Below are 57,671 nucleotides of genomic sequence, written 5' to 3' on the forward strand. Positions count from 1 at the left end.
ACTAAGCGCGTGAGCTCTACGCACTGCTGCTCGAATATCGCCGCATAAATCTCAGTCTTGTTACTGAAGTGATGGTAGATAGCCCCCTTGGTCAGCCGTGCTTCACCGGCGATTTGATCAAGCGAAGTGGCTTGAAAGCCATGCAACGTAAACAGACGACGCGCCTCTTTCATTAAGGCTGCCCGTGTTTGCGCGGCAAATTCTTGACGTCTACTTGTATTTGACATACTGATAGAATACAGCATACTTTAGGTATGTGGAATTTTAATCCGGTAAAAAACATGAACAATCAAGCACCCGCGGACGAAGACGTCCAACTGAAATGCGAAGACGGCACGTATCTTGACGCCAACATATCACGGCCGGCGGCGGGTATGCCGTTACACGGCAGCGTTGTTATTGCCGGTGCTTTAGGCGTCCCGCGACGCTTTTATCAGGCACTTGCTAATTTTCTTAGCTCAAACGGATATGCGGTTTTACGCTTTGACTATCGCGGGATCGAGGGCTCCGGACCGAGTCAACGCGGTCGAGATGTCCGGCTGTATGACTGGGGGCGATACGACATTGATGCGGCCCTGGCCGCCGGCCAGAAGTTGAGTTCTGATCGACATTTCATGATTGGCCACAGTTGTGGTGGGCAATTGCTCGGACTGGCCCCGAGTGCCGCTCACCTTGACGGTGCGATTTTTGTAGCGTCAACTTTAGCTAATCCGGACTTGTATCCAGCGCCGGCCCGCTATGGGCTGCGCATGATGTGGAATGCAATCATCCCGCTAGTTTCATTCGGGAGAGACAGGTTTCCCGCTCGCCGCCTAGGGTTTTCGAATGTCGACATTCCCTCCGGAGTGATGAGCGAGTGGGCTCGCTGGGCCCGAGGGGATGCTTATCTATTTTCCCAGCGATTTGGCTTAGATTTATCTAGATATAGCGCGCTCAATATTCCGCTGCTTTCTTTTAGCTTTGAAGACGACAGCTACGCTTCTGTGGCTGCTATTAACGGTTTACTCAATAAATTCCCCACCTGTGTAGTGGAAAATAGATACTTTGCTAGGGATGAACTGCCTATTGGAAAAATTGGCCATTTTGGTTTTTTTCGCGACAAAGCTAAAGAGACCCTATGGCAACAAACATTGGATTGGTTATGGCTAGAATCCAGCCCGCAGAAGGTCGTCGCAGCGCATGAAAACGCAAGCACGCCATCAGCCGACCAAACCCCATAAGATTAATGATACGTAGATAACTGCTAGGCTCGTTTCGATCTGGCACAGATTTACTGCTAGTACTTGGCGCTAAAGCCAGTCAAATTTAATGATTAAAACAGCGTTCGGCTTCTGATTATTGACCTAGTCATCATCAGAATCCCTGCAGCGTATAATCTAGCCTCAAATCTAATACTTAGTAAAACGATATCGTCGAAGCCAACTACCGCTTTTTTAACCCTGAAATTTACACGCTATTAATCATAAGCCAAATAAACATATTTGTGTCGCCCAAGAGGCTTGCACTATGTCATAAGACACGGAATACAAACTGTCGCACCTGCCTATACCACATCCAATTCACACAAATGAACGTATTGACCAAATAGTCAACTAAATCATATCCCCCCGAGGAGAGACTCATGAAACGAATGATCCCCGCACTGCTGCTCGCCGGCGTGGCCGGCACTAGCTGGGCCCAGATTCCACTTGGCTCCCTCAGCGGCAGCGCCCTCAGCCCGAATATCTTGCTCAGCAGCTTTAACAATATTGACGATGCGACAAATGCGCTTGTTAGCGGAGACGGCTATCGAGGGGATGGCATGCGGGGCGCACTACTGGCTGCGCTAAATCCGGACGGCACAGATGGAGGCAATGTGACCCAGGGCTTCAACAACGGAAACCCCGCACTTCAGGGCTTTGCACTGAAATTAGTCAATGGCACTCCCGCCTCGCCTCTCGCAGACGCGTATGTATTGGGCACCGACATGGTTTACGATATTCTGCTCCCGGCCTATCTGCAGATGGACGAGCCGACTGCAATGCTGGTCGCAGCGGGTGAACCGCTCACCCGTCCGCTTTACGAAACGCTAATGGGCGCCATGTTCAGCATTGACTTGAACTTCGAAGGGAGCGGCCTGCCAAGCCTGGGTACGGGAAGCCCACTTGACGGACTACCGCAGTAGCTCCGCGAGCTGACTAGTGGTCCGCCGACTTCCAGCCGCACTCATCAAACCGCTTATCTACAGCCTTACAAGTGAGCACGCTGCTTATTGCAAATTGTATATAACGGTGTACCGACGTCGTTCCGTAATATCTATCAACTGGCCTATGTGATAAAGCCCTGCATTTTTTTGAATAAATGCAGGGCTTTATTATTTTGAGGCTTGACTAAAAAAACAAACCTCGTTTTCAATACTGATCCAAACTACGCTATTCAGTAGCTGGTACAAACCCCAAAATACCCTTAATTTCAAGGTATTCAGTAAAGCCGTGCTCACCCCATTCACGACCATTTCCACTCTTTTTATAGCCGCCAAACGGACAGTTAAAATCAAAGCCGTCATTGATCGATACCCAACCCGTGCGCATACGGCGAGCCACGTTTTGACAGGTCTGCAAATCGGCACCGTAGACGCCACCAGCCAAGCCGAAGTCGCTGTCGTTGGCGATCGCGATGGCGTGATCTAAATCGTCGTAGCCAATAATCACTTGCACGGGGCCGAAAATTTCTTCCCGTGCAATGACCATTTCATTTGTGACATTCGCAAATACGGTGGGCTTAACATACCAGCCTTTGTCCAAACCCTCTGGACGCCCAGGACCACCAGCAACAAGCGTGGCGCCTTCAGCAATACCCTTTTCAATATATTGCTGAATAGAGTTGAACTGACTTTTCGATACCACTGGCCCCATCGCAAATTCGCCCTTGGGGTCGCCTACTGTCACTTGTTCTGCTGCCGCCTTACCCGCGACAATCGCCTCTGCCATACGCGCCTTGGGCACTAACATACGCGTCGTGGCACTGCAGGTTTGACCTGAGTTCATCATCATGCCACCCACGCCTTTACCGACATTTGCGGCGAACTGCTCGTCGTCCAAGACAATCAATGCGCTCTTGCCACCTAGCTCCTGAGTAACACGTTTCACCGTATCAGCGGCGTTTTTTGCCACTTCAATACCAGCAAATTCCGAGCCTGTGATAGACACCATATCAACTTGCGGATGACGTGAGAGCTCGGCGCCGATCACCGAACCCTTGCCCTGCACAAGATTGAAAACACCGGCAGGAACGCCGGCTGCGTCCATAATTTCCGCGAATATTTGCGCGGAAAAATGCGCTTCTTGAGAAGGCTTCAACACTACCGTGCAGCCAGCAGCCATTGCCGGAAAGACTTTCACTGCAATTTGATTAATGGGCCAGTTCCACGGGGTAATCATGGCACAAACGCCAATTGGCTCATGGCGAATCATGGTCTGGCCACGCAGCTCTTCAAACTCGAAATTCTTCAGTACTTCAATCGCCGTCGCTAAATGACCACCACCAAGCGCAACGTGAAAACCCTGGGCAAGTGCCATCGGCGCGCCCATTTCGTCACTGATCGCGCTGCCAATATCTGCACTGCGCTTTTCGTATTCGCTAGCGACTTTTTCCAATACCGCTAAACGCTCTTCACGACTGGTTTGCGACCAGCTATCAAACGCTTTGCGGGCAGATTTAACAGCGCGATCGACATCAGCAATATTACCCAGTGCAATTTTCCCTGACACGGCTTCTGTTGCCGGATTAATGGTTTCAACCGTGGTCATTTCCAACGGTTCGACCCACTGACCATCGATATAAAATTTTAAATATTCACGCATGGTTGTTATCCTTATTTGCAATACGATTAATACGCTACGTCTGCTGCATCAGCGCCGTAGCCCGGTTTAAAATCGGTATACCAAGATTTAAACTCTTCGTAGTTTGGTGCATCCATCGCGTTGGCAACCGGATCAATCGGTACATGTATCACCGTCGGTTTACCACTGGCGATTGCCGCTTGCACAGCGGGCGCAATATCTTGCTCGCGATCCACATATACCCCTTCTGCACCAAAGCCCTTTGCAATAGTGTCAAAGCGCACACCACTACCCCAGTGGGCTTCGGTTTCTGGAGAGTCTGGGCCTACCTGCTTCCGCCAGCACCCCACTTCCAAGCCCCAGGCATTATCGACCCCGACAATTGCGACGATTGGCAAGTTTTTGCGCACGGCGGTCTCTAATTCGGCGATATGAAACATAAAAGACGAATCGCCGGTTACCAGCACGACAGGGCGACCCGGTGCCGCGATTGCCGCGCCCACTGCGTACGGAAGCCCCGTACCAAGATGGCCGGTATTCTGGTTCCACACTAAATCACTTGGTTTGTACTGACTGTAGGTCCAACCGAAAATGGTGACAGAACCACCATCTGCGGTGAACACGGTGTTGTCTGGCAAGGTCCTTGTCGCTTCAACGATAAAACGCGCAGGATGAATCTGCTGACCGCCGCTGGGCACTTCTGCCAACAACTTGGCTTTAAAGCTTTTCTGCAATTGCTTCCAGCCTTCGAATTCTGCCGAGGACTTCCGTGGCGTGTCTTTCATGGCAGAAACTAACTGGGGAACGATGTCGCGCAGGTCACCGACCAGAGGAACGTCGATAGGACGGTTCACACCAAAGGCCATGGTATCGCGTTCAATATAAATCCATTTACGCGTCGCATCCTTTTTAGCCCAGTGGCGACCAATACCCATATGCAAGGGTTCGCCCAACTCGGTGCCAATGGCAATACACAGATCAGACTCTTCCGCCGCTGCGACACCCGCAGGCGAAAAGCCGTAGGCAAAGGTGCGGTCTTCCATACCTTTGATGGTCATGGCGCAGCCTGAGGTTTGCAAAATGGGGCAGTCCATCAACTTCGCCAACTCACCGACAATGGTGTGGGAGCGCGAGGTGAACATTCCCTGCCCGACGAGTAATATCGGATTTTTCGCTGCGCGCATTAACTCCGCCGCCTTTTCAATCATCGGCGCGCCTGCGGGCTGCTGGGTCAAACGATATTGCTCCGCTGCCAATACCGGCTGCCAATCGCGTATTTCATGAATCACACTCAAAGGTAATTCGACATAGGCGGGACCGGGCTTGCCCGTCATCACCTGCCGAATCGCTTCGCGAACAACTTCGTCAACTTGATCGGCATCCTCAACAATACCCACATACTTCATCATAGGCTTAAATTGGCTAACCTGATCCATAAACTGGATACGGCCTTTGCGCACGCGCTGATAGGCAATACTGGAACGCTGGCCACCAAAGAAGATGGTCGGCGAATTTTCTTTGGCGGCAACAATCATCGCCGCAGCCAGATTTGAAATGCCGGGGCCCTGGGTGCCAAAACACACACCGGGTTTGCCAGTCATTCGCGACCACGCATCCGCCATAAAGCCACCGGCCTGCTCGTGATGTGGCGCAACCACACTCCAACCGCGCTGCTCCGCGAGCATTGCCATATGAATAAAGCCAGGGTCCGGAATACCGAACAAGGTATTGATGCCCTCAACTTCAAGTAAATCTACAATGCGCTCATAAACAGGGACCGACATACAAAACTCCAACATTATTTGCATCGGCAGCAGCCGACAATGGCAGGCTTATTTTTTAGATTTCTTTTTCTTTTTTCCCGAGTCCGTCGGCGCCTTTTCATCAAGTAATCGAATCGAATCCTTACCCATAAAACGCGCTAAGTGACGATGGAAATTGGTGATTTTTTGCTCTTGATGAGGGTTGGGCAATGTGCCGCGGAAGCCCCGTGATTTCATGCCCTTTTGCACCCACTCCATATTGGCAAAATCTTGCGCAAGTACCTTACCCCACTTATCACCGGTCGGCTCAGCGTAAACCCATTCCGTTTCGGGCTCTTCACCCTCTGGGTAACGCTCTAGCGCATAGGATTCAAAAATGCATTTATTGGGGTCATCACCGTAGGGACGGGTGCGGTAACACAGCGCGAAAGTCACACCCTGCAAAATAGTTTGGTTGGGAAATAAACTCCAGGCCAAGCCAGCCTCTGACTGCTGTGCTGGTGTCAATTCCGGCCAGATAACACCGCGCGCGGCATCGTCCGCTTTCGCTGACTTCATCCAGTGCGCCATTACCTCTTGTACTGGTGTGCCCTCGGGCAGCTCATGCTGTAAGCGGCTCGCAGCATTGATCAAGGTTTCGGTCGAGGCCGAGAAATTCACGGTCTCGTAATTCTCTCGCGCCAATTCATAGGTTGAGATACGCGGATCACCTAAACCGGCACGCGCTACGCCTGAACTTTGACTGGTTTTTTGACTGGCATCCCGCTCATCAAAACCACTTACACCGTGTAGTCCATAGGGTTTGCTATAGGCGTAAAACTGGCCGTATTTCAGCAGCTGGCTATGGGTTCCCGACACATGATAGGGCTCCATAAAGGCTTCAATTGCGGTTTTCCAATTGCAGGGATACACCGCCCACTGCCGCCATTTAAAGCGCATTTTTTCAAATTGAAAGGGACTTAATATGCGATCTACTTCGCCGAGAAATTCCAGCAAGGGTTCGCACTCCGGATCCATATTGATGTAGATCCAGCCACCCCAGGTATCAACGCTCAACTCTGACAGGCAAATGCGCGACTCGTCATCGAGCGCGCCCTTCCAATCCTGCTTATCCAGAATATGAGTGTTTTTACCTTCTAAGCTGTACGTCCAGCCGTGGAAGCCGCAAACGAAATTTTTCTTCTTGCCGCAGACACCATTTTTATCGTCTGGGGTATTAATTAGCTGACGACCGCGGTGCGGACACACATTGTAATAGGCCTTAAGTTTATCCGGCTCAACCCGAACGACAATAATCGACTCTTCAGCGACGTTGTAAGTTAGAAAATCCCCGACCTCAGGAATCTCCTCTAAACGCCCCGCCATTTGCCACACCTTGGCCCATAGTAACTCACGCTCTTCAACCACGTACTCACGCGACAGGAACGCCTCAGTGTTATAAGTCAGCGGTTCAGCCAAATCCTCATCCGTAAGTTCTCTAAAAGGGATATCAGATTTTTTACTCATGTCACTTCACCTTTTATTGTTTAGCACTTGAACGTAAATGGATCGGTAAATTACTTGTCTTTTTCAAGCATAAGACCGTCGAGATCACCCTTATCTCGCCACTCTTTCATCCACGCTTCAAAGGCATCCCAACCCAAACCATAGGCTTCACCAAGAAAGCTTCGATACACCTTATTACCACTCTCGTCGGTCACTTTTTGACCTTCATTGTTGTAGTAACTTGGCGGGCACTGATCGATAAGCTCCGTCATATCCACCGCTGTTTCGCGAATATGCTTAACATACGCCGCCTGCGCTTCTTCGCTGGGTTCTACCGACACAGCGCCTTTTGCCAAAGCCTGTTTTATAATTTGCGCACTGTGGTAGCCCTGCGAACCGTACTGATAGGTCGTACTGGCATTCAAGCCGCCCTGGTAATAGCCGAGGAAAAACTGATTGGGAAAATGGGTGGTCATCTGACCGTGAAAGGTTTTATAGCCATGCTTCCAGTGATCGTAAATTGACACCCCGTCGCGACCTTCAAAGGTATCTATTCCCCAGCGCCTATCCAAGTCGCTGGTTACCTCAAAACCACTGGCAAAAATCATGCAGTCAATTTCATATTCCACGCCGTCGGCAATAAATCCCTTCTCTGTCATGGCCTCCAAACCCTGCGTTTCAGACACATCAACCAGCTTCACGTTCGGGCGATTAAAGGTGTCGTAATAGTCGTCATTAGACAGTGGACGCTTGCAGGGGAATCGATACCATACCTTTAGCGCTTCAGCGGTTTCTTTATCCTCAACCAATTCATCAACGCGACGGCGCATACGCTCCATCACCCGATAGTCCATCACATCGCGACGGCCGTAGTACTCTTCTAGCGGCACCTCATCTTCGCGGCCTTCTGCACGCAGCTCGGTCTTCATATGACGGCTAATTTCGGTCCAGAAATCCCGAATCTCATCTTCTTCACTTGACTTGAAGCGCCCCTCCATCGCACCGCGATGAAAATTATCAATACGCGCTTTCTGCCAACCCGGCTTGAGGCTTTTCTCCCACTCGGGGTCAGTCGGAAGGTTATTGCGCTGATCCACCGGCGACGGTGTGCGCTGCAAAACATAGACCTGCTTTGCGTATTTACCGAGGTAGGGAATAGCTTGAATCGCGGTGGCGCCGGTGCCCATGATCGCCACTTTTTTATCGGCTAATTTATCGAGAACCGGATTTCGGTACTCACCACCCGTGTAGTCATATTCCCAGCGCGAGGTGTGAAACATCTTGCCTTTGAAATCGTGGATACCAGGAATTTTAGGCAATTTAGGAATATTCAATAAACCGTTCGCCATAATGACAAAGCGCGCACGAATGGTGTCACCGCGATTAGTCTCAATTTGCCAGCGCTTAATCTCACTATCCCAACGCAAGGACGTGACCAAGGTATGAAACAGCGCATCTTTGCCCAGCTCATACTTATTGGCGATCACCTTAAAGTAATCGTAAATCTCATAGCCATTCGCGTATTTACGGGGTGGCATATAACCCGTTTCTTCTAACAAGGGCAGGTAACAGTAGGCGTCGTTATCGCATTGAATTCCTGGATAGCGGTTCCAATACCACACGCCGCCCCAATCACCAGCGTGATCGATATTGCGGAAATTGCTAATGCCAGCGTTCTTGAGGTGGTAGGACGCCAAAATGCCAGTCCAACCGGCACCCAGCACCGCTACATCTAAATCTTCTGAAATTGCCTCACGGGGCTCTACCACCGCATGCGGGTCATGAAGGAACTCCTCCGCAAACTCTTCTTTGATCTTGCCATACTGCTTCTGCCCCTCGGGACGAATACGCTTGTCACGCTCCTGACGATACTTGTCCCGAAGTGCGGGGATATCTAGCTCTGAAGCCTCTGGAAGCTTGGTGGGCTTAGCAGTCATGTACAACCTCTTAATCGCGCAGCGCTTTAATGATTATTAGAAACCTAAAGAGCTTATTATAAGTCAACAATGTTGTCTACTAGTATGGGCGATTTTGTGGCTAAACCGCGGATAGCCTGATTGGGTTAATAGTGTTCTTTCGGGGACTTTCTATGCTGAGCGCTTGGTTTTTCGCCTTCTTGGGCGACCCACTTCTTTTTGTGTGAAAAAGAAGTGGGCAAGAAAAGCACACCCCAATCACTCGCCCTGAGGGTTCCCTGCACGTCAACAGCAGCTTACGGATTAAGCGGAAAGCTGTTTGAGCGTAGCGAGTTATTTCCGGGACACGCTGGCCGCACCGTAAGCTGCGACAAAACGACAGGAACGTCGATTTGAACGTCTGAAAGACGGCCTTTAGGCCGAGGGCCAAGGATGGCCCAGGTTATCCGCGATGGCGTTTTTTTGCCATCGGCAGCGGAACTGGGACGGCCTTTCTTTTGGTGCCTTTTCTTTGGCCGTGCAAAGAAAAGACACTCGCCCAGCTGGGCGAAACCGAAGCCTATTAAGCAATCAACCCTACGTTTTCTTAAGCGTAGTCAACGTCACCTCTTCGTCCTCCGGCATCGCCGGAAACAGCCCATAATCCGGGCTAGCCACCATATCCGCAGGCATCTCAAAAGGCCCTCGATAATGCAAAGCAAAATGCCTCCAGCTAAAACGCCAACAGTCGCCTTCGTTTACATAGTGATCGTGATAGACGCCCAATGTTAAAGCAGCGCTACCATCGGGCATCTTGGCCATTTCGGTGACCGGCAAACGACCTTTTGCACTCGCGCCCTCAATTTCAAGTAGCGGCGTTTCCGAGATCAGTCGAACCCGTTCGCAGCGGCCAAGTAAATTGCCAAACGCCGTCGCAATTTGATCACGGCCTTCAAACCGCATTCCGGCAATTTTCCACGCTGCATCGCTGCTAAAACAGGCGGCAAACGCAGCTTGATCTTTACGCCACACCGCATCGGTAAAACGGGCGTGCAGTTGTCGTATGCCACATTCGCCAATAACAAATTCCATCACAGGCCTGTCTCCTATATCGCCGTTCAAAACACTTACAACTTTGCTTGTTTACCAAGCAATACCGCCTGCACATTGCCGCGGTGATAAACACTCAGCACCAGCACATAGATCACGGTAAACAAGCCACCCATAACGCAGCTCAAACCCAAAAAAATTCCCAGTGGAGAAAACTTGTGTCGCCACGCTACCCATATGCCGATGAGCAACAGCTGCGCGAGTAAATCTGCAGTAAATTGACTGCGCCAATCGCCGGCTTGTAAGTCTGAGCTAAATACCTCTGCCGCGCTGCCAACGCCGTGTGCAAGTGCTGCTTGAACGGTAATGATCACCACTGCCAGCCACACCACGGCTAACACCAATCTAAATAATGTCATGCCACACACCCCACTCTATTTTTATTATTAAAAAACTAAATCTTTGCGTCCTTTGCAAACACCCGCCAAACGCCGGTGACTTCCATAACTGCTTCGCCACTGACATGCAGCATGGCGCGCACAAATATCATCTGCCGCCCGCGCTTGGTAATAGTGGTATCAATCTCAACAAACGAAGGCGCCTTGATGGCGCTTAAAAAATGGCTATTCATTTGCACGGTGGTGCAGTTTGCGCGCCCTGACGCCTCCCACACCATTAGTGACATGGCGTGATCGGCAAAGGTGCTCAATACCCCGCCGTGGATATAGCCCTGCGCATTCTCATGCCGCTCATCTAGAGCGACGGCGTAACGCCATGCGTCACCGTCACGTCGAGTCCAAAGCGCTTCTACCGAGGCCGGAATACCCTTAAACTCTCGCCGAGTCCAACCGTCGGGAATAGCTTGAATAGGCAGTTCGACATCTTGACTCATTCTTTGCACCTGCTCAGCACCAGTACGCTCCCCTCGGTACTGGCAGCAATATACAAGGTGCCATCCACGTCACCGCTAATGCCGGCAAACTCTCTCATCGGCCCAGACAGAACACCGACGCCACCCAGCGGTTTTGCTACTACGCCCGGCGGCGCACCAACAGGAAGGTTGCTCACCAGCGTCATGCGCTTGCCACTTTGTAAATTGAACTCAATTAATTCTTTACTGCCTACATCGATGATGTACAGCGCGTCACCCAAAATATAAATACCTTCTGGCTGCACGAGCCCATCAACCAAGGTATCTACCCGACCGCCAACGACGCGAGAGATTCGCCCCGCCGCCGATTCAGACACCAAGCAACTACCATCTCCCGCGATGGCAACGCCAACGGGTTCGGCGAGATCCTTGGCAAATACTGACACATTAGTGCCGTCTATCAGTAGCAAACGCCCAGTGCCTAATTCAGCGACGATGACAGCGCCATCCGCAGTTAAGACCACATCCATCAAACGATCGTAGCCACTGACCAAGACCTCACTTTCCATTTTTGCCGGCCAAAAGCGCGCAACATCACCATTGGCGGTACTGACAATCCACTGGCCAGAACCCGCCGCGCACACACCGCGAGTAAAGCCAGGAAAGCCTGGCGAGAACAACATACCGGCGACCTGTTTGTTTTCACCCTGACGCATTGTGTAGGTATAGCCGCCATCGGCAATAAACAGTTCACCGTCGGCAATCGCAAGCCCCATTGGCCACTGCAGGCCATCGGGTATTAAAGACTTAACTGTTCCATCAGCGGCAATTTCATTGATCTGCCCAGAGATACTCGACACAAATAGGCGATCACCAACAAAGGCCAGGTTATCCAAGCCCGGTGCAATCGTCGCCAATACGGTTTTCTCACCGGTCTGCGGATTTATTCTCAGCACCTGACCACTGGCTACCTGGGTAGACACAATAAATCCCTGTGCATCAAATTTAACCGCGTCGGGCACACCTAAATCGGTGGCGACGACTTCTGGCTGACCACCTGCGGGATTGATACGCCAAATTTCATTGGCGCCCATCACAGGAAAATACAGCATGCCGTCGGGGCCCACTTCCATGGCATTGGGCATCGGAACCTTGTCTAGAATTACACGGGACTGACCGCTGTTTAAATCCAGCTCCATTAAACGGCCATCGGGGCGACACTCCCCCGCGAACAACCTGCCTTGAAACATCGTAATTGGGTTAGCGCATGGCATTTCGCCATTTAACACCCGCGTTTCACCATTGGGGCGACGAACACTGACTCGGCCTTCGGTTATCTCAGTGGCGTAGAGATTGCCGTCGGCATCGAAGACCAAATCGTCCGGCGAGATGATGCCGCCATCAATTGGACTGATACTTTCAACCGCACCGGTATTAATATTGACCGCACTTATCTGACTGCCTGCAACCTGCGCTACATATATACGACCATCGCCCCCCGCGCGAATACCGTTCGCACCTTGGAGACGACTCGCTGGCATCAGCCTTGTCAGTGACCAGCCTTCCGCAGTAATAGCCGGCACAGCCGCAACGTAGCGTTCAAATTGCTCAGACATGGAAAAACTCCACTTTTAATACGATTTAAAAAACTATTTTTATAAAAAAACGACGCGCCGCCGTCCTACGACCTACTTAGGAATTGCTTTTACTCGCCATAGCAAAGCTATATTTCAGATGCTCCATGTGTCCCGCAGGAACCGGATTTAAGAGCAGTGGATCCTCGGTGACTCTGATGGCGTCAATATTTTTTGCCACATCTTCAATACTCCAGCTCGGTTGATACACCCCCACCGTTTCCGCTGGAAAAATTCTGGCAACACGCCCCGCCGCCGATGCCAATGCCTCACCGGTGATCGAGCAGCTCTCATGCGCCATCCAGGCTACACAGGGTGCGACCAGTTCGGGATCCATCGGCGGAAATGCACTGGTATCGATACCTTCGGACATACGCGTTACCGCCGCGGGTAAAATCAAATTGCTTTTAATATTATGTGCCGCGCCTTCAATCGCAGCGACATTGGACAGACCAGCCAAGCCAGCCTTAGACATACAGTAATTCACCACACCAGCGTTACCGTATAAACCGCCAATTGAACCGGTTAACACAATACGGCCGTAGCCCGCCTTGACCATATGCGGGAAAGCTTCGCGAACAACGTGGAATCCACCGCGCAAATGCACATCTAGCACGGCTTCAAAATCTTCATATGACAAATCGCACAAAGAGCCGCGGCGCACATTGCCGGCGTTGTGAATTAAAATATCCACCCGCCCATAGGTATTTATGGCGGTGTCGATAATCGCTTTACCACCGGCGGGACTTGCCACCGAATCCATATTGGCAATCGCCTCACCGCCGGCGGCTTTGATAGCGGCAACCACTTCTTCGGCGGGATGCTCATCGGTTCCATTACCAACCATGCTAAGACCGGGGTCATTCACCACCACCTTAGCGCCGCGCGATGCCAGCAACTCCGCGTATGAACGACCCAGGCCGCGACCAGCTCCAGTGATAACAGCGACTCGACCGTCAAATCTAAGTTCTGCCATGGTGTAAATCCTCTTTATATATTTAATTTTTTAGCTAACTACATTTGCCGTTCGCAGTGCCGCTATCTGCTCGTCGTTCATGTCGAGAATATCAGCGAGTACCTGGTCGGTGTGCTGCCCCAAAATCGGTGGCGCCGTCGGAATCGGCTGCTTATCGCCAGGAAATTTGATGGCGCGGTTAACAATAGGAATTTTCCCCAAAGTTTTGTGCTCCACTTCAACCACCATTTCACGGGCGACAGCGTGGGGCTGGCTGAGGGCGTCTTGAATTCCCAAGATAGGCGCATGGGGAACTTGATGGGCTGTAAACAAGGTCACCATATCTTGAATGGTCCGCTGGCTAGTGAAGTCTGCCACCAGTTGATTAACTTGCTCGCGACAGTCGCGGCGCTTTTCCAATGAATTAAACTGCGGATCATCCGCGTATTGCGGCATGCCTAAAGCATCGCAGATTCGCTTCCAGAACGAATTTGTTAAACAGGCAATAATAATCGCGCCATCGGCGGCGGGAAACGCGCCATAGGGTACAAGGTTGTGATGCTGCGAACCCTGCGGTTTAGGGTCTTCGCCGGTAAAAAACGGGAGCTGTGCCAGATAACCCAACATGCCAATCATGCCATCTAGCAAACTCACGTCGATCAAGCGACCTCGCCCAGTGCGATGGCGTTCGTGTAGAGCCGCCATAATGCCCATAGGGCCGTTGATACCGCCCACTAAATCGCCGAGTGGAATCCCGAGTTTAGTTGGCAGACCGCCCGCCTCGCCATTCACACTCATGGCGCCAGACAAGGCCTGTAAAACGATATCAAAAGACGGTAAATCCTTGAGCGGACTGTCCGCACCAAAGCCGGAAATAGAGCAGTAAATTAAACGCGGATTGACCTCAGCCATGACATCGTAACCGAGACCTAAACGCTGCATTACCCCCGGTCGATAATTTTCAATTAGCACATCGCATTTACGTGCTAAATCCTTGATCAAATTCACACCGTCTGCGGATTTTAAATCGACAACAATACTTTTTTTACCGCGATTTATCGCGAGATAATAATGACTTTCGCCGTCTCGAAATGGCGGGAATGTGCGCGTTTCATCGCCACTTCCTGGCGGTTCAACTTTAATAACTTCTGCACCCAAATCCGCCAGCGCCAAGGCAGCAGATGGGCCAGCCAATACGCGGGTCAAATCCAACACCCGAATATCCTGCAGTGGGCCTAGCCAATTTGTTTCACTATTGCTCATAGCACAGTCCTGCGATCGCCTAAATCAGAGCTATTATTCTTTCTATTACCATCGAGCAGAAACGAAATCGCCAGAAGCAAGTTTTCACTCACCTCCGGCGGTTTCTATACCCAATGTCGACCGTATTAGCCGCGGCTAGGTAGCTCAACAACAACGGCACCCGTTGCCGACAGTTCACCACGGTGAGTTTCAGCGCGCTGGCTGATTTCAACATAGTGCTTGCCATTTTCAACGTATTTGCGCGTTACCGATCCGTCGATGAAGATCACATCGCCGTCTGGGTTATGGCGACGAATTTGACTTTTGCTCTTGTGCAGGAAGCCATCATCACCCATCCAGTTAGTTGCGTGATGCGTCAACCAGGACGTGCGCTCTGGGCCGTAGTCGTATGCACCTGGTGCACCAACTTCATGGGCGAAAGCTTCATCCCAATGCACACGCTCTGGGCAATCTGGCACATTGAAGCGGTTTTTAATACCCAGGCCTGGATGCGCTTGCTGCATTTTCCACGCAAGTTTATTAGCGCGAATATACAAACCACCCCAGCCCTGCGCGTAACAAATAAAGCCTGTTACGGTCATTGGGCCTTTCATCATACGCGGCAGTGCATCGCCTTCGTTAACGTCTTCCCAGTAACGTGGCGTCGCGCCGCGCACTTCTTCTTCACCGTAAAGCTTGCCCCACTCAGCCAATTGCTCATCGGTGAACGGCTCAACCAAACCTTTAACTTCTGTGTACTTGGTGCCGCGCTCACGCGCTTCGTCGCGGTCGGTACGGAATACCCAGCTATCGCCTTCGGCAACTTTATCGCCGTGCTGATTGAAGAAATCAACGTGGTAAATTTGCTGGATAGAACGACCCGCAAAGCGAGTCTGATGCTCTACTAAATCTTTGAGGTAGGCTTCAGTCGTAATGGTGTCGTTACGCATTACCGGCTTGTGCCACGTCCAGTCTGCACCGGCCCACATGGCGTGAACACCAGACAAACCACCACAGTAACCAGAAATCAAACGGCTGGTAGTGAACAGGAAGCTAGGCAGTGCAACCACATCACCAAACTTGGTATTTTTGGCGTACTCAGGATCACACCAGAGTGGGTTGTCGTCACCAATACCGTGGGCGTAATGACGAATCGCGTCGCGAGTCGCTTCGTAGTTCCAAGGCTCTACGGTATTTTCAATTTTTACACCGATACGTTTGCGAAGATCGGCGAGACCTTCTTCGGTGATTTTTGGAAAACGATTTTCTGACATCACTTATCTCCTAGGGTTATTCTGCGGCTGCAACCGCTTTTGCCGCTTCGCGGTCACGCAAGATTTTGCGATGAACCTTGCCTGCAGGCGTTTTGGGAAGTTCACTAACAAATTCAACTATTCGCGGAAACTCATGCTGGGCCAAACGCTCCCTTGTGAATTTCTGCAGCTCCTCAATCAACGCGTCACTGCTTGGTCGAGGACTAACAACAAAGGCTTTTACCACCTGCCCACGGGTTTCATCCGGCACACCGATCACCGCCACTTCATCGACAGCATCGTGTTTAAGGAGGGTGTTTTCGATCTCGACAGCACTCATAGTCCAACCCGCAGAAATGATCACATCATCTGCACGGCCGCAGTGGTACAGGTAGCCGTCTTCATCGACCCGCGCCAAATCTTTGGTGGTTTCCCAGCGATCTTTTTTCCACAACATTAACTCGCCAACCTCGTTGGCAGAGGTTGTGCTGCCGTCGGCGCGTTGCACCTCCAGCTTAAGACCGGGAATTGGCTTACCCAGCGAACCAGGTTTCACCACATAATCTTCCGCACCGGGGAAGTTAACCAGCACCACCCCAATTTCAGTGGTGCCGTACATGCTGCATGGCGCGGTGTGAAAAGTGTCTTGAATAAAATCCAGCGTCGCTGGATCGCAGGGCTCGCCAGTAAAGGACAATTTCTTCATGGCAAAAGTAAAGTCGCCGCCTTTGCCAGAGTTTTTCATCATCCGGTAGTGGGTCGCGGCGGCAGACATATTGGTAATTTTGTAGTCTTGCAGCGCTTTCATTAAACGCACGGCGTCAAACTTACCGGCAAATGTGCCGGTGGTAACACCCAGACCTAACGGTGCCAACGTACCGTGCCATAAACCATGCCCCCACGCTGGCGACGAAGGGCAAAAGTATTCATCCCCTGGACGAATACCCGTGCCGTATAAAGCGGCAAACATCAGGGTCACCAAACTGCGGTGGGTGTGTTTAACCGCAGCCGGTAATTCGCGGGTAGTACCCGAGGTATATTGAAAAACGGCTAAATCAGTGGCTTTGGATTTAGTCTCAAAGTGACTGGGAAAACGCGCGATGTCCGCCAGTAAGGCATCGTTGGCGACAACCACATTCAAGCCTTCAACTTGCTTGGCGGTGTCTAGTTTTTCATCGTTGGTTACCAGCAAACTTGGCTTGCAGTCATCAACCCGCAAACGCAGGCCGTCTAAGCCAAACAGGGTGAACAAGGGCACGCTGATAGCCCCTGCCATCATGGCGCCAAACAAGCTGATATAAAAAGGTAGCGAGGGCTCAAGCATAAACGCGATGCGATCACCGGGTTTGATACCGTTTTCAACTAACCAATGGGCAAACTGGGCTGAACCCGCCGCTACCTGGTCAAAGCTCAGAATTTCGTCGGTGCCGTCGCCGTGGGCAATTCTCACCGCCGTGCGACCACTGCCATCGGCATGACGGGTCATGCACTCATGAGCAATATTCAGAAATTCGCGATCGCCATCGAACAATTCCCACAGCGCTGCGCTATTAGCGTGGGCCTGAGCATCGGCGAAGGATGTGTAATCTGTCAGTTTTTTCATTATTGCTATCGCAGTACCAAAATTAGATCATCTTCGCTATATGACCAGAGCATTTATACTCAATGGATTTTTCATCCCAGCCATTATAGACAGCATTGTTGATTAATGAGAACGAACAATGCCACAAGACAATATAATTGTAAATACAGAATTTAATTTTATATGTTGAATAACTTTTTGTTATGATGTGGACGAGTGACAAGACGTACTTCATTACCAAAGTCCGAACACCGTGCCTCACAACGAGAATTTTATGAGCGACAAGCCCGAGTCCAGCGGCAAGACCAGCAAAGCCGTTAAAGACAGCAAAGCACCCGCCATTTCACGCGCTGCGGCCATATTAAGACTGCTAGGCAAAAGCGATACATCGCTGAGCCTGCAGCATATTTCCAGCCGACTTGAGCTGGTTCCCAGCACCTGCCTATACATTCTTCGCGCCCTGGTTGAAGAGGAGTTAGTCGCGGTTGACCCCGATACCAAGCGCTACTCGCTAGAGGCCGGCGTACTCAGTCTCGCCCGCCACTGGCTGCGCCGAAATCAATTTACCGATCTTTGTCAAGCCCACCTGGATCACATTAGCCGCAGCCGCGAGGTCACGATGCTGGGGGTTCACATTGTCAGCCTCGATCATATTGTGGTTGTCGCCACCTCGCAGGCTGGGAATAATTTTCAAATAAGCGCCCAAATTGGCAGTCGCTTTCCCGCTCTAATCAGTGCAACCGGTCGCTGTATTGCCGCCTTTGGCGACATCGACGAAGAAGAAATTAAATCGCGCTTTAACAGCCTGCGCTGGGACGTACCGCCAAGCTGGACCAAGTGGAAATCGCAGGTAGACGACACCCGCAAACGGGGTATCGCCATCGACGCCGGCAACTATATCGCTGGGGTCACCGTACTGGCGGCACCGGTGTGGAATGGGCGCGGTAAACTCAGCCACGCATTGGTTGCCCTCAGTATTGGCAGCGCACTGCAGCGCAAGGGTATTACTGAACTGGAGAATGATCTGATTAATGCCGCCAAGCTGCTATCTGCGCAGTTAGGTGGGAGCGATACGAGATAAGCCTTGCCGGACACTAAGCTTATTGCCACGGCGCCGTCATCCTCAACGTACCCCCGCCGTCATCTTCAACTTGATTGAGGATCCATATACCTCGGACTTTGTAGCACTCTCAGTTGCGTCTGACGTCTGGCGTCGGAAGACCGACGCTAAAAGCATTCGCTTCGCTCACTTGGATCCCCGATCGGGGTCGGGGATGACGTGGTTATAAAAGTCGAGGAAGACGAAGTGTGATGATGTCATCCTCAACGCACCGCTGCTTTCATCCTCAACTAACGCCGTCATCCTCAACTACCGTCGTCATCCTCAACTACCGTCGTCATCCTCAACTTGATTGAGGATCCATATACCTCGAACGTTGCCGAACTCACAGTTACGTCTGACGTCTGGCGTCAGAAGACCGACGCTAAAGACATTCGCTTCGCTCACTTGGATCCCCGATCGGGGTCGGGGATGACGTGGTTTTTAAAGGTCGAGGAAGACGAAGTGTGATGATGTCATCCTCAACGCACCGCTGCTGTCATCCTCAACTAACGCCGTCATCCTCAACTAACGCCGTCATCCTCAACTACCGCCGTCATCCTCAACTTGATTGAGGATCCATATACCTCGGGCTTTGTAGCACTCTCAGTTGCGTCTGACGTCTGGCGTCAGAAGACCGACGCTAAAAGCATTCGCTTCGCTCACTTGGATCCCCGATCGGGGTCGGGGATGACGTGGTTATAAAAGTCGAGGAAAACGAAGTGTGATGATGTCATCCTCAACGCACCGCTGCTGTCATCCTCAACTAACGCCGTCATCCTCAACTTGATTGAGGATCCATAGACCTCGGGCTATTCGCAACCACCATTGCGTCGGACTTCAGACGTCTGACATCCGACGCTAAAAGCATTCGCTTCGCTCACTGGATCCCCGATCGGGGTCGGGGATGACGTGGTTTTTAAAGGTCTACCACGCCTAGCGCGTCGGCAGCTCTACTTCCGCAGTCGCCGTCGCCATGACCGTCCCGGTCTGGCTGCGCATTTTATAATCGACCTGAATAATATTTCTGCCTTCGTCATCAACGGTTTTATCCGTCACGGTCGCCTGCATAATCGTGATATCGCCGGTAAATGCGGGACCGCGGTAAGAGGCTTTAGAGTGAACAACTTGACCCCACTCGCCCGCCCAACCAGCTAAATAATCCAGAATCCATGCCCCCATCGACGCGCCGTAGCCATAGCCGCGCGGCATGCCGACACGACGAGCCCACTCGGGGAATAAGTGCCCACGCGAGGGACCAAAATAAGCGCCGTCGGTCCACTCCGGGTTATCGCGTTCCATCACCGGGTCATTTTCATGACCGGCAAACTCTTCGGTAAAACCAAATGAGGCCATATCCATACCAGGACGGTGAGTGCCACCCCAAATAGTGAATAAATAAGCGCGCCACTCAGTAGTGAAACTGGCAACACTATGAGGGCCAATAATACGCACAGGAAGCTCATCACCCACCTTAACGTCATCCCAATAACGTTTGCCGTGACCAAGCTCGTGCATCATTTTGATGTACTCGTACTTTTTAGTTTCCAGCTCTTTAAGCTCTTCTGCGGTCCACACTGGGTCTTCGGTGTTATCCATAGAACCCATTTCAACCGCCGAGTCCCGCGCGTAGCGAATCGCGGTGGAACGCTGCTTGGCAATGAAGTCGCCATTTTGATTGTAATAATTATTGTCACCGCGCTGGAAGCAAGTAGGTCCAGCAAAACCGGTTTGTTTTACGGCGTAATCGAAGGGTACTTTTTCATTGGTAATCTCGTCGCCACCAAAAATACGCGGACCGTAAAACCACCACTCATCGCCGCCAAAAATAAGATGGGAATCGGGTATACACCCCACACAAGCTGGGCCAGCACCGTGACCATCATCTACCCCCACCGCGAAAGATTGCGGCGCCACAATGCGGCCATAGCGGCCTTCAGCGGCAAAATCGTGATCGTAATGCATTAAATTTGGGTAGTGCATCGCCTGCACCCAGCGCCGAATATCGTTGTTGTGTAAGGGCTCTTTCATTTTTGCCGGGGCAATTGGTTTACCCATATACTGATCTAGATCAGAACAATCCAGGCTCTTGTCGCTCATTGCTAAACTCCTAAAAATTCTTCAGATTTCTGCCACCGCTAACAATGGCGATTTAAAATTATCGTTAACTCAGCTATTCAAAATGCGCGGAGAAAGGTATTTGCAATTTGACCACCCGCCATCAACCACAATAGTTTGGCCGTTGATAAATTCACCGCCAGGTGAGCACAGAAAGGCGATCGTGCTGGCAATATCTTCTACCTCACCCAAACGCGGGTAAGGCGTGGTATCCACATTCATTTTTTGAAAACCGGGATCATCGAAACGCGCGCGCACCATATCAGTCATCGTTACGCCCGGCGCCACACAGTTAGAGCGAATGCCCTGCGGCCCGTATTCGCACGCCATGTGCATGGTCAACGATGTTAAGCCACCCTTCGCCGCTGAATAGGCACCGCCGCGACGACCGCCAATGACCGCAAACGTCGAGGTGACATTCACGATTGCGGAGCCCGACTTCATATGGACAATGACATCCCGCGCTAAACGAAACGGCGCGCGCAACATAATCCCGAGGAAATGATCCAGGGTGTCGTCATCGGTTTCATGCAGTGGTTTGGGACTGCCTATTCCGGCGTTATTCACCAGCACATCTATGCTGCCAAAGCGCTCAAGGGTGAAATCTACTATCGCTTTCGGCGCGTCGTCGGTGGCGATATCAACGGCGATAGTCGCGAGACGATCGCCCGCGGCCATCTGATCTTCCAGTGCTGCCAATTTCGCAACATCGCGTCCCACACCCACAACGGCCATGCCCTGCTCAAGCAGTAGCTTGGTGGTGGCCGCGCCAATACCGCCGGCGGCACCGGTAATAATCGCCACTCTCATAGAGTTATCCTCATTATTTTCACTCTGCGACTGGAATTCATCCAACAGCACACTTATGCTACGGGGTATTATAATCACCTATGTTGATTACTTGCCAGCGCATTTTGGCAATACGCCCTCGAACAGCGCCGCATTCACCGTCAAAACGGGAGTGCAAATATTCGCTACAGAGGGCGAAACAACAGCTTTTCTACATATAGCGCGATGCGCTGCAAGGGTTTTATTGTGAGTGCAAAAAGAAAAAATATAGCCGGTTGGTCAATACGCTGGGATCAAAAACTAGCCGACCAAGCCTACGCCGATGGCCTTTGGGCAAAAGAAACCCTGACCGACACCCTGGGGCAACGCGCGGCCAAACACCCAGAGCACATTGTCATCATCGACGGCGACGTACACGTAACGGCCGCCGAGCTATACCAGCAAGCGCAATATTTATCGCAGCATATGATGAGCGTTATGCCCGTGGGCAGCGTCGTGTCTTTCATGCTACCCAACTGGCACGAAGCGGCAACAATCTACCTGGCCGCAACCATGGCCGGCATGGTTGCCCACCCCGTTTTACCATCGCTACGTGAGCACGATCTGCGATATATGCTGGAAGACATCGGCAGCAGAATGATTTTTATCCCGCAAGAATTTCGCGGCAACCCCTGTGCCGATATGCTTTGCAGCGTGCAGGCGAGCCTCAGTAAGTCACTGGATGTGGTCGTTGTACGCGGCCAAGCCGGTCCTCATATAAGCTACGAATCACTGTTCACCAATTCCACAAGCACAAGCCTCCCCGACGTAGATCCCGATGGAGTGCGAATGGTGATGTACACCTCCGGCACCACCGGCAGCCCAAAGGGCGTCATGCACAGCCACAACTCCATTCGCGCACTGATCCATCAACTAGGGGAACACTGGCACATCGCAGCCAATGACCGCTTTCTGGTCGCATCCCCTATCAGTCATATTGGCGGCTCTATCTATGCCTTTGAGTGCCCAATTTTACTTGGCTGCACCGCGGTATTAATGGAACGCTGGGATGCCGAGGCGGCAATGGACATAATGATTAGAGAAAAAATTAGCCACTTCGCGGGCGCCACGCCATTCCTCGTACAACTCCTCGCTGCCGCCGAATTAGCTGAAACGCATCTTCCCGATTTGAAGGTCTTTATCTGTGGCGGCGCGTCAGTGCCACCGGCATTAATCCGCCGCGCCAGCGCCTATTTCGATAGCGCCGTGGTAACACGGGTTTACGGATCAACCGAAGTGCCAGTAATGACGGTGGGTGTAACAGACCCCGGCGATGCTGATCACGCCGCCGACACCGATGGCCTGCCGGGTATCGCCCACTTAAAACTAAGCTCTAGCGAAGGCGCCGCAGCAGACACCGGCGAGATCGTTGCGAAGGGCCCGCAAATGTTAATCGGCTATGTTCACGCCGAAGACGAAGCCAAGGTTTTTGATACAGACGGATACTTTCGCTCGGGGGATTTGGGTCGCTGGATCGACGAACGCTACCTTGTCATCGCGGGACGTCTTAAAGACATCATCATCCGCAATGGTGAGAACATCGCACCGAAAGAAGTAGAGGATTTACTGCTGGGCCACCCGGCCATCGCCGAGATCGCCATTGTTGGACTGCCCGATGATAAAACCGGCGAGCGCGCCTGTGCGGTGATCGTTGGTGCCGGCGACGAGAAAATAACGCTGAAAGATATCCAGCATTACTTAATTGATAAAGGCATCGCCAAATTCAAAATTCCGGAACAAATTGAATTTGTCACGCAATTACTTAAAAACGATGCCGGCAAAATACTTAAACATAAAATTCGCGACGCACTATTGGCGAAGCAAAACGGATAAACCAAGTCAACCACTATTCAACATCACTGTTGACTAACAATGAAGTGTGACTTATCTTTGTACTACGGCTGATAACTTTACAGATTCGTCCCAGCGGCACGCCGACATTGTTAATTTTGCTCAAAAGCATAATCCCTTAGCACTGAATGTAGATCCAACTAACGAATTAGCACTTATTTTTAAAGGTTCAGTAGAATGAGTTTTTCCAGCACCGACTTAACTCCCCGCATCGGCACCGAAATTCACTCCGATATCACCACCCTATTGAGTGGCAAATACGCCAGTGAAATACGCGACATACTTGAGCGTCGTGGGGTGGTCGTCTTTCGCGAAATCAATATGAGTGATGCCCAACAACTTGCCTTTACCGCGACCCTCGGCAATGTTGTAGATGAAGGGGATAAAGGCATCTACAAGGTCACCCTGGATACCAAAGAAAATGCACAGGCCGAGTATTTAAAGGGCGCTTTTTACTGGCATATCGATGGCACCACATTAAACGTACCCATACTCGCATCACTGCTAACTGCCAAGCGTTTATCAGAAACCGGTGGCGACACTGAGTTCTGCAACACCTACACCGCCTATGATGATCTGAGCGATGAAGAAAAGCAGGAGTATCACAATTATAAAGTGGTACACAGCCTGGAAAACGCGCAACTGTATGTGCACCCGGAACCTAGCTACGCAGAGATCTCGGGCTGGCGCCATGTACCGTCCAACACCTTGCCACTAGTTTGGAAACACAAATCAGGGCGCAACTCCCTGGTATTAGGCTCAACGGCTGCCTATATTGAAGGCATGGAATATCAGGCTGGTCGCGCCCTGCTCGTCAAGTTGCGCGACTACGCAACAAATCCGAAATACGTTTATCGCCACCAGTGGAAAGTCGGCGATTTGGTGATATGGGATAACACCGGCACCATGCACCGCGCTACCGCATACCCGCTAGACAGCGGTCGTATGATGCACCGCACCAAACTGGCTGGTGAAGAGTCCTTCGCTTAAGGCATGCTCACCGAAGCTGCGGCCGACACCGTCTGCCGCGCTTTTAGATTTTTTGCCAGCAAAACAATAAAAATAATAACCCTGTCATCAAGGCATCAACAACATGAACTTTACTGACCGCTACGGACCCTGGGCTATCATCGCCGGCGCCTCAGAAGGCATTGGCCGTGAGCTTGCCAAACAGATCGCCGCGCAAGGCTTAGACTGCATTTTAATCGCGCGGCGCGAGGCACCTCTGCGCGCACTGGCCGATGAGATTGAAAATGAATTTGATGTTGAGTGCCTATGTTTAGCCATTGATCTTAGCGCCAACGAAGCCTGCGACAAGATTGTCGCCGCTGTTGGCGAGCGCGAGATTGGCCTCTATGTTTCGAATGCCGGCGCCGATCCCAATGGTTCGCATTTTCTAGATAGCGACATCGGCACCTGGACCCAAATCATTCAGCGCAATGTGTTAAGCAAGATCAAATGCTGCCACCACTTCGGCCAAAAAATGCAAGCCCGCAAACGCGGCGGCATTTTGCTGATCGGCTCTGGCGGCTGCTACGGCGGCGCCAGCTATATGGCCAGCTACTCTGCCAGCAAAGCCTTTGAACTCTGCTTTGCCGAATCACTATGGGCCGAGCTGCGCAGCGACGAAGTCGATGTGTTATATATGGCACTGAGCATGACCGATACCCCCGCACTGCGCAAACTACTTGATAGCAAAGGTTTACCGCTACCAGACAATATCGCCAATCCCGCTGACGTCGCGAAAACAGCGTTAACGCATTTACGCAAAGGTCCGATTTGCAATTGGGGTCTAGAAGACGACGAAGCAGGATACGGCTTTCAATCTGCAAAAGATCGGCGCGAACGTATTTTGCAAATTGATATTGCTAGCGCTCGGGTTTTTGGGCAGTAATATTCGCGATGTAGCAAGCTACGTTTGTATTCGTTAGCTAGGCGGGCGCAAGGATAATCCTTGGGGAGATTTAAAAGCTTACGCTTTAAAATTGCGTTTCAGGAAGATGAACCTCTAAGCCATCAAGATCTTGACTCATTATTAATTGGCAGCTCAAGCGACTTCGCTTACTCCGCTCTAGCAAACCGTCCAACAAATCATTTTCATGACCGCTGGGTTCACCAATTTCCTCACCCCACCCTTCACCGACAATACAATGGCAGGTTGCGCAAGCACAGCCGCCACCACAATCACCGAGAATCCCACTCACATTATTATCCAATGCCGCTTGCATTAAGTTCTCACCGACGCCGACATCCACTATCACGAACTCTCCAGTGAATGAAATGTATTTTACTTTTGCCATCTGCGAAATCTCGATCCTTAATAAGGTGTGAAAATTCAATACCTATCAATGTGTGCTAATTTGCCGATTCACCAAAATTATACTTAAGGCGCATACCGTACATCTTCGGCTGGCCAGCAGATCTGGAATCAATGCCCAAGGCATTATAGGTACCAGCCACAAATGTGACGTACTCTTCATCGGTAATGTTGGTAGCGAACAGGGAAAGGCTTAATGGAGTAGCGAAGACATTTGTCCAATTCAAATTTAAATTCAGTACTGAAAACTTATCTAGTTCAGAGAAGGGAGAAAAGCTTGACGCAGTTGCTCGTTGCTTTCCGGTACTAGCATAAGTTGCACCAACATCAACATCGCCCCAGCCCTCAGACTTTATCATTAGATAATCAAGCGAGATGGTATATGAATGGTCTGGCGTATACGGCAGAGTGTCACCTTGAACGGCAATTGGTGTAAAGGTTAGCCCGCCGACGGGTCCCGCCGCGCTAGAAACCCGCTGCTGATTTGATTCAAGATTTTGCTCGACAAGCTCACTATCAATATATGAATAGGAGAAGCTTGTGCTAAGACGCTCAAATAGCTGCATATAACCATCAAATTCTACACCGCGAATACTTGCCCTACCGGCATTAAAAATTGCGGTGGTAGAGCCTGAAGTTTGCGAAACAAAGCCACTCTGTAACTGCATATCTCTTAGGTCGTTATCGTAGACAGAGATATTAAAGCGAGTAGGAACCGGCCAATAGAATTCAGTCTTCGCACCAATTTCGTAGTTATCAACGGTCTCCTCGCCATACACGTCAACACCGGGATCAGTAGCTAAGTTAATACCACCCTGGCGATAGCCACGGACATATTTAGCATAAGTCATCACACCGTCCACGGGACGATATTGAAGCTCAAAGACGCCTGTCGGCGCATTGCTTTCTTGTATTGCGATCTGGGAAAAATTTTCAGATCTCGTTAACAAATTTGCAGTAAATCCGTATTTCTCTTTGTTCGCAGCACCCTCAGTTTTATCCATTGTGTATCGAGCACCGACAGTCACACTGAGGTTTTCTAATATATCGTAAGTCGCCTGTGCATAGACCGCCTTATTGGTATATTCAGTCTCGAATGCTTGTACAAGCACGGTGCCAATTAAACCCGCGGCGAGATCAAAACAATTAAATTGAGATGGATCACCGGTGGCAAGTGATTTCAACTCACAATTAAGTGAACTCGCGGTGATATTCCCAGAGGGACCATCTGGGCTACTTTTTTCATAGTAGAGACCAGTTTGCCATTGTAATTTTTGATCTAGCGATAGCCCTATCGCTTGCAGCTCGACTGTTATTGATTCTTGACTAGTTACAGGGAAATCAGGATGAACAATCGAATAGCCATGTAAAAATTCACGGCGTGAGTCAATCAGGCCAATTGGCACACCTAAATCGATAATGGATGACTGCACTTCAGTAAACTGGGTGCCAAACAGGTCCTGATTATTAAATGACTCTAAATGTGAATAAGAAACAATATTTTTAATCGTAATATTGTCAGTTGCCATCCAAGTAAAATGATTAATGATTCTATAATCTTCAATCTCCGTACCGGGATCTTCAACGGTACTTATCACATCGTAAAATCCATCTCCCGCAGCTTCCTGACGCTGAAGTTGCCGCTCACAGGCCTGCGGTCTAAATATACTAAAAGGTGCTTCTGCTGGATTTGCATTACAGGCAAAAAGCTTTGATGTATAGCCTTTGGAATCGGATTCAGAATAATTCAGAACCGTATAGCTCTCAAGCGTATCAGTTATATCAACAACCAAACTAAGGCGAGCCGCGAAGTGATTAGCATCGCCAAAATCACTCCCACCAATACCGCTAAGATTTTTCAAATACCCATCACGATTTTTCTTATCTATGCCAAAACGCATTCTTATATTGTCGGTAATGGGAGTGTTAACAACAAATTGCCCTCCATACATATTGTAGTTTCCCGCCGAAAGTTCTACATAGCCTTCATATAAGTCTGTTGGTCGCTGAGGCATTAGCAAAACGGAACCACCCGTTGTATTTCTGCCGAAAAGAGTACCCTGGGGGCCCTTGAGCACTTGAATATTTTGTAAATCAAACAAGGTACCGGGTCCGGCACCGTCACCAGAAGTCTGGAGTATCTGCCCACGTGGCGCGACGACTTCGGCAAAATAAACCCCTACCGTCGCAGTCGTACGCAATTCTTTGGAGAATCCGCGGATGTTGAACGCCGCGTTGTCGGGGCCAAACATAGTATTAACTGACATTGACGGCGTGATTGATGCTAAATCAGTAGTGCTAGAAATATTGGCGTCAGCAATCTGTTGCTGGCTAAAAACTGACATAGATGTCGCGACATCTTGGGCATTTTGCTCCCGTCGCTGAGCCGTAACTATCACCTCTTCAAGTAGTACTTTCGATTTCTTCTCCGCAGACATTGCGGGAGTGGAAAAAAGTACAATTCCGAAGGCTGCTATACCGCAAACAGATGAATACAAGCCACCCATACTTTTTAACATACACCCTCTACTTTTCTTATATTTATTATCTAGCTCTGCTCTTCCCACCCACTTAAGGCGGCAGCGCGCAACTATTGACGACGGCGTGGTGATATCGCCATAGCCATTTATTAAGTAAGTATCTACTATAATTGCGCCGCACAATAAAAACAACAACTAGTTGCCATTAATTATAGCCCTGTAATTCCGTGTTTTATATAGAAGGCAACTAGGGGTACAATCATACCGACTTCAAAAACTTTCCAGGCGGATTCCACTTTGGCAAAACTAACTACTCCCGACACTCAAACCGCTCCAAAAGACCGCCGCACTTCCGGAATACAAAAGCAAGGCCGGGCAGCCAAAGTCGTCAATGACGTGCTTCGCTCTACCTGTGAGGAACTCAATAATGTTGGCTATGCGGCGCTGCGAGTAGAAGACGTTGCCGAAAAGGCTGGTGTAAACAAAACTACTATTTATCGCCGCTGGCCCACCAAAAATGAATTAGTGATAGATGCCATTCGAAATAGCTATATAGCGGAACACGAGTTTCCAGATAGCGGCGTACTCAGAGAAGATTTGATTCAATATCTTCGGATAATGATTAGGCGAACAAAAAATCCGATGGCGCGCGGCGCGATGATCGCCCTAAACAACTCAACCGATCCTGGCATGAAGCCCTTGGCCGACGAACTACTAGGTCGAGCACGGCGATATCGAACATTAATGGTGCAACGCGGAATTGACCGCGGTGAACTTCCAGAACACACCGACGCAGAATTAATTAGCGACCTGTTTTCCGCACCAATCCTTCGCCGCCTACTGACTCTCGGTGAGCCGGTTAAATTGAGCTATATCGACGCTGTTGTCGACACCGTTTTGGCTGGTGCGAAAGCCAACCCGCCAAAAAGAAAAAGAAAATAATCTCGTCTTGAGATTAGGCACGTTAAAAAGACACCTAACAAACTGCATAAATATGTTCGAGCCTATATACCTTTAAGGCCGTGTCGATACATTTTGATGGGCAAGGTTAATTCGCTGGCATGAACATGGGCAACATTAGGCCATTTTCATGTCTTGCCATCTTAACTTGGAGCGGCATCCCAAGCTCAAGCATGCTATGTGAGCAGTCGACAATATTGGTATGAAAGAAAGGCCCCTCGTCAAGCTCAACAACACCGACAACAAACGGCACTTTGTCTTTCATCGAGGCAAGGTGGGTGCGGTGAATAATAGTATAGGTGTGCAAAGTCGCTTTACCGGACGCCGCCACCCATTCCATGGCCTCATTGCCGTGATCTACACAGCGGCTCGCCGGCCAGTAGCCACGTTTGCAACGCTGGCACTGGTGAATTAAAAACAGTTCGTCTTCACATGCGTTCCAGAATGGCAGATCGGCAGGGTCGCCACCCACCTTAAGAATAGTGTCTAAATGTTTATTATCGGTTTCAGTTGTCACGCTATTACTCATGTCAGCACCAAGAATTCGCTACTGCTCGCTACCAAGAATTAAGGATGCGTGTGCCCAGGTATTCTGCACACCGGCATTCATACCATGCCCGCTAACCAGCGCCGTACCCGCCTTTTTCAATTGTCCTTCGCCGGCATCTCCTCGGAGCTGGATAATCGCTTCTATAATGCCCGTAAACCCAGTTGTGTAGTAAGCCGAAAGCTGGCCGCCACCCGTATTAGTCGGCATCTTTCCCTCTGGTCCAGCCCCACCGTCGGCATAAAACGCCCCGCCCTGGCCAGCAGCAATAACACCGTAAGCTTCTAGCTGCATTAGCGGCGAAATAGTAAACGGATCATAAAGCTGCGCCATATCAATATCTGCGATTGTCATCCCGGCCTGTGCAAATGCCCGCCGCTTCGCCGGCTCGATATTGTCGTGGTTGTCGAATGGCACACCCTTGTGCCAATTCGCAATATTGTGCCCTGTTCCGCCGCCCAAAAGGTATATTGGCTTCGCGTGTAACTGCCGCGCGCGCTCAGCACTTGTAACCAACACAGCCACACCACCATCGGTATCCCGCGTGCAGTCTAAACGCCGAAATGGATCTGCAATCATAGGCGAAGCTTGATGCTCGTCGAGCGTAATTGGTTTGCCATAACCTAATGTACCAGGGCGTTTCACTGCGTAATCGCGCTGGGTCACCGCAACCGCGCCAAGATGCCTCGATGTGGTTCCGTACAAATGCATATGACGCCGAGCATGAAACGCATGAGTTGCGGCCGCCCCCATTAAGCCATAAAGCATTGGATAGCCGTAACCATATGCGCCAATCGGCTGCACCCCACGCGCGGCTCTTGCCGAATGCGCCTCCCCGTATACACAGGCAACCATTTCCGCCTGCCCAGACTGAATCATTCCAATAGCGGTAAGCAGACTAAAGACCGGCGTTGCTCCACCAGTCATCATTGACACCGAGAAATTCGGTGACAAGCCCATATACCGCAAGTCTTCTCGGTCGACGAAGCAGCGAATGTAGCCGTCGATAGCATCCCGCTCTAAACCCGCATCCGCTAATGCCAGATCAACTGCCTGCGAACGCAACTCGCGCGCCTCAAGCCCAAGGTTTAAACCTTGCGCTGTCACGCCCATCCCGACAATCGCACATGCGCCTCTAGTCAATGTACTACCCCTTTAACAAAGCACATATCATCAATATAGCGTTACTGGAACCGATGACATACCGCGCTGTTCAAGACCACCCACCAGCTCTGCTGGTGGAGCGCTCATATCTAGTTGGATATTTGGAAAGCGATCCATCAGTCCATTTATCGCAACTAGCATTTCTTGTTTGGCGACCTCCATACCTAGACAGCGGTGCGGCCCCATCCCAAAACCCAAATGTGATTTCCGCTCGCGATAGATGTCGTATTCATCGGGCCGGTCCCATATCGACGGGTCGCGATTTGCCGACCCCAAACACATATCTATTCTCGACCCAGCCGGTATTTTCACTCCAGCCAATTCAACATCTTTCGTTACCAGACGCGGAAAAATTGGATCGGTTGGCATCCAGCGAGCGCCTTCATCAATAGCGCGCTCAATCAGACTCCGGTCATTACGACACGCTTCCCACAATTCCGGCTTCCTAAGCAATTGATATAATGTAATCCCCAACTGACGCCATGTTGTTCCGCCGCCGGCCAACATGATCAACCGTGCATAAGCAAAAATTTCATCATCTGTTAAACCGCGGGCCTCTTCATCTGGTAAATTGAGAACACCCTGCACCAAACCGGTAATCACGTCATCAGCTGGTTGCTCGCGCCGAGCGCTAATTACCTCACGCAACATCCGCTCCACCTCCGCCGCCGATTTCATCACTTCCTCAATAGGCAGACTTCTAGATTGAACGGTACTTTTCATAAGGTTTTCACGGAATGCCAGTGCGCTATCGCCACTCAAACCCATGCCCTGAGTCACAATATGTACCGGTAAACGAGCACATAAATCCTGGTTTAAATCCGCTGTCGCCGACCTGCCCTCCATTCGGTCCAAAAGTGCTTTTACAGAGCCTTCAATCCAGTTCTTTTTCCACCAATCTATCGCCCGTGGGCGAATAAACATCGGCTGAACCATACTCCGATAGGCGAGGTGTTCCTTACCCACCATTTTTAAAATGACATGCCCCATACGTTGCACGCCAGGACTTTCTTTATACACCTCAGAAGAGAACAATAAATTTTCACGCAGCGCACGATTACAAAGCTCGTACGAAAAAACGGTATAGTGCTCACGCTTGCAATTAAAAGCCTGATGAATTTCAGGAAAATTTAAAATCTCACGCAGAGATCCTTTCATGACCGCCGCGGTATCCCGCAAACCACTCAATTGATCGCTTAAATCTCCTACAATGTGTCCGCCCGTCGCTGCAGTTTCTTTCTCAACATCAAAAAGCTCTTCGTAAAGCGAATCATCAGATACTAATTTGTCACTCATATTCCACCTCGATTACGCCGTAAACTGCGCAGCGATATAAATTATTTCTCCGTGTCAAACCACGACCGTTCGGCACACTTTATCGGCTCGCCGAAAGCGACTTTCCCGCCGACATCCCGCCGTCTACCGGTAGATTTACTCCGGTTATGTTTGATGCTAAATCCGACGCCAAGAACAATGCCGCGGCTGCGCACTCCTCCGGCGTAATAATACGTCCGAGCGGGTGGAGCGCGGCGGTATGCTTCTGCCCCAACTCAGAATTTTTTAACGCCGCACCGCCAAAATTAGTAGGCATAGCAGCCGGACACACCGCGTTAACACGTATTCCTTTACTGGCGAACTCCAAGGCCAAGGTGCGAGTCAAGGTTGTAATAGCCCCCTTGCTTGAGCCATAAAGCACGCCACCAAAGCCGATTAGGCCCGCAACCGACGCAGTAGAAACAATAGCGCCACCGTCGCCCTGTGCGTCGAATTGACGGATAGCCGACTGACAACCGTGAATAACGCCCTTTATATTTACCGCTGCCAGCTTATCCATATCCTCGTCGCTAGACTCCATAAACGACAGGCCTGGCCGCGTAGTGATACCAGCGTTGTTATACATCACATCAAGCCTGCCGAATTTAGCGACCGCCGCTTTAACCAGACTCTCCACCGACTCCGCACTGACAACATCACATAAAACCGCAATAGCTTCACCACCGGCCTTTTCCACCTCTGCGGCAGTTACCTCCACCGCCTCGCTACTAATATCAGCGGCAACGATCTTTGCGCCGTGCTCAGCGAACAATAGGCAGGCTGCGCGGCCCACTCCCGACCCAGCACCCGTAATGACAACCACTTTGCCGTCTACCAGCCCCTTCACCATCTTAGCCTCCAATATTGATACATGTTAATTGCTGATAAAGACGCAAACCTTCAACACCCCGCTCTCTGCCAGTGCCGCTTAATCGCTGACCACCGGATGATGCATAGGCACTCATTACGCCACCATTTATATTGACCGTCCCACTTTTAATTTTTAATGCCACGTCTAGTGCCTGCTTGGTGTCACCGCCAAACACATAGCCAGACAAACCAAACCGAGAATCATTTGCCATCGCTATAGCGTGATCGATATCTCGATATCCAATAATAGAAACAACCGGGCCAAAGATTTCATCTTGCGCGGCGGGGTTGTTATTGTCAGGTAAGTCCAGCACGGTCGGCTCGAAGAAGTAACCCTCATGCAATTGCGGCGGACGGCCACCGCCGAAGACGACCGTCCCACCGCTCTCGACCGCCGCCTTAACAAAATACTCACAGCGGTCGCGCTGCGCTGCACTAATGACCGGCCCCATTTGGGTCTCAGCAGAATCCGCGGCGCCTATTTTTATTCTAGTCAACGCCCCTGCAAGCTTGGCCAACAATTCAGACTTATTCTCTTCCGGAACAAAAATGCGCGTTCCCAACGCGCAGCCCTGACCGGCGTGAGCCAACATGACTCCCATCGCCGAGGGTAAAAACTTGTCTAGGGCATCCGGTAGAAATATTTGCGCGGACTTACCGCCAAGCTCTAGCTGTAAGCGTTTCATGGATGGCGCTGCCTGCGCCATAATCAATTCGCCGACCTTTGACGAACCGGTGAAAGCCACCATATCAACCAGCGGATGCGTTGTTAGCAACTGCCCGCCCTCGAGGCCCGCCTCAAGCACTATATTCAAGACCCCATCGGGGATTCCCGCATCTTGTGCCGCCTCCGCGAATACCATCGCCGATAGCGGTGTTAGCGGACTTGGACGTAAGATCACCGAATTCCCCGCGATCAGCGCGGGAATGATTTTCCAAACAGCGGTATAGAAAGGGAAATTATAAGCCGCTATTGCCGACACCACACCAATCGAGGTAAATCGCCTAAGACTCTGCACCACCTTGCCCATGGGGTTAATGCGCTCCGAAACAGGCAGCGGGTTTTCTTCATACTCTGGCAGCGAAAGAAACAAATCGATAGCCTCAGCGGCGTGTTTTAACGGAGTTCCAACTTGAGCATGCATAACGCCGCTCGCCTTGGGGCAACCCGCTTCGGCAACGATAAGTTCAGAAATGTACGCGCTACGCGCGCCAAGTGCGTCGACGAATGCACGCAATACACCAGCTCGATTGGCCAAGGGCATATCACGCCACACCCCGGCATCATAGCTTCGCCGAGACGACCTAATCGCCTCCTCGACTTGCGCTAAAGACAGGCCCGACATCTGCGATAGCATTTTTCCACTCGACGGATTCTCTACCACCAACTGAGGACCGTCGCCCAAAATCATCTGGCCATCGATATAACCTGCATGTTTAGGTAATTCCATTACTATCCTTTGTTCTTCTCAGTTAAATCACGGGCATAGGACTCAATATGGTCCATAAGTACCTGCAATGCATCTGCCGGATTTAACTCCAGCGACTTGGTGGGCTCCTCATAAATTAGATGGTGGCCAGCACGGAAAAAATACACATCGCCAGTCTCTGCGACTTCGTCCGGCCATTTTGAGTCTGGGTAGACACAGCGAATTCGGCCGCTAAAAACATAACCATAGTGCGGACACATACAAACTCCGCCCGGCAGTCCCGCATAAGCCATGCTGGTATTACTAGGCCCAGCCTGAGTGTAAGCAACTTCCATATCGCCCCACTTTATCGATTGAAAGCCCTTTCCACACAGTGGCCAGCGACCTCCACCACCGACCGGAAGTTCTTCTAAATTACTTACTGGCATTATTAAACACCTTGCTTATTTTTATAATTTACGTAAATCTCAGCGACTCATTTAATCAACATCGCGATCACCGCTCGCTTTAAGAAACAGGCATCGCCTCAGAAAATAAATTTCTCACTGCAAGCTGATCAACTTTAAAAGATAATTTTGTCCGCGGTAACTCTTCCGCAAACAGCCACTTGGTCGGTATGTGAGTCGCGAGAAGTTTTTCGCGCAAGAACTGATCAAGCTCTTGCTCAGTTACATGCTGCCCCGGTTTTAGAACTATGGCCGCGGCCGGCACCTGCCCCAATCGATGATCCGCGATTCCAACGACGGCTGCGGCCGAAACCGCCGAGTGTGTCAACAGCGCATTTTCAACCGTCTCAGGTAAAATTTTAAAACCACCACGAATAATGACGCCATCCGCACGACCACGGTGAAACAAATAACCGTCTTGATCGACCACAGCTAAGTCTGAGGTTCTGATCCAGCGATCGCCAATCCGCGGAGAAATGACCTCAAGCAAACCCTCAACCCCCGCGGGCAGTTCTTCGAATGTCACCGAGTCGACAACCCGCAGCCGAACGCCCGGCAACGGCTTTCCTACGGTACCCAATTTGGCATGACCATCTTTTTGATACATTTCCGGCGTCATACGCGTGACTGGCCCACCAAACTCGGTTGCGCCATAAGACAGTAATATCGGAATGCCGTAACGCGCTTCAAAATCCCTTTGGACCTTGATGTCTAATGGCGCGGCGCCTACGCCAAAAAATCGAATACTCGACAAATCCTCTTTCGGGATATTGGCGTCAAGAATCATTTGAATTCCCGCTGGTGGTACGCCACCTGCAGTAGGGCGAAACCGCAAAACAAAGTCGTGCCAGCCTCCCACACTAAACCGGTCAAGCAACACGATTCGCCGACCACTAAGGGCGGCGGGTAAAGTCGTGTACAAGCCGGAAATATTTCCCACAGGAAAATAAAGCAAGACGGGCTCTTGTGTAACCGCATCAGCCGCAACAGGCGGAATCAAATGTTTAGCCACCATATCGAATGAAATAAGAAACGGCTTTGGTTTACCTGTCGTACCGCTAGTCAATATCTCAATCGTCAAATTAGAGTTAGGGCCTGACTTCGCTCGATTATTTACTAGCTCTGAAATCCCCTTTGCTGACATATTTTCTAATGCTATCGCAGCAGTACCACAACGTTTCATAACTTCTCTAACAGGATCGCTAAAATCGCCATCAAGAGCGATCACCACGTCTGGGCTTACCTCGTCAATCTCCTTGGCTATCCCCGAGGCAGACTGGAACGGATAAGTCATTCTGATGTTCATTTGGGCTGCAATAAGCGCAATAAATGCAGTAATAATAGCGGGATGGTTTCGCGCAATTAGTGAGACACGAGCGCCACTGGAAATCCGATTTTTATCTAGAATGCCTTGGACTTGCTCTGCCAGTGCGCTCATCGTTCGGCGACTTATCCACTGCTTTTCAAATTCAATGGCCGGCACATCAGTAGCCCCTGACAGTGCCGCGCTTGCCAAGTCCTCAAGTTTGGCCTCGCGCATTTTTTCAGTATTCATCATTGAGCATAGACCTTGTTCGCTAAAAAGTGGCAGGGGTCAGAACAACAACGGGTATTTCCCGATCGGTACGCTCTTGATATTGATCGTAGTTTGGCCAAAGCGATGTCATCAGATCCCAAAGCCGCTCCCGCTCCAAGCCCTTTGCAACCCGCGCCGAAACCTTCATTATTTTATTCTTGACCTGAATTTCTGCGCTGGGATTACTTGTTAAATTAAGATACCAAGCTGGATGATTTGGTGAACCACCCTTGGATGCAATCACGATAAAATCACTACCGTCACGACCATATATCATCGGTTGAATACGTAAGGCTCCGGACTTGCGACCTATTGTCGTCAACAATAACGCCGTAACACCATTCCAGATATGCCCCACCTCACCACCACTCTCGCGATAACGCTTAACGTGTTCTGTGCCGAGTAGGCTTAAATCAGGCTTAACATAGCGCCCTTGTTTATCACCTCCCATCGGAACCCCCACTTTATTCTCATTTATAAAATTAACTATATCTTTCATTAAAATTAAAAGCAACAAAATGTTGCCAATAATTGCAATGCACACTAGCATGTTATGCATCCAAAAAATCATTACTTCAACGTTGCAATTGCGCAGCAGCGCTACTCATAAACTAATAGAAATATCCAAGATATTGAGATAAGGCAGATATAATAATGACCGCAACCCCCATTGATGGATTTGAATTTCGAAAGGCACTTGGCTCCTTCACAACCGGAGTAACCGTTGTAACAACCAGAAACGCGGACGGCCAGGATGTCGGGCTGACCGCGAATAGCTTCAGCTCAGTATCACTCGACCCACCCCTAGTACTGTGGAGCCTAGGAAAAAACGCGCTATCTATGCCAGCCTTTCAGTCTGCCGACTATTTTGCTGTGCACATACTGGCCGAATCACAACAGGAGCTATCAAATACATTTGCCACACGTGGACTCGATAAGTTTTCAAATCTTTCACTCGATCGAGGACCTGCCGAAATTCCGCTAATCACAAATTGTGCAGCCCGCTTCATTTGCAAAGCCACTTACCAATACGACGGCGGCGACCACACAATTTTCGTAGGGGAAGTCATTGAGTTTAGCCACTTTGAACAAAGACCGCTGCTCTTCCATGGCGGCCAATATGGCCAGTTGCTGAAGGAGTATAAAGAGCACAGCCAACCGCGCTCGAACGAATTTGCCGATCAGTCACTAGGGTATTTACTACGCTACTGCAGCCATATGCTATTGCGGAAACTAAAACCAGAGTTGATAAAGAGTAATTTAAGTATCTCCCAGTATTACTTTTTAGCGCTATTAGCCAAGCTTGGGCATTGTGAATTTTCCTTTGCCACTGATGTCGCAATGCAGGGCGAAAACACCCCAACCGATAAAGAGATAGACGATCTATTTGAACGAGGCTACATTTCTATTACAGAAAATAGAGTTGGACTTAGCGCAAAGGGGTCGAAAACTCATATGCAACTGGTTGCCTTCTATACCGCAGAGGAGAGTTCCGCGCTTAACAGCATTGACTACAAACTACGCCAGTCATTACATATTGCACTTACTAACATCGCCGAGACACTATCGGTTCCATAGCAATAAATCTTTACCGCATAACAGTTCAGCTATCAGGGAATTATTCCCTGGCGCTGAAGGTTTTCAATATCACCCCAATCCAACCCCAACTCCATTAATAAAACCTCGGTGTGCTCTCCCAACTCGGGCGCCCGACTCAAGACTGGCGGTTGCTCATCAAACTGGACCGGTACGGCGGGCAATCGATAAGTTGGCGAGCCATCTCTGGGATCTACCTCACCTATATAATTATTGGCGATTACCTGCGGGTCATCTATCAATTCAGCGACTGTTTGAACAGGCGCCCACGGCGCGTCGAGCTGCGCCAGCAAAGCCTTACACTGCTCAAAACTACGCACAGCAAACTCTGCATCAAGCTCGGCCACACACGCCTTAGCGTGCATCTTGCGTGCGGGAATGGAAATAAATCGTTCATCGGTCGCAAGATCCTCTCTTCCCAGCAACGTGCAGAAATCAGCCCAATATCGATCAGCTTGAAGGAACATCAGCTGGATAAAGCGGCCATCCGATGTTTTGTATGTTCCAGTTAATGGGTTAACCATATCCGCACGGTTCTGCGGACGTGGCATTTCCCGGCCCTGCAATGTTGTCAGCAAATCTGAGGATAAGGTCCACATTGCCGTCGCCAGCAAAGACACATCAACAATACTGCCCTTTCCCGTGCGCGCCTTTTTAAGCAAGGCACCCGACACACCAAATGCCAAAGCCATCCCCGCATTACGATCCCCCATTGCGCCACGCTGAGAAATCGGCGCGTCCCTATCCGGTGGCGTTAATGCGTCAGCCACACCGCCACGGGCAAAAAACGCAGACGCATCGTAACCCGGCAAATTGGCATCTGGGCCGCGCACCCCATAACCATGTCCGCGAGCGTATACCAAAGCTGGGTAACGCTTAGTAAGTTGCTCCGCGCCGAGCCCGAGACGAGTCAAGGCGTCGGGACGAACATTGGTGAGGAAAACATCAGCTGTTTCCAACAACTTATGCAGCACATCCAAACCTTCCTTTTTTTTCAGATTGAGCGCCAGCGAGCGCTTACCGCGGTTAGCCAGCGCCACACCAAGATTGATACCGACATTATCTGCGCCAATACCCTGCGTCGCGAGGGCGCGGTACGGATCGCCATCTGGATGCTCAATTCTTATTACGTCAGCCCCCCAGTCCGCCAAAAGCGCACCAGCTACCGGCACAAATACCCATTGAGCAAGCTCTACAACACGTACGCCTTCAAAAATATCACTATTATTCATTTTCTATTTCACTCAGTGTCTTGAAAAAAAAGGGCCAACACGATGTGCCGGCCCCCTTCTTCTATGAACTCATCTTCGCAATATAAATATTAAACAAGGCCATAAAGTCGCTCGGCGCGCTTGCAAACAATCTCGTCGATGTCGGCGTCGGGAACCCCATTAAAGTCACGAGCTATCACATCCATAGAATGCGGGAACGTCGTTTCTGAGTGAGGATAGTCTGAAGACCACATAATATTTTTTCCGCCAGGCAAATTTCGATTCAAAATACCAACTCGATCATGAATGAAGGATGCATAAATATTTTTATCTAAAAATAGACTTGGTTTTTCAAGCAGCGGACTGTCCATCCAATGGCGCTGACGTTCCCAGGTCCTATCCATATATTCCGCCATCCAAGCCATCCAACCCACGCCACTTTCCACTATCGCTAAACGCAAGGCGGGAAAACGCTGAAACACCGCGCCGTATATCATGATGGCAACGGGCTCGGCCATCGCAGTTTTACTCATCACCAAATCTGGCAGAAAATGCTGCTTCTCGCCAAAGCGGGGAACCCGCCCCCCCAAATGCATCGTTAAGGTTATATCCAGATCAGTAACAACCTGCCAAAGGCGATCAAACTCGGGATCACGATATGACGTCTCACCACTCGGGTCACCCGTAAGCGCTGAGCTTTGACTCGACTTTAACGCTTTAACGGTAGCACTAGTGCTAATCCCATCCTTTGACTGAGGAAAGGCTGGAATATTAATATTGCGAAAGCCGAGTACAGCAAGGCTCTTTATCATTGCAATTGTTTCGTCGAGATCGCGCATTGGCACGTAACCAACGGGCACCAACCGGCTCCTATCTCGCCCAGCATAATCCCATACCCAGCGGTTATATGCGTCAAAACTTGCAATATAGAGGTCCGGGTTTTTAGTTCCCAGCGGGCCACCACCAAACATGACAGCCGCGTCCATGCCATCGGTGTCCATATCGGCAAGCCGTACATCCGGCAGCCAAATTTTGCGCATTTCTGAGCGCTTGCCGAACATTTTAAAATCTTTCCCTTCCTTGCCCGCCATATTGCTAATAAGTCTTACCGGCCGCCGATTGCCCTCAAAAACAATCCAATCATGCTCATCGCCCTCTTCAATATAAGGCGCTAAATCACGAAGCTCCGAAGGCAAATATTCACGCCACATCTCGTAAGGAGGCTCAACGTGAGCATCTGCATCAACAATACGTCGCTTAGTAGAGGCCATGCTTACTGGCTCATTCGATTTCACTGCTGCGGAATTTCCCATAACAATCCTGTTTTTTTTATCAACTGGATAGAAGCTGCTATTAATTGAATATCAAAAGCCCTCTAACCCACTTTAAGCCTAAGGATAAAATTAGCACTTCAATTCATTTATTGCAACTAATTGTTGCCATTAATAATATATAGATTATATCCCGCAACCGCCATTACGGGGTTTTTGCCGACCAGCCACCATCAACAGGAATAACCACACCACTAACGTATGAGGCGCGATCAGACGCAAGAAAAGCAGCCACTTCAGCCACTTCCTCAGGCTGACCACCACGGCCCAAGGCCGCCTTCTCTAACATGCCTGGTATCTTTTCACCACCCGCACTCATCGCCGTAAAGATAAAGCCAGGACAAACACAGTTAGCACGAATACCTGCGCTACCCGACTCTATTGCCGCGGATTTTGTAAAGGAAATAACGCCCGCCTTAGTTGCGCAATATACGCTGGTAGCCATCGAGGCATTTAGGCCGCCCAAAGACGACCAATTTATAATTGACCCGCCATTACCAGCCCTTTTCATCGCCAGCACTGCATGCTTGGTGCCAAGAAAGACGCCGCGTAAATTCACCGCCATCAACTGCTCAAAATGCTCGATGCTGGCATCCTCAAGCATTGCGGGCGACGCCAAACCGGCAACATTAAGAACCGAATCTAATCGGCCAAATTGATCATAGGCAGCCTGTATCATTCGCTCCACATCAGACTCCGATGACACATCGCAGGGAATCGCAAACGCGTTTCCACCTAGCTTCATTGCGGTTTCGGATTCAGCGCCACTAATATCCGCGACAATAACTTTGGCACCTTCACGCACAAAAACTTCCGCCGCTGCCCGCCCCATCCCAGACCCAGCACCTGTTATTACCGCGACCTTACCATCAAGCATTCCCATACGACTTTCCTTTTTGTAAAACCACTTAGTCAATTGCTAAAAACATGCCGCCAAACTAAATAGCAGCAAGTGCTAACACAAAGTAAATCTAGATATTAAGCCCACCGTTAATACTGACCGCTTGACCGGTAATTTTTCTAGCGCCGTCGCCACAGAGAAATAAAACAGCAGGCGAAACATCATCCGGCCGAGGCAAACCCAAACCGGCACGCTTTTTCGCCGTTTCAAATCGAACTGATCCGGCGGCACTTAACTTGGCGGCGATCGCCGTCTGGTCTACATAGCTAAGTGAAATTGCGTTGACCCTAACCCTATCGCGGGCCACCTCAGCAGCTAGGTTTTTGACGAAGCCTAGCGCCGCAGCTCTGGCAGCACCCAGCAACGCTTGGCGAGGAGCAGGAAACATTGCCGCATCAGACACTAGAGCAAGCAGACTTCCCTGACTCACTTTTAGCCAAGGTATCGCGGCATGTGCTAAACGCTCAAGGTACACGAGCGATAGCCCGATGAATTCGCCGTACAAATTCGGATCTGTACTCTCGAATGCACCCATAACTCCTGCTTCGCTGGGCCCGGTAACCAAGCAATCAACGACAGCATCAATCCGCCCGAATTGAGCTGCCGCCGCGGCGACAACCTCTACGATCACGCCCTCTATTTTGATATCCGACGCAATACCGAAAATATGTTGAGCGCCGCACGATTTGCCGAGGCTCGCAATCAACATGTCCAACTTTTCTTTACTTCGACCAAAGACAAATACATTCCAGCCCGATGCGACTGCCATGCGAGCGACCTCACTGCCGATGGACCCGGTACCTCCCATTATCAGCATGGCCGGCCTATGCATCTAAAACCCCTCCGCCCACACAGAGGCCTATTCGCTTTGAATTATGACTCACTGCCTCACCTCAAATTCGCAAGTAATTTAAATGTCGTTAAGACGAATCAACGTCGGCGGAAAATAATATTCGTTAAAGTTAGCCCGCATTCAACCTACTACGTAGTAACTAGCAGGCGTAGGATCAACCCCTTTGCAGCGCTTAAATTACTAGCGATAACTGCCAAGCTCCCTATAGACGGGGTAGTCGTCAACTGCTGCCGATACGAGAGAAAATTACCAAGACCATTTTTGTTATGTTCTAGCCACGAGACAGCATTACTTAAGCGCCACTTTCCGGAATTTAATTTTTATACTTTCGCGAAGAGCAGGACTTGTCATTCTATATAGCAAATATAATTATGGCAACTATTTGTTGCGTTAATATCAGTGATGAGATAATCTTCAAAGGTGCAACTAAGCCAATAACTAAACAGCATATTGGGTACCGCAAAACTTATGACTACGCCAAAATCAGAAACATGCCCTGTAAAACATTTAACAGACACACGGAAATCTGCCAAGATCGCACTGGCAAATACCCAACCCGATCTTGGTGCGCACTGGGTAAAAAGCCCATTGCTCGCGCGCCAAATTCTGCGTAGCAAGAAATCCCGACAGGCCGGCGCCAGTGCCGACCTAGTTCAATTCAAGAATCCAGATCAAGCGCCGGTATTCTTCCTAGATGGCGAAGAACATGCAAAGAAGAGACGCAAAACGCAGCGTTTCCTCTCTCCCAAAGTTATATCTGAACAGCATTATCAAACAATGCGCAGAGTGACCGACGAGCTCATTACAAGCTTTAAAAGACGCGGTCACGCAAAGCTCGAAGATTTAAGCTTCAGCCTCGCAATAGAAGTTGTGGGAGAAATAATAGGACTGACCAATAGCAACAAACTTAGTAGAGCTAAGCGAATTGAAAAAGTCTTAACTTCGAGCATTTCCAACGCCGGAAATTCTAAATTCGGAAAGCTAAAGCTGAACTTTAAAAGATTAGTGGCCCTGTCTATTTTTTACTGGTTTGACGTCAGGCCGGCTATAAATGAAAGGAAACACTCCCCTAAACCAGATGCAATATCCCTTTATATCGAAGAGGGATATTCCAAATTTATGATAGTTATCGAATGCGTGACGTACGGTACAGCCGGTATGCTGACAACAAGAGAGTTCATCATCATGGCCGCGTGGTATTTATTTGATGACCCAGAGCTGCTTTCACAATTTCTTGAAGGGGATGACAAGGAACAAATTGCAATCCTTATGGAGATTGTACGCTTAGAGCCAGTCGCCGCCATGATACATCGCAGAACCGAGGAGGAAATCGAAGGGGTCACAGACCAGCCGCTTCCTCCCGGTGAAAAATATGGTATTGATATTCGCAATATAAACGTCGATAAAAACTTTGTCGGACAGTGCCCATTTTCAATCGACACTTCTAGAGCAAAAGCCCAGAAAGATTCTGGCCGATTTTTAAGCTTTGGCGACGGCCCGCACGGTTGCCCTGGATGGCAAGTCGCGCTGCACGAAACCCGTATTTTTCTTGATCAACTGTTTCGAACCCCAGGCCTCAAGCTTGAGCGCGAGCCCGACATTAGCTGGAACGCACAGCTAGGCAGTTACGAACTTCGCAATGCCGATATAAGCTGCGAAATGTAAGCACCCTGCCAATACTGGAAAGTATATGACGAGTTCTTAATAGCAAACACACCCCGATTTTGACTTTGGCTCTTTTGGGGTTTAAAAATGCGCGTCAAACACCGACTTCCTCATAAACTATATAAATAATCAGACCAAAACACGAGTAATGAAATTGCTTCGCGCGATTATTTTTCAGACCTAAATTTACTGAATGCCCCGTATCCAAACCTGAATTTAATAAGAAAAAATGCGCCCGTACACTATGCTGAAATTAGAAGATTGAGACTTTTTAAATGAGCTATTTCAAGACAGTCAAGGTATCCAGCTCGACAAACGCGCAAGCAATCCGTTCGCTGAGCACCTGACAAATTTCAGATTTTGGGTAGGAGGCAGCCTTGACCGCGAGTGCCTAGGGCTAGGGCTAGGGCTAGGATAGGCACGTCATTCTTTCCGCCGCGGACAAGGTGAATGGCGGTTTCATTGCAAGAAAGGGTGGGCTTGGCTAGCAAGCTTAGCGATTATGGGAACCCGAGTGGCACTTCAGGCTAGGCGCTTTACTGCTAGTTCCCGCAAATCGCCCGCCTTTACCTTTTCATTGCCCGTTAAGGGGTATTCAGATTCAGTAAAAATAAGCACACGGCGCGGCAGCTTAAAACTCGCTAGACGCTCTTTTAAAAACGCAATTAGTTCTGCTTCGTCTAACTGCACCCCGTCAATGGGAACTACGCAGGCCACAACCATTTCACTCAAAGTCTCGTGGGGAACACCCACCGTCTGTGTGCGCTTGATACCTGGATACTGAGCAATAACGGTATCAACTTCTTCTGGCGATACATTGGCGCCGCCGGTTTTGATTATATCGTTAAGCCGACCTTCCCAAAACAAATGACCTTGGGCGTCGATAAAGCCACCATCCCCAGTCCGGTAGAAACCCTGCTCGTCAAAACACTCTTCGGCCGACTTGCCGACATAGCCCATCATGAGGGTCGGGCCTTTAACGCAGACTTCACCGCGCTCGCCCATTGCGACGATGTCGCCAGTCAATGGATCAATAATTTTAATAATATTACCCGGTAATAAAGGGCCAAAATTACTTGGATCTTCATTCCCCGGATCACCGTCTTCAAATGAGCTAAGAATACTCATGGTTTCGGTAGTACCGAAGGCGTTGGGCAGATCCCAATCATTATTCGCCGTGGGATGGGCGCGAATAATATCGCCCTTGGTGACATTCCGGAGGCTCGAAAAATCCGCAGTGTCCCAGCTTGGCTCAGCCTGCATACGGGCCCATTGATGAGGGCGGCCGTTCATTAGGGTAACTTTTTCTTCGGCAATTAATTTAATTGCGGCGGCGGAATCAAACAGTGGTTCTAGTATTAAAGCACCGCCGGTAGACAAGGCATTGCCGACAATAATGGTCATAGGCCCGGCCCAGAAAAAGCCATTGCCAGTCCAGCACCTTGCCGGCTCGGTTAAACCCCACAGCCGAGGCCAGCGCCAAAACTGAATGGTAAATGCGCGCTGAGATTGCAATATCGCTTTAGGCAAACTGGTGGTGCCAGATGAAAAAAACAGGCCACCGGGATCAGAGGCATAAACAGTTTTCATCCGCGCATCGACGACTTGCTCCGATACCGTCTCAGCGCGAGTTAAAAATTCGTCCCACGGCTCAACTGCATTTAATGCAGGGGTTTCAGACGCTGTCGCTGCAGTAACCCCTGCGAGAACAACTAAGTGTCGTAGATAGGGGAATCGCGTTGACGATAACTCGCCCACTTCAGCGTCAACTATGCCTGGCTCTAACTCTGCCAACATGGCGCTGAAATCCTTTTTCAGCACACGGTCTTCAAATAGCAGTACCGACACCCCGGAGGCGGTGAGTAAATGCACCATCTCGTCTGCGGTGGAAAAGGTGCTGAGTACAGTAAACGTGCCTCCCGCCATCGACACCCCAAACATGGCGCTGAGGTATTCGGGACGATTGGTCATTAAGATACCAACCCGACTGCCCTTGCCAACGCCGCTGGCAATTAACGCTCTGGCAACTTCGACACTGCGATCCCAAAGATCCTGATAGCTCCAGCGCTGCACACCGTCAGCGCCGTGCATAACGACCGCTTCCTTATCGCGATAGCGCTCAGTCACCTCACGCAAATAGCCAGGAATTGATAAAGCGCCTATGCCAGGTTCTTCCGACAGCGGCGGCGCCGCATAAAGAGACAGTGCCGCTTGTGTGTTTGTATCACCCATGATCTTGCCCAACTAGCCGAAACCAAAATTATCTAACGCAAGGACAGCGCTCGATTAATAGGGAAGTTCAACCTCAGCGGTGCCTTTGAGGATAATTTCGCCGGTCTGGGTAGTCATCACCACCTGCACTTTCACAACCGGACAGCCAAAGGGTGACTTGTCGATTTTCTCGATAATTTCGCCATCCATATAGGTCACGTCGCCCTCGAAGGCAGGATTGCGAAACTGCGTATTGGAGTGCCAAATAAAGCCATTGTGTCCGGCCCAATAACTAATATAGTCGATATGCCAGGCGTTCATGGATGCGCCGTAACCGTACATACCACCCATACCCACATTGGTGGCTTTTTCTAAATCGACGTGGCCACTTGAAGGACCAAAGTACAGGCCATCGCCCATACGCGGATCAACCTTGCGCGCGTCATAGTCGTAAGACATGTCTTCAGCAAAGCCGGCCTTTTCGGTCGCAGGATCGTACTTACCCTCGGGAACATTCCAGCGCCACGTTCCCCAAATATTTTGGCGAAAGGCGCGGTATTCAGTTACAAAGGTCACTACTGAATGTGGGCCGACAACCCGACGCGGTAATTTATCACCCACCTTTACGTCGCCGTAGGCGGGAGAATGTCCTTCACGATTCGACATCAGCCACTCGTGACGAACTTTATGAATTTCTTTTATTTCGTCTTTTGTCCAGCGATGAGGTGCCGCACGCTCTGCGCCGTGCACCGCACGTTTATTTGCCTCTTCACGTAGATAGCGAATAGACGTAGCACGCTCTCTAGCGACTAAGACGCCGTTCTGATTCCGGTGTTCGGTATCACCACGCTGAAACACGGTTGGCCCAGCAAAGCTGGTCTCTTTCACATCGTAGCCATCAAAGCGGCGCTTCTGAAATAGCTTGTCACCGGGACGAACAGGTGCGCCGTAAAACCACCACTCCTCACCACCAAAAATAAGGTGCGAACCGGGGATATTGCCGACGCCTGCTGGATGGCAGCCGTGGCCATAGTCCATCGCAACCGCGAAGGACTGTGGCGCAACAATACCACCAAACTTTGAAGAATTAGCGAATTCCTCATCCCAGTGAATGGGATTCGGATAATCCATGGCCATAACCCAGCGGCGAATATCGGTTGCGTTACAGGGATCCCATAACTCGGCAAACACGACTTCCTGCCCGACCAAGCGATCTAAATCGCTTAGATCAATTTCAACTGGCTTATTATTATGGTCCGCAGACATGATTCAATTCCTCATCATTCGTTTTGCGGCGAATGGCACGACATTATTTATTAACGTCTACCACCACGCGTCCGCGCAAAGTACCTTCCATCATCTGTGTTGCAACACCAACCGCTTCAGACAAACTGATATCCTTAGCAATCAATTCCAACACCTTCACATCTAAATCCCGGGCCAAACGCTCCCATGCAACCAAGCGCGACGCCTTGGGCGCCATAACGCTGTCGATACCCAGCAGTGAAACACCGCGTAAGATAAAGGGCATAACCGTACCAGGTAGATCAAAACCCTGGGCCAAACCGCAAGCTGCAACAGCGCCGCCGTAACGGGTTTGCGCGCAGGCATTTACCAGCGTTTGACTGCCGGCCGCATCAACAACACCCGCCCAACGCTCTTTCTGTAATGGCTTGCCACGCTCGCCCAACTCAGCGCGGTCGATAACCGACGTTGCGCCCAGCTGCTTCAAATACTCGGTTTCGCTGGCTTTACCCGTTGCCGCCACAACATTAAATCCAGCCTTGGCCAACAGGGCGATTGCAACACTGCCAACACCGCCAGTTGCCGCCGTTACCAATACTTCGCCCTGCTCCGGTTTAACGCCGTGCTTAATTAGGGCCTCAACGCACAGGCTAGCTGTGTAACCAGCGGTACCAATCGCCATCGCTTGACGAGTGGTAAATGCCGCTGGCAAAGCCACTAACCAATCACCATTCAAACGCGCTTTCTGCGCCAAGCCACCCCAGTGACCTTCCCCAACCCCCCAGCCATTGAGGACAACTTTATCGCCCACTTTGTAATCTGTGTGGCTGCTTTCCGTCACCACACCGGCCAAGTCGATACCGGGCACCATGGGGAACTTACGCACAACAGGTGAGCTTCCGGTGATTGCCAAACCATCTTTAAAGTTCATTGTGGAATATTCCACATCGATGGTGACATTGCCTTCGGGCAATTGCGCCTCGTCAATTTGCGCAACCGCAACCGTCTGACCGTTGTCGTCTTTGTTAATCAGGATTCCAGAAAACATAAGCATCTACTCGCTGTTAATTAAATGAAAATTACAGAGCCTCATAGCGGGCTCCCAATGTATTGCCTTCGTTGAGGCGCATACAGACAGCGACTTATTGCGGACAATAATATTGTCACAAGCGCCTGCCATCTCCGCACCCAATGCGATTCCATAAACATTCTACGCAATCACTTGGCAACGCTATTTACTGCTCTTGCAAAAAGCCCCGCGCTACCGCCTGGGCATATACCGCCTCTCCTCGACCGAGATGCATATTCAGCAAAGCTCGCTTGAGAAAAAGATGACAATCGTGCTCGTCAGCCATCCCAATGCCGCCGTGAAGTTGCAAAGATTCCTCGGCAACTTTAGCAAAGCTGGTACAGCACAAATACTTGGCCGCCATGGCGCGGGTTTCAGAAAACGGTCGCGCCAGGGCATCAAATAACATGGCTTCTGAGGCGACAATTTGCACCTTTAAATCAGCACAGCGATGCTTCAAAGCTTGAAACATTGCCAGTGGTCGGCGAAATTGCACGCGGGTATTCAAATGCTCGATGGTCATCTCAAGCAATTCTGAAGCGGCACCAATACTGTCGGCTGCCAAACTAATATCACGTCGCGCTAGCAGGGCTGAAACAAGTTGCTGAGCCTGCTCGCCCTCAGCCACTATTGTTTGTTCTTTAAGGCTAAGGTTCTGCAGATCGACATCAAACAAAGTTCGCGTCACATCTCGCGTCGAGCGCTCAACACACTTAAGACCTGGCTGATCCAAGCTCGCCAAAAACAGCAATTGCTGGTCTTCTGTCCATAGCAAAGCCTGAGTAGCCTGCCCCGCCCCCGGCAACGCAATAGCGTAACCATTTAGGCTTGCGTCATTTAATCTGATCGATGAATTGGCAAACGGCAGGCTCAGCAATTCACCGCTGAGTGCCTGCATTAGATGATCAGCTTTATCACTTAAATTTGAATCACACAGCGCCTCAATACTGAGTAGCGCCGATGACAAGGGCGCCGCGCACAGGCCGCGCCCTAATTCAATATTCACCACCGAGGATGCAGCAACACCCATATCTAAACCGTCGAGTGACTCCGGGATAGAGACCATCAGCCAGCCTAGTTCAATACCTTGATCCCACAGTGATTGCTTCGCGCCATACTGCCCAATTCCGGACACAACCTGACGCACAGAATCACGGAGTTCATTGAGTTCTACACTCACAATTTATTCTCCGAGCTGCCAGCTTTTCGGTTCACGGGGCATACCCAACATACGCTCTGCAATAATATTTCTTTGCACCTCGTTGCTGCCACCCGCAATAGACCAATTGTAGGAATTCATATAATCCAGCGTCCAATCACCGGTTTCCTGCGTCGCGCCGCGCATAAACCCGGAATCTCCCTGCCCGTCCAGACCACCCACCCGCACACCCAAGGCAACAAATTCACGCAGCACCTGGGCGTAATAAAGTTTTACAATTGACGCGTCGCCCACCTGTTCGGTGCCGTTGATACGCTTTTGTAAGTACTGATCGGCCAATGCACAGGCGGCGTCAACCTTGGGTATCAAGCAACCCAGATCAGCTAAGGCAACTGGGTCGCTCAAGCGACCATTGGATTTGAGCGTACCCACCAAAATATTCAGGCCGTAACGCATACGCTGGGTCAGCTCGACCAGTGTTAAGCCGCGCTCCGATGCCAGCGTTGCCTGCGCAACAGCCCAGCCAGCGCCTTCATCGCCAACACGGTCTGCGACATCCACTTCAACATCATCAAAGAAGATTTCGGCAAACTCATCATCACCGGTGATTTGCGAGATCGGCCTAACCGACACCCCTGGCGATTTCATATCAAGCAGTAAATAGGTGAGTCCGGCCTGCGGCGGCCCAGACGAATCAGTGCGCGCCAACAGCAAACAGTGATCTGCATACTGGGCCATGGTAGACCAGGTTTTCTGACCATTAATAATATATTTATCGCCCTTGCGAACCGCGCGGGTTTTGAGCGAGGCCAAATCCGAACCGGCATTAGGCTCAGAAAAACCCTGACACCATATCTCGCCCTTGAGAATACCCGGCAGATATTTTTGCCTTTGTTCTTCGCTGCCGCATTCAAACAGCGTGCAGGCCGCGTGGTACAAAGCAACAAAGTACAGAATCAAGCGCGGCGCATCAGCGCGAGCGACCTCTTCAAATATCACTTTTTGCTCGGCCAAGGACCGTCCGCCACCAGGCCAACCTTCCGGCCAATGGGGGGTGGCATAACCCGCTTCCACTAACTTTGTGAACCACGCTTTTTGCAGTTCAACAAAATCGCCCTGCTCGGCATTGGTCAGGGCGGGCCGCCAAGCATTAGGTACATTGCTCGCCAACCAGCTGCCCACTTGCCGACGAAATTGTTCTAACTCGATTTGGGTCATCTAGCCTCTAAACCTTTTAATTCTGACGTACGCGTTTAAACCTTGACCTCAATCCAGCCGTCCACCACCCGCACCTCATAGGTTGGAATTGGCTTAGTTGCTGGCAAATTGAGCGCCTCGCCAGTTTCCAAATTAAACTTGGCGCCGTGCACTGGACAGGTAATGGCGCAATTGCGCACCCGACCACTTAACAAGGGCTTTCTTTGGTGAGAACAAAAATTCGACACTGCGAACAGGCGATCTTTAATATTGCAAACCAAAATCCACGTGTCGTTGATCTTGGCCGCCTTTTTTCCACCAACTGGCACGTCTTCCAGCTTGCAAAATTGAGTATAAGTATTCGACACTGTTGATTACCTCTGTTTTTCATAGTAACTGTCTTGGGAGAAAAATGGAATCCCAAAGTAGAGTCTGGTGATGTTTCATCATTGCCGCTGTTGCGCCTGAGAAAACGTCAACAGACCCTCGCATTTCTTGGATGTAATAACGCAAAAAGCCGTCACTGAGGACGGCCAGAATTGAACAAGCTGCCACTGCAAAGGCCGCTGCTTAACCCTATTTTGGTGTTCTGCTTAGCCGCGCAAAACACCGCAACAGAGCGCTTTAGCCTTATTTACCAGAAACGTATTTGTCGATGGCCTGCTCAAAATGACGAACTCGAATTTCCTGATAATTGCCAAGCGTAAGGCCTTTCTTGGCACTGGCCTCTACGCCCTGCTGCTGCAAAAGTAAGTTTTCTGTGTCTTGATCCAGAATCACACCGAAGCCATCATCCATGCCTTCAGCATCGACAAAGGACTGATCATCCGCCATATGTTGCTGCTCTGCGGGCTCGGGACGCTCACCGGATTTTGGCAGCGGACGCAGGAAGAATACTTCGTACAAGGTTTTGCGGTGATCATCGGCCACCGGGCGGAAGCGATACACCATGGGCAGTGAAATACCCGCGAACATGAACATATTTGGGAATACCGTGTAAGAGAAGCAGTCCAGCAATTCTGAGTCCGACACATGACTCAAATCACTATCAGACGCCTCTTCAAACATACCGCGGAACATGTTAGCCATCGCCGCCCGCGCCGTGTCATTCTCGCCCAATTGCTGCGACGTGCTGACACCGCCAGAGTCGCCGATAGTGAACTGGTCAAATATTTCCTGCTCGGTGTACTGTCCTGCCAAATGCGGGCTGATTACACCCAGCGGTGAGATAAAGCGGTCGACATGCTCACCGTAAAAATCGTACTGCGAATTGGCGTCGGCATTAGAAACCGCCACTTGGGGATGGGTTTCAATAACATGGTAGGCCTCCATAAAGGCCTCCATAGTTAATTTCCAGTTTGCCGGAATGATCTTGGAAACATGGCAGTGAACATAGCGATCTTCTAATTTCCAAGCACTCAGATGCGACATAAATTCGTCGCCCAAATACGTTTCAAGCGCTGGCGCATCGTGATCCATATTGATAAATACGAAACCCGCCAATATTTGCACCTTGGCCTGCGGCAGTGAAAACTCCTCTGCTTTGACATGGGGAAAATCCCATTCGCACTGGGCTTTTTTCAAACTGCCATCTAAATTCCAAGTCCAGCCGTGGAAGGAACACTTAAATTCACTTGTGCAACCATCGGTGCCGGACGCCCGCAATTTAGTACCGCGATGCAAACAGGCATTGTAGTATGCGCGCACCTCATTTTCGGCAACCCGGGTAATGATGAAAGATTTACGACCTATATCGTAAACATAGTAATCGCCCACCTCCGGGATATGTTCTTCGCGGCAGGTAAACTGCCACGTCCGCGTCCACAGGTTTTGGTACTCCTGACGCGCGAAATCTTCCTCGTAATAGCGCTCAGTGGGAATGTCCTCATCACCTAAAAACTGATAGGACTCCGAGCGCACCCAGCCCGGTGCAGCAACGCTATCTTTAGCGATAATATCCTGGGTTGACGGCGCATTTGGGCAGCGCGCTTCGCCTTTTGCCATATTCATTTTTTCAGCTGTTTGTGCAGTCATTATTCATATCTCCGAGAGTTCGAAAAGGTGGCGAACTTATTTTGCGGTGGTGTTTTTATGGACCACGCCACCCTTGATAATTAGCTTGAGCTTATTGGCATCGACAAGCACATCGGTATCGGCCAGTGGATCGCCGTTGACCAGGACCATGTCGGCCAGATAGCCCTCTTTCAACATCCCCAGTTTTTCGTCGCTGCCCATGGTCATCATGGCGCCGCCATTGCGGGTTGCGCACACCAAGGCCTGCGCGGGGCTGTAACCAAAGTACTTAACAAAAAAGCCCACATCGCGGGCATTAGTGCCATTGGGGCTCCAGGCAAAACCGTAGTCACCGCCAATAACGTGCTTGATACCGCGCTCGCGCAGCGCGTTGTGGGTTTGCTGCGACGCGTCTAATAATTTATCGATGCCCATCATTCGCGCCACATCAGCGCTTATATAGGGCTCCGCCTCATATAAGAGGGTGTGAAAAAGACTCACCGTAGGCGCGACATAAACCCGATCCCTGGCCTCTTCAAACATATCCAGGGTTTTTTCGTCACTGAATTCGCAGTGGAACAAGACATCCACACCCGCTCGCAAGCACATCTGAGCACCCGCGACTGAGCGCACATGGGCGTTTACCTTGCGACCGTAATCGTGGGCGGTATCCACTGCCATACGCACTTCGTCATAGGTCATCGGCGTAGTGTGAGCCGGTGTTCCGGGGTAGAAAGGATCGCCAGACACATCGAGCTTGATATTGTCGCAACCTTCGCGGCAGGCAATACGCACGGCTTTGCGCATTTCTTCGGGGCCGTCGACGATCATGGCGGGGCCGCCTGGCCGGGGATTGTGCAATTTACTTTCGTCACCCATTGCGCCGGTGACGGAAATTTCCATAGAGCCGGCGCGAATTCTAGGACCGCGCAAATTCCCCGCGGCAATCTCATTGCGCACCGCCACCGCCAAGCGCAATTTGGCCTCTGATGCACCCCATACGCTGGTAAAACCCTGATCCAACAAGCGCTCGGCAACGCGCGCTGTCAACAAGGTATGCTCCTCTGGCGGCGGTGTAATCAGGTCTTCGGTCGCGGTCACGTTATCGAAAGACAAATGGCCGTGGCCCTCGGTCATACCCGGCATTAAGAACATGCCCTGCGCATCGATAAGCTCGCAGCCGTCGGTGGGCAATGTATTTAGCTGTTCAGTAATCGCCTCGATACGCTCGCCATTGATCAGCACATCGCCCAGCCTGGCTTCGCCACCGGATCCGTCCCAAATCTTCGCCCCTCGAATTATTATTCTGCTCACTGCTCCTCTCCCCAACTTTCAACCGCCCCAACAAAGGCAAATTATTACGGGTTTTATTATGCCCCCAGCGGCATACCGCCAAAATGACCAAGACAGAACAGCAACTTGCCTACCCCCGCCAGCAGTCTTACCGCCTTGTGTGTCTGTGAGTACACTTGCCGTCAGGCTTTAGAGAGCAGCTCAGGAGAAAAATAATGATTAGAGGCATTCACCACGTAGCAATCCATGTTCACGACATGGCACGCATGATCCGCTTTTACAAGGAAGCCTTTGGCTTTGAGGTGGTCGGCGAGCCATTTGCATGGGAAAACGACGACTTTATCGACCGCATTGTATCGGTAAAAGGCTCTGCGTCTAAAGGTGCCATGTTACGGGCGGGCAGCTGTTATATCGAAATGTTTCAATACAGCGCCCCCAAGCCCAATAATACCGAAGGCCTTGATCCCTTCGACAAGGGCTACACCCACTTTTGCGTTGATGTCGTTGGCATTGAGGAAGAAATACCGCGCCTGCGCAGCGTCGGCATGACCTTTCCCGAAGATGCGCCCATCGATGTTGGCCATGTAAAAACCCTCTATGGTCGCGACCCCGAGGGCAATCTGATAGAAATTCAGGAAACCATCGACACGCAATGTGATTTCCCCCTGGACCGTTTACCCCCTATTGCCAAGAAGTAGATCAGCACAATGAATAATCCCCCAGTAAGTCTGGACGACAAGTACCTGCAGCAGGGCGGTCGTGTTTTTATGAATGCCAATCAGGCATTGGTGCGCCTGCCCCTCGACCAGGCGCGTCGCGATCGTGCCAATGGCTTGAACACCGGCGGATTTATCTCCGGTTACCGGGGCTCACCACTGGGGGTGTACGACTCGGCATTGTGGGGCGCTCAGGCATTACTGGACGAGCACCACATTCGCTTTCAGGCGGGCTTAAACGAAGAGCTAGCGATTAGCGCCATTCGCGGCACCCAGGAACTGCATTGGTTTGGAGAATCCGCATACGACGGCGTTTTCGGGCTCTGGTACGGCAAAGGCATTGGCGTTGACCGCGCCTGCGAGTCAATGAAACTGGGCAATCTTGAGGGCGCCGCGGCCAAAGGCGGTTTTCTTATCGTTGCCGGCGACGACCACGGCGGCAAATCCTCTGACAGCGCACACCAGTCAGAAAATACCTTAATGGCCGCGTTTGTTCCCATACTGTACCCGTCAACCATCGGCGAGATCATCGAGTTTGGCTTGTTCGGCTGGGCTATGTCGCGGTTTAGCGGCTGCTATGTGGGCCTCAAAACCATCACCGACACCTTGGATCTATCAGCCTGTGTAGAACTGCCCGATCCATATCGCGCCTATACAAGCCCTGATGATGCGTTCATTCCGCCGGAGGGTTTGAATCTACGCCCCAATTTGCCGCCCTTGGTAGAAGAGCAATGGCTGGTTAATTATCGACTGCCCGCCGCCACCGCCTTTGCCCGCGCCAATGGAATTGACCGCGTTATTATCGACGGCGAGCGCAGCAAACTTGCGATTGTGACCGCAGGCAAGGCCTATCTCGATGTGCGTCAAGCACTGCAGGATTTAGGACTTGGCGAAGAGCGCTGCCGCCAGCTCGGTATCAGCTTGTACAAACCAGGGTTAATCTGGCCAATGGATCCACAGGGACTCTGCCACTTCGCCAGCGGCAGCCAAGCCGTACTAGTGGTAGAAGAAAAACGGCCGGTGATGGAAGACCAAATTGCCCGCCATTTGTATTCCCTCGATAGCGCGCAAAGACCACAAATTGCGGGTAAACAGGATTTACACGGCAAACCTCTGCTATCGGCTGCCGGTGAGCTGGATGCCGGCGCGGTGCGTCGTGCCATCACCCACGTGCTCAGCCAGTTATCGCTGCTTGATGACGATATCCAATCCCGGGTCGCACACTTCTGCGCCCTGGAATCACAAAGTGCCACGCTCACCGCCAGCGTGACTCGCCCCGCGTATTTCTGCTCGGGCTGCCCGCACAACACCAGCACCAAATTACCAGAAGGTTCTAAAGCAATGGGGGGCATTGGCTGTCATGGACTTGCTGCGGTAGTGATGGACAGAGACACCATGCAGTTCATGCCAATGGGACACGAAGGTTCACCGTGGAATGCGGTGAGTCACTTTGTCGACACCCCCCATATGTTTCAAAACATGGGCGATGGCACCTATTCCCACTCGGGCATTTTGGCGATACGGTCAGCGGTCGCCAATAAAACCAATATCACCTATAAAGTGCTGTACAACGATGCGGTGGCGATGACCGGCGGCCAGCCAGTAGAGCAACAAATTACGCCGCTAGATATGGTTCGGCAATTGCTCGCCGAAGGCGCTCGCCCGGTACATCTGGTGTCCGACAATCCCGAACAATTTGCCGATATCAAACTCCCCGCCAACGCCAGCCTGCATCACCGCGACGAAATGGATCAGCTTCAGCGGCAGCTGCGTGAAATCAAGGGCGTTTCTGCCATTGTGTACGAACAAACCTGCGCCACTGAAAAACGCCGTCGCCGCAAACGCGGATTGATGGACGACCCACAAAAGCGTTTGTTTATAAACCCCGATGTCTGTGAAGGTTGCAGCGATTGTTCGGTGCAATCCAATTGCATCAGTATTCTGCCGCTAGAAACCGAATTCGGCCGCAAGCGTAAAATTGACCAATCTACCTGCAATAAGGACTACAGCTGCGCCAAAGGCTTCTGCCCATCCTTCGTTACTGTTAGCGGCGGCAAGATCGCCAAACAAGCTAGCGCCACCAACGCCACTGCCTTGGAACAACTTATTTCCGAACTCCCCTCACCCGCAACCGCAGCCTTAAACGCCGAGGGCTACAATATTCTGGTAGCCGGTATTGGTGGCACCGGCGTACTGACCGTGGGCGCACTGCTCGGCATGGCCGCTAATTTAGATGGCAAAGCCTGCACCGTACTAGACATGACCGGCATGGCCCAAAAAGGCGGCGCCGTCACCAGCCATATTCGTATCGGCACCAGTACCGACAGTATTTACAGCTCGCGATTAGTCGAGGGGATGACCCAGCTGATACTGGCCTGCGACATGATTGTGTCTGCCAGTCCGGCGGTATTAAAAACCGTTAAGCCCGGACATACCGCCGCCATACTGAATAACGACGTCGCCCCTACCGGCGACTTCCAAAGTAATAAATATCTCGACCTTGGCGAGGCGCGATTGCGCTCAAGCATTATCGACGCCCTGGCCGGCGGCGCTGCATTCGACCTCAATGCCAGCAAACTCGCTACTGCCTTGACCGGCGACAGCATTGGCACCAATTTACTGATGCTCGGTTACGCCACACAAAAAGGCTTAATACCTTT

General features: G+C 50.7%; 48 protein-coding genes (2 of these 48 cut by a window edge). 11 read left to right on the forward strand and 37 right to left on the reverse strand.

Annotated elements, in window-relative coordinates; all coding sequences use genetic code 11:
* On the reverse strand, positions 1-173 hold the start of the coding sequence (locus tag KXJ70_RS17980; RefSeq protein ID WP_219044940.1) for a TetR/AcrR family transcriptional regulator. Its footprint begins 370 nt before the window's first position; only the first 173 of its 543 coding nucleotides appear in the window; it begins with the start codon at positions 171-173; its stop codon lies off the left edge, out of view.
* 108 nt (positions 174-281) lie between these two features.
* Between KXJ70_RS17980 and KXJ70_RS17985 the strand changes: the two genes are divergently transcribed.
* The gene (locus KXJ70_RS17985; protein WP_219044941.1) at positions 282-1,220 is read left to right on the forward strand and encodes an alpha/beta hydrolase family protein; all 939 of its coding nucleotides are present in this window, start codon (positions 282-284) and stop codon (positions 1,218-1,220) included.
* Between the two features lie 401 nt (positions 1,221-1,621).
* Entirely contained in the window at positions 1,622-2,164 is a 543-nt protein-coding gene (locus tag KXJ70_RS17990) for a hypothetical protein (protein WP_219044942.1), read from the forward strand.
* A 247-nt stretch (positions 2,165-2,411) separates the two neighbouring features.
* Here KXJ70_RS17990 and KXJ70_RS17995 read toward each other — a convergent pair whose 3' ends face one another.
* From KXJ70_RS17995 to KXJ70_RS18050, 12 genes are all read right to left on the reverse strand, one after another.
* Complete coding sequence (locus tag KXJ70_RS17995) at positions 2,412-3,842, reverse strand: aldehyde dehydrogenase family protein (protein WP_219044943.1); 1,431 nt, start codon at positions 3,840-3,842, stop codon at positions 2,412-2,414.
* A 26-nt stretch (positions 3,843-3,868) separates the two neighbouring features.
* A complete protein-coding gene (locus KXJ70_RS18000; protein ID WP_219044944.1) occupies positions 3,869-5,605 on the reverse strand; it encodes a thiamine pyrophosphate-binding protein in 1,737 nt (578 codons plus the stop codon).
* A 48-nt stretch (positions 5,606-5,653) separates the two neighbouring features.
* Positions 5,654-7,090 carry an aromatic ring-hydroxylating oxygenase subunit alpha gene (locus KXJ70_RS18005; RefSeq protein WP_219044945.1) on the reverse strand — a complete coding sequence of 479 codons (1,437 nt, stop codon included), beginning with the start codon at positions 7,088-7,090 and terminating at the stop codon, positions 5,654-5,656.
* Between the two features lie 50 nt (positions 7,091-7,140).
* Positions 7,141-9,006, reverse strand: coding sequence for a flavin-containing monooxygenase (locus KXJ70_RS18010; RefSeq protein WP_219044946.1), 1,866 nt, complete (start codon positions 9,004-9,006; stop codon positions 7,141-7,143).
* Positions 9,007-9,561: 555 nt separating this feature from the next.
* Positions 9,562-10,056: a nuclear transport factor 2 family protein gene (locus tag KXJ70_RS18015; RefSeq protein ID WP_219044947.1), complete on the reverse strand. Its 495-nt coding sequence runs from the start codon at positions 10,054-10,056 to the stop codon at positions 9,562-9,564.
* Between the two features lie 35 nt (positions 10,057-10,091).
* On the reverse strand, positions 10,092-10,433 hold the full coding sequence (locus tag KXJ70_RS18020) for a hypothetical protein (RefSeq protein ID WP_219044948.1): 342 nt from the start codon (positions 10,431-10,433) through the stop codon (positions 10,092-10,094).
* A gap of 35 nt (positions 10,434-10,468) precedes the next feature.
* On the reverse strand, positions 10,469-10,906 hold the full coding sequence (locus tag KXJ70_RS18025) for a PaaI family thioesterase (RefSeq protein WP_219044949.1): 438 nt from the start codon (positions 10,904-10,906) through the stop codon (positions 10,469-10,471).
* Positions 10,903-12,501 carry an SMP-30/gluconolactonase/LRE family protein gene (locus tag KXJ70_RS18030; RefSeq protein WP_219044950.1) on the reverse strand — a complete coding sequence of 533 codons (1,599 nt, stop codon included), beginning with the start codon at positions 12,499-12,501 and terminating at the stop codon, positions 10,903-10,905. Before KXJ70_RS18030 ends, KXJ70_RS18025 begins: the two co-directional genes overlap by 4 nt.
* Positions 12,502-12,577: 76 nt before the next feature.
* On the reverse strand, positions 12,578-13,495 hold the full coding sequence (locus KXJ70_RS18035; RefSeq protein ID WP_219044951.1) for an SDR family NAD(P)-dependent oxidoreductase: 918 nt from the start codon (positions 13,493-13,495) through the stop codon (positions 12,578-12,580).
* A gap of 30 nt (positions 13,496-13,525) precedes the next feature.
* Positions 13,526-14,737, reverse strand: a complete 1,212-nt coding sequence (locus KXJ70_RS18040) for a CaiB/BaiF CoA transferase family protein (RefSeq protein WP_219044952.1) — start codon at positions 14,735-14,737, stop codon at positions 13,526-13,528.
* A gap of 125 nt (positions 14,738-14,862) precedes the next feature.
* Positions 14,863-15,990, reverse strand: a complete 1,128-nt coding sequence (locus KXJ70_RS18045; protein ID WP_219044953.1) for an FAS1-like dehydratase domain-containing protein — start codon at positions 15,988-15,990, stop codon at positions 14,863-14,865.
* A gap of 16 nt (positions 15,991-16,006) precedes the next feature.
* Positions 16,007-17,572, reverse strand: a complete 1,566-nt coding sequence (locus KXJ70_RS18050) for an acetate--CoA ligase (protein ID WP_219044954.1) — start codon at positions 17,570-17,572, stop codon at positions 16,007-16,009.
* 253 nt (positions 17,573-17,825) lie between these two features.
* Here KXJ70_RS18050 and KXJ70_RS18055 point away from each other — a divergent pair, with 253 nt between their 5' ends.
* Positions 17,826-18,632, forward strand: a complete 807-nt coding sequence (locus KXJ70_RS18055; RefSeq protein ID WP_219044955.1) for an IclR family transcriptional regulator — start codon at positions 17,826-17,828, stop codon at positions 18,630-18,632.
* Between the two features lie 954 nt (positions 18,633-19,586).
* On the opposite strand, the gene KXJ70_RS18060 is transcribed toward KXJ70_RS18055, so the two are convergent.
* The gene (locus tag KXJ70_RS18060; protein WP_219044956.1) at positions 19,587-20,750 is read right to left on the reverse strand and encodes an FAS1-like dehydratase domain-containing protein; all 1,164 of its coding nucleotides are present in this window, start codon (positions 20,748-20,750) and stop codon (positions 19,587-19,589) included.
* Positions 20,751-20,819: 69 nt separating this feature from the next.
* Positions 20,820-21,578 (reverse strand): SDR family NAD(P)-dependent oxidoreductase, encoded by a 759-nt coding sequence (locus tag KXJ70_RS18065; RefSeq protein ID WP_219044957.1) that lies wholly within the window; start codon positions 21,576-21,578, stop codon positions 20,820-20,822.
* Positions 21,579-21,803: 225 nt separating this feature from the next.
* On the opposite strand from KXJ70_RS18065, the gene KXJ70_RS18070 reads away from it, so the two are divergent.
* From KXJ70_RS18070 to KXJ70_RS18080, 3 genes are all read left to right on the forward strand, one after another.
* The gene (locus KXJ70_RS18070; protein ID WP_219044958.1) at positions 21,804-23,429 is read left to right on the forward strand and encodes an AMP-binding protein; all 1,626 of its coding nucleotides are present in this window, start codon (positions 21,804-21,806) and stop codon (positions 23,427-23,429) included.
* Positions 23,430-23,624: 195 nt separating this feature from the next.
* A complete protein-coding gene (locus KXJ70_RS18075) occupies positions 23,625-24,437 on the forward strand; it encodes a TauD/TfdA dioxygenase family protein (protein WP_219044959.1) in 813 nt (270 codons plus the stop codon).
* A gap of 103 nt (positions 24,438-24,540) precedes the next feature.
* Positions 24,541-25,341 (forward strand): SDR family NAD(P)-dependent oxidoreductase, encoded by an 801-nt coding sequence (locus KXJ70_RS18080; RefSeq protein ID WP_219044960.1) that lies wholly within the window; start codon positions 24,541-24,543, stop codon positions 25,339-25,341.
* Between the two features lie 85 nt (positions 25,342-25,426).
* Here the strand turns inward: KXJ70_RS18080 and KXJ70_RS18085 are convergent, their stop codons facing one another.
* Both KXJ70_RS18085 and KXJ70_RS18090 read right to left on the reverse strand, forming a co-directional pair.
* A complete protein-coding gene (locus tag KXJ70_RS18085) occupies positions 25,427-25,747 on the reverse strand; it encodes a 2Fe-2S iron-sulfur cluster-binding protein (protein WP_219044961.1) in 321 nt (106 codons plus the stop codon).
* A gap of 55 nt (positions 25,748-25,802) precedes the next feature.
* Positions 25,803-28,283 (reverse strand): TonB-dependent receptor, encoded by a 2,481-nt coding sequence (locus KXJ70_RS18090; RefSeq protein WP_219044962.1) that lies wholly within the window; start codon positions 28,281-28,283, stop codon positions 25,803-25,805.
* Between the two features lie 258 nt (positions 28,284-28,541).
* On the opposite strand from KXJ70_RS18090, the gene KXJ70_RS18095 reads away from it, so the two are divergent.
* The gene (locus tag KXJ70_RS18095; RefSeq protein WP_219044963.1) at positions 28,542-29,186 is read left to right on the forward strand and encodes a TetR/AcrR family transcriptional regulator; all 645 of its coding nucleotides are present in this window, start codon (positions 28,542-28,544) and stop codon (positions 29,184-29,186) included.
* Positions 29,187-29,292: 106 nt separating this feature from the next.
* On the opposite strand, the gene KXJ70_RS18100 is transcribed toward KXJ70_RS18095, so the two are convergent.
* The 8 genes from KXJ70_RS18100 to KXJ70_RS18135 all read right to left on the reverse strand — a co-directional run bounded on the left by KXJ70_RS18100 (position 29,293) and on the right by KXJ70_RS18135 (position 37,122).
* Positions 29,293-29,733, reverse strand: coding sequence for a Zn-ribbon domain-containing OB-fold protein (locus KXJ70_RS18100; protein WP_219044964.1), 441 nt, complete (start codon positions 29,731-29,733; stop codon positions 29,293-29,295).
* An 18-nt stretch (positions 29,734-29,751) separates the two neighbouring features.
* Complete coding sequence (locus KXJ70_RS18105; RefSeq protein WP_219044965.1) at positions 29,752-30,894, reverse strand: thiolase family protein; 1,143 nt, start codon at positions 30,892-30,894, stop codon at positions 29,752-29,754.
* 30 nt (positions 30,895-30,924) lie between these two features.
* On the reverse strand, positions 30,925-32,211 hold the full coding sequence (locus KXJ70_RS18110) for a cytochrome P450 (RefSeq protein ID WP_219044966.1): 1,287 nt from the start codon (positions 32,209-32,211) through the stop codon (positions 30,925-30,927).
* A gap of 79 nt (positions 32,212-32,290) precedes the next feature.
* A complete protein-coding gene (locus tag KXJ70_RS18115; protein WP_219044967.1) occupies positions 32,291-33,079 on the reverse strand; it encodes an SDR family NAD(P)-dependent oxidoreductase in 789 nt (262 codons plus the stop codon).
* A 1-nt stretch (position 33,080) separates the two neighbouring features.
* Complete coding sequence (locus KXJ70_RS18120) at positions 33,081-34,550, reverse strand: aldehyde dehydrogenase family protein (protein ID WP_219044968.1); 1,470 nt, start codon at positions 34,548-34,550, stop codon at positions 33,081-33,083.
* A 2-nt stretch (positions 34,551-34,552) separates the two neighbouring features.
* Entirely contained in the window at positions 34,553-34,957 is a 405-nt protein-coding gene (locus KXJ70_RS18125) for a cupin domain-containing protein (protein ID WP_219044969.1), read from the reverse strand.
* Positions 34,958-35,036: 79 nt separating this feature from the next.
* Entirely contained in the window at positions 35,037-36,533 is a 1,497-nt protein-coding gene (locus KXJ70_RS18130; protein ID WP_219044970.1) for a class I adenylate-forming enzyme family protein, read from the reverse strand.
* A 19-nt stretch (positions 36,534-36,552) separates the two neighbouring features.
* A complete protein-coding gene (locus tag KXJ70_RS18135) occupies positions 36,553-37,122 on the reverse strand; it encodes a nitroreductase family deazaflavin-dependent oxidoreductase (protein ID WP_255558570.1) in 570 nt (189 codons plus the stop codon).
* Positions 37,123-37,205: 83 nt separating this feature from the next.
* Here KXJ70_RS18135 and KXJ70_RS18140 point away from each other — a divergent pair, with 83 nt between their 5' ends.
* A complete protein-coding gene (locus KXJ70_RS18140) occupies positions 37,206-38,129 on the forward strand; it encodes a flavin reductase family protein (RefSeq protein ID WP_219044971.1) in 924 nt (307 codons plus the stop codon).
* Between the two features lie 32 nt (positions 38,130-38,161).
* On the opposite strand, the gene KXJ70_RS18145 is transcribed toward KXJ70_RS18140, so the two are convergent.
* From KXJ70_RS18145 to KXJ70_RS18160, 4 genes are all read right to left on the reverse strand, one after another.
* Positions 38,162-39,379 carry a CaiB/BaiF CoA transferase family protein gene (locus KXJ70_RS18145; RefSeq protein WP_219044972.1) on the reverse strand — a complete coding sequence of 406 codons (1,218 nt, stop codon included), beginning with the start codon at positions 39,377-39,379 and terminating at the stop codon, positions 38,162-38,164.
* Positions 39,380-39,468: 89 nt separating this feature from the next.
* Positions 39,469-40,671 (reverse strand): amidohydrolase family protein, encoded by a 1,203-nt coding sequence (locus tag KXJ70_RS18150; RefSeq protein WP_219044973.1) that lies wholly within the window; start codon positions 40,669-40,671, stop codon positions 39,469-39,471.
* Between the two features lie 163 nt (positions 40,672-40,834).
* On the reverse strand, positions 40,835-41,572 hold the full coding sequence (locus KXJ70_RS18155; RefSeq protein ID WP_219044974.1) for an SDR family NAD(P)-dependent oxidoreductase: 738 nt from the start codon (positions 41,570-41,572) through the stop codon (positions 40,835-40,837).
* Between the two features lie 88 nt (positions 41,573-41,660).
* Positions 41,661-42,422, reverse strand: a complete 762-nt coding sequence (locus tag KXJ70_RS18160) for an SDR family NAD(P)-dependent oxidoreductase (protein ID WP_219044975.1) — start codon at positions 42,420-42,422, stop codon at positions 41,661-41,663.
* Between the two features lie 609 nt (positions 42,423-43,031).
* Here KXJ70_RS18160 and KXJ70_RS18165 point away from each other — a divergent pair.
* Positions 43,032-44,108, forward strand: coding sequence for a cytochrome P450 (locus KXJ70_RS18165; protein WP_219044976.1), 1,077 nt, complete (start codon positions 43,032-43,034; stop codon positions 44,106-44,108).
* A 522-nt stretch (positions 44,109-44,630) separates the two neighbouring features.
* Here the strand turns inward: KXJ70_RS18165 and KXJ70_RS18170 are convergent.
* The 8 genes from KXJ70_RS18170 to KXJ70_RS18205 all read right to left on the reverse strand — a co-directional run bounded on the left by KXJ70_RS18170 (position 44,631) and on the right by KXJ70_RS18205 (position 54,316).
* Complete coding sequence (locus KXJ70_RS18170) at positions 44,631-46,340, reverse strand: class I adenylate-forming enzyme family protein (protein WP_219044977.1); 1,710 nt, start codon at positions 46,338-46,340, stop codon at positions 44,631-44,633.
* A 54-nt stretch (positions 46,341-46,394) separates the two neighbouring features.
* Entirely contained in the window at positions 46,395-47,585 is a 1,191-nt protein-coding gene (locus KXJ70_RS18175) for an FAS1-like dehydratase domain-containing protein (protein WP_219044978.1), read from the reverse strand.
* 43 nt (positions 47,586-47,628) lie between these two features.
* Positions 47,629-48,612, reverse strand: a complete 984-nt coding sequence (acuI, locus tag KXJ70_RS18180; protein WP_219044979.1) for an acrylyl-CoA reductase (NADPH) — start codon at positions 48,610-48,612, stop codon at positions 47,629-47,631.
* 187 nt (positions 48,613-48,799) lie between these two features.
* The gene (locus KXJ70_RS18185) at positions 48,800-49,813 is read right to left on the reverse strand and encodes an acyl-CoA dehydrogenase family protein (protein ID WP_219044980.1); all 1,014 of its coding nucleotides are present in this window, start codon (positions 49,811-49,813) and stop codon (positions 48,800-48,802) included.
* A gap of 3 nt (positions 49,814-49,816) precedes the next feature.
* Positions 49,817-51,010: an acyl-CoA dehydrogenase family protein gene (locus KXJ70_RS18190; protein WP_219044981.1), complete on the reverse strand. Its 1,194-nt coding sequence runs from the start codon at positions 51,008-51,010 to the stop codon at positions 49,817-49,819.
* Positions 51,011-51,045: 35 nt separating this feature from the next.
* The gene (locus tag KXJ70_RS18195; RefSeq protein WP_219044982.1) at positions 51,046-51,357 is read right to left on the reverse strand and encodes a Rieske (2Fe-2S) protein; all 312 of its coding nucleotides are present in this window, start codon (positions 51,355-51,357) and stop codon (positions 51,046-51,048) included.
* 262 nt (positions 51,358-51,619) lie between these two features.
* A complete protein-coding gene (locus tag KXJ70_RS18200; protein WP_219044983.1) occupies positions 51,620-53,023 on the reverse strand; it encodes an aromatic ring-hydroxylating oxygenase subunit alpha in 1,404 nt (467 codons plus the stop codon).
* Between the two features lie 36 nt (positions 53,024-53,059).
* Positions 53,060-54,316, reverse strand: coding sequence for a metal-dependent hydrolase family protein (locus KXJ70_RS18205; protein WP_219044984.1), 1,257 nt, complete (start codon positions 54,314-54,316; stop codon positions 53,060-53,062).
* A gap of 194 nt (positions 54,317-54,510) precedes the next feature.
* Between KXJ70_RS18205 and KXJ70_RS18210 the strand changes: the two genes are divergently transcribed.
* Positions 54,511-54,993, forward strand: coding sequence for a VOC family protein (locus KXJ70_RS18210; protein WP_219044985.1), 483 nt, complete (start codon positions 54,511-54,513; stop codon positions 54,991-54,993).
* Positions 54,994-55,002: 9 nt separating this feature from the next.
* A protein-coding gene (locus tag KXJ70_RS18215; protein WP_219044986.1) for an indolepyruvate ferredoxin oxidoreductase family protein crosses the window boundary here: on the forward strand, positions 55,003-57,671 show its 5' portion. The gene runs 826 nt beyond the window's last position; 2,669 of the gene's 3,495 nt are visible here — the first part of the coding sequence; its start codon is at positions 55,003-55,005; its stop codon lies off the right edge, out of view.

The organism is Zhongshania aquimaris (assembly GCF_019312595.1).
Taxonomy (GTDB): domain Bacteria; phylum Pseudomonadota; class Gammaproteobacteria; order Pseudomonadales; family Spongiibacteraceae; genus Spongiibacter; species Spongiibacter aquimaris.

What these genes read in the sequence shown, in the direction of transcription:
- KXJ70_RS17985 (WP_219044941.1), top strand. Translation starts at nt 282, where the DNA reads ATGAACAATCAAGCACCCGCGGACGAAGACGTCCAACTGAAATGCGAA.
- KXJ70_RS17990 (WP_219044942.1), top strand. Translation starts at nt 1,622, where the DNA reads ATGAAACGAATGATCCCCGCACTGCTGCTCGCCGGCGTGGCCGGCACT.
- KXJ70_RS17995 (WP_219044943.1), bottom strand. Translation starts at nt 3,842, where the DNA reads ATGCGTGAATATTTAAAATTTTATATCGATGGTCAGTGGGTCGAACCG.
- KXJ70_RS18000 (WP_219044944.1), bottom strand. Translation starts at nt 5,605, where the DNA reads ATGTCGGTCCCTGTTTATGAGCGCATTGTAGATTTACTTGAAGTTGAG.
- KXJ70_RS18005 (WP_219044945.1), bottom strand. Translation starts at nt 7,090, where the DNA reads ATGAGTAAAAAATCTGATATCCCTTTTAGAGAACTTACGGATGAGGAT.
- KXJ70_RS18010 (WP_219044946.1), bottom strand. Translation starts at nt 9,006, where the DNA reads ATGACTGCTAAGCCCACCAAGCTTCCAGAGGCTTCAGAGCTAGATATC.
- KXJ70_RS18015 (WP_219044947.1), bottom strand. Translation starts at nt 10,056, where the DNA reads ATGGAATTTGTTATTGGCGAATGTGGCATACGACAACTGCACGCCCGT.
- KXJ70_RS18020 (WP_219044948.1), bottom strand. Translation starts at nt 10,433, where the DNA reads ATGACATTATTTAGATTGGTGTTAGCCGTGGTGTGGCTGGCAGTGGTG.
- KXJ70_RS18025 (WP_219044949.1), bottom strand. Translation starts at nt 10,906, where the DNA reads ATGAGTCAAGATGTCGAACTGCCTATTCAAGCTATTCCCGACGGTTGG.
- KXJ70_RS18030 (WP_219044950.1), bottom strand. Translation starts at nt 12,501, where the DNA reads ATGTCTGAGCAATTTGAACGCTACGTTGCGGCTGTGCCGGCTATTACT.
- KXJ70_RS18035 (WP_219044951.1), bottom strand. Translation starts at nt 13,495, where the DNA reads ATGGCAGAACTTAGATTTGACGGTCGAGTCGCTGTTATCACTGGAGCT.
- KXJ70_RS18040 (WP_219044952.1), bottom strand. Translation starts at nt 14,737, where the DNA reads ATGAGCAATAGTGAAACAAATTGGCTAGGCCCACTGCAGGATATTCGG.
- KXJ70_RS18045 (WP_219044953.1), bottom strand. Translation starts at nt 15,990, where the DNA reads ATGTCAGAAAATCGTTTTCCAAAAATCACCGAAGAAGGTCTCGCCGAT.
- KXJ70_RS18050 (WP_219044954.1), bottom strand. Translation starts at nt 17,572, where the DNA reads ATGAAAAAACTGACAGATTACACATCCTTCGCCGATGCTCAGGCCCAC.
- KXJ70_RS18055 (WP_219044955.1), top strand. Translation starts at nt 17,826, where the DNA reads ATGAGCGACAAGCCCGAGTCCAGCGGCAAGACCAGCAAAGCCGTTAAA.
- KXJ70_RS18060 (WP_219044956.1), bottom strand. Translation starts at nt 20,750, where the DNA reads ATGAGCGACAAGAGCCTGGATTGTTCTGATCTAGATCAGTATATGGGT.
- KXJ70_RS18065 (WP_219044957.1), bottom strand. Translation starts at nt 21,578, where the DNA reads ATGAGAGTGGCGATTATTACCGGTGCCGCCGGCGGTATTGGCGCGGCC.
- KXJ70_RS18075 (WP_219044959.1), top strand. Translation starts at nt 23,625, where the DNA reads ATGAGTTTTTCCAGCACCGACTTAACTCCCCGCATCGGCACCGAAATT.
- KXJ70_RS18080 (WP_219044960.1), top strand. Translation starts at nt 24,541, where the DNA reads ATGAACTTTACTGACCGCTACGGACCCTGGGCTATCATCGCCGGCGCC.
- KXJ70_RS18085 (WP_219044961.1), bottom strand. Translation starts at nt 25,747, where the DNA reads ATGGCAAAAGTAAAATACATTTCATTCACTGGAGAGTTCGTGATAGTG.
- KXJ70_RS18090 (WP_219044962.1), bottom strand. Translation starts at nt 28,283, where the DNA reads ATGTTAAAAAGTATGGGTGGCTTGTATTCATCTGTTTGCGGTATAGCA.
- KXJ70_RS18100 (WP_219044964.1), bottom strand. Translation starts at nt 29,733, where the DNA reads ATGAGTAATAGCGTGACAACTGAAACCGATAATAAACATTTAGACACT.
- KXJ70_RS18110 (WP_219044966.1), bottom strand. Translation starts at nt 32,211, where the DNA reads ATGAGTGACAAATTAGTATCTGATGATTCGCTTTACGAAGAGCTTTTT.
- KXJ70_RS18115 (WP_219044967.1), bottom strand. Translation starts at nt 33,079, where the DNA reads ATGGTGAAGGGGCTGGTAGACGGCAAAGTGGTTGTCATTACGGGTGCT.
- KXJ70_RS18120 (WP_219044968.1), bottom strand. Translation starts at nt 34,550, where the DNA reads ATGGAATTACCTAAACATGCAGGTTATATCGATGGCCAGATGATTTTG.
- KXJ70_RS18125 (WP_219044969.1), bottom strand. Translation starts at nt 34,957, where the DNA reads ATGCCAGTAAGTAATTTAGAAGAACTTCCGGTCGGTGGTGGAGGTCGC.
- KXJ70_RS18130 (WP_219044970.1), bottom strand. Translation starts at nt 36,533, where the DNA reads ATGATGAATACTGAAAAAATGCGCGAGGCCAAACTTGAGGACTTGGCA.
- KXJ70_RS18135 (WP_255558570.1), bottom strand. Translation starts at nt 37,122, where the DNA reads ATGATTTTTTGGATGCATAACATGCTAGTGTGCATTGCAATTATTGGC.
- KXJ70_RS18140 (WP_219044971.1), top strand. Translation starts at nt 37,206, where the DNA reads ATGACCGCAACCCCCATTGATGGATTTGAATTTCGAAAGGCACTTGGC.
- KXJ70_RS18145 (WP_219044972.1), bottom strand. Translation starts at nt 39,379, where the DNA reads ATGAATAATAGTGATATTTTTGAAGGCGTACGTGTTGTAGAGCTTGCT.
- KXJ70_RS18150 (WP_219044973.1), bottom strand. Translation starts at nt 40,671, where the DNA reads ATGGGAAATTCCGCAGCAGTGAAATCGAATGAGCCAGTAAGCATGGCC.
- KXJ70_RS18155 (WP_219044974.1), bottom strand. Translation starts at nt 41,572, where the DNA reads ATGGGAATGCTTGATGGTAAGGTCGCGGTAATAACAGGTGCTGGGTCT.
- KXJ70_RS18160 (WP_219044975.1), bottom strand. Translation starts at nt 42,422, where the DNA reads ATGCATAGGCCGGCCATGCTGATAATGGGAGGTACCGGGTCCATCGGC.
- KXJ70_RS18170 (WP_219044977.1), bottom strand. Translation starts at nt 46,340, where the DNA reads ATGGGTGATACAAACACACAAGCGGCACTGTCTCTTTATGCGGCGCCG.
- KXJ70_RS18175 (WP_219044978.1), bottom strand. Translation starts at nt 47,585, where the DNA reads ATGTCTGCGGACCATAATAATAAGCCAGTTGAAATTGATCTAAGCGAT.
- acuI (WP_219044979.1), bottom strand. Translation starts at nt 48,612, where the DNA reads ATGTTTTCTGGAATCCTGATTAACAAAGACGACAACGGTCAGACGGTT.
- KXJ70_RS18190 (WP_219044981.1), bottom strand. Translation starts at nt 51,010, where the DNA reads ATGACCCAAATCGAGTTAGAACAATTTCGTCGGCAAGTGGGCAGCTGG.
- KXJ70_RS18200 (WP_219044983.1), bottom strand. Translation starts at nt 53,023, where the DNA reads ATGACTGCACAAACAGCTGAAAAAATGAATATGGCAAAAGGCGAAGCG.
- KXJ70_RS18210 (WP_219044985.1), top strand. Translation starts at nt 54,511, where the DNA reads ATGATTAGAGGCATTCACCACGTAGCAATCCATGTTCACGACATGGCA.